Raw genomic sequence first — 57,671 nt, forward strand, 5'->3', positions numbered from 1 at the left:
GTGGCCGAACGGGCGATCGAGACTCTGCCCCACCCCGGCTCCGTATCCATCGCTGGACAGGTTGAAGTTCTGAACGCGGACCGACTGTGCCATCACGAACCCCTTCTGGTGGCAAACTGCAATTGGTGCGGAATCTACCGATGCCCACCGACAATGTGCTCGCGGAACCGGAACCGCATGATGCGCGACGACCGAAACCGTTGTGCGGTGGTCAGCCCAGGGCGGTTTCGAGGCGGGAGCCGGTGCGGCCGCGGATGACGTGCAGGCGGCTGGGGATGCGCTGGCGCATTTCATCCACGTGGCTCACCACCCCGACTACGCGGCCGCCGGAGCGGAGTTCGTCGAGGACGCCCATGACCGCGTCCAGGGTGTCGGCGTCGAGGCTGCCGAAACCCTCGTCGATGAAGAGGGTGTCCAGGACGAGGCCGCCGGATTCGGCGGCCACCACATCCGCCAGGCCCAGGGCGAGAGAGAGTGAGGCCATGAAGGTTTCGCCGCCGGAGAGGGTTTTGGCGGGGCGGATGGCGCCGGTGTAGTCGTCGCGGATGTCGAGGCCGAGGCCGCCGCGGCGGCCGCGCGGGCCGGCGGCATCGGTGTGGACGAATTCGTAACGGCCGCCGGACATGCGGCGCAGGCGGACCGAGCCGGAGACGGCCACCTCCTCCAGGCGGGCGGCGAGTACGTAGGAGCGCAGGGACATTCGGCGATTGTTCTCACCGCGTCCGGCCACCACATCGGCCAGACGGGCTAGCTCGTCGTGCGCCTGCTGGATGGGTGCGATTCTGTCCACAGCCGCCCACAGCTGTGTGCACAGTTCTTCGAGTTGCTCGACCCGCCGGGCGGCCACGGTGTGCGCGGCGACGGCGCGTTCGAGAGCCGTTTGCGCCTGTGTCACAGCGGCTTCCAGCCCGGCGAGATCGCCGAGTGCGATACCGGCGGCGGCCTGGATCTCCGGTTCGGCCAGCACGGTTTCCGCATGCGAGCGGGCACGGTCGGCAGCGACGAGTTCGGCTTCGATATCGGCCTGCCGCTGGGCCGTGCGCGAGGCGGCATCGACGGCCCGGGCGTATTCGGCCAGGACGCTGTAGTCCGGGCCGGTGTCGCCCATGACGGGCGGGGCGGTGTCGACCAGACCCGCGTCATACGACAGCTTTTCGACCCGGACGGCCAGTGCCGCAACCTGTTCGCGAGCGAGCACGGACTCCGTGCGTGCCGCACGCAGCGCCGTGGCGGCCGCGACCAGCGCATCCAGGCGGGCGCGACGACGGTCCACGGTGCCGTCCGCACCCGCGGCGGTGGTCAGCCGCTCGGTGAGTTCGGCAAGCCTGCGGTCGGTGGCCACCATGCGTTCCATCGTTGCGCTGCTACGGCTTTCGCCATCTCGCAGCTCGTCCTGGAGCCGGGTTTCCTCGGCGCGCAGCCGATCCAGCTCCGCGGCCAGACCTTCCGCCAGCTTGGCCCGGTCCCGCGCCTCGGCCCACCGCGTCTCGGCGGCGGCCAGACCGCTCGCCAATTCCGCCTTATCGGCATCGCCTCCGCGTTCGACGAGCACTTCGATGGTGCGCTCCAACTCCGCGACCAGCTGCCCGGCCTGTTCCCGCGCGGTCTCGGCGGCCCGTTCCGCCGCCACCGCAGCGTCTTCCGCCTCCTTGGACACCGCCAGCTCACCCGCTCGCGCGGGCGCGGGATGCTCGGCCGACCCGCACACCGCGCACGGATCTCCCTCCACGAGCGCCCCCGCCAGCTCGGCGGCCATTCCCGCCAGCCGCTGCTCCCGCAGCGCGAGCGTGCGCTCCCGCGCATCCAGATGCGCGGTCCGCCTCGCCTCGAAGTTCGCCTTCGCCCGCGTCAGCTCCCCCTGCCGCCGCTCCAATTCGAGCGCCGCCTTGGCGGCAGCCCGCAACCGCTCCCGCTCCGCCTCCAACACCGGCAGCCCCGCTGCGGCATCCGCAGCCCCTCGCAACCGAACCTCCACCCCCGCAATAACTTCTGGCACCTTCCCCCGCCGCTCGGTAACCTTCCGCACCGTCTCGACCAGCCCCCGCTGCTCCTCCCGCAACCGCGCCAGCTCCCCCGTCAGCCGCGTAGCCGACTCCGCATCCGCCCGCACCTCATCCAAGGCCCCCATCTGCGCACTCCACCGCTGCACAGCCGCCTCCAACCCCCGAACCCGATTCGCGCCCGAACCACCGACCGCCGCACCAGGTCCGGCTGCGCCCGAGTGGGACCCGGCAGCACTGCCCATCGACCCGGCAGCACTGCCCATCGACTCGGCCTCAGCCTCGCTGTCTTCGGCGCCGAGGCCGGGATGCCGATCACCGGAGTTCGCCGGGTCATCGCTCGGCGAGGAGGGGAATGCGCCACCGCGGACGGATTCGGCGGCGGCGTTTTTCTCCAGGTAGTCCAGCTCTGCCCCGAGGTCACCGCCTGCCAGTTCAGCCGTGGCGAGATCGGCGGCGGCCCAGGCGGTTCCGTCGAGTTCGGCGCTGGCGGGTTCGAGGAGGCGGTCGGCGAGTTGTTCGGCGGTACGGGTGGCGTCGTCCTCGCGGCGGCGCAGGGCTACTGCGGCGGAGCGGGCCTCGGCGAGGGCGGTGGCTACCGGTTCGGCGCGGCGGGCTCGGTCGAGTTCGGTGTGCAGGGTGTCGCGGTGGGCCGCGCCGGAGGCATAGGCGTCGAGTTGCGTGCGGGCCTCGGTGAGACGGCGGTGGCGGTCGTGGAGACGGCGCTGCTCTTCCGCCGCGGCATGGGCGCGGGTGGAATCGGCCTGGCGCTGTTCGAGTTCCGCGGTGGTGCCGGTGAGCGCGTCGCGGGCGGTGACCAGCAGCCGCTGCGACCATTCGACGGATTCGAGCGGACCGGCGGTTTCGGTCGCGGCCAGACCCGCTGCCGTGCCGACCCGGGCGATGAGGCGGTCAATGCCCTGTTTGCGGGTATCGAGATCGGCGGAGCCGGCGCGGCGCTTATCGATCAGCCACTGTTCGGCGGTACCGAATCGTTCGGTGTCGAAAAGCTTTTCGAGGAGCTTTTCCCGATCCTCGTTGTCGGCGCGCAGGAATCGCGCGAAATCGCCCTGGGGCAGCAGCACGACTTGGAAGAACTGGTCGGCGCTCATACCGAGCAGGCGCAGCACCTCATCGCCGATATCGGGAATTCGGGACAGGTGCTGGCCGCGACCGTCCAGCCATTCCAGTGTCGCGGAGGCATTCTCTTTGACCCAGCCGCTTTTCGCGCGCGAGCTCGGCCGCTGAAATTCGGGCGAACGTGTCAATCGCAATCGCCTGCCGCCGAGCGTCGCCTCCAGTTGCACCCGCGGCGGCGTCTGCTCATCGGCGTGATCGGAGTGCAGCCGCTTCTCCCCGCGCGCCCCGGGCACACTGCCGTACAGCGCGAACGCGACCGCATCCAGCACCGTGGTCTTACCCGCGCCGGTCTGCCCGTGCAGCAGAAACAATCCGTCGGCCCCGAGCTCGTCGAAATCCACCACGGCCGTTTCGGCGAACGGGCCGAAGGCGGTCAGTTCCAGTCGATGCAGCCGCACGCGCCGTCCCCTTCGATCTCCGCCCATCCAACAACCCCGCACGCGCGAGCGCCCGCAGGACACGCCGCCGCGTCGCGACAAATGCGACTCATGCAGTCAACTCGCCTGCGCCACCATCGGATTCGGGCGACACCAGACCGAAGAGCTCAGGATCCCCGTCCAACTCGTCGGCACCGGATAGCCGCTTGCTCCCGTCATCGGCGACACGCCCACCCGCCGCAGCAGTGCCGGAGACGCGCACCCTACCGTCCCCGCTTGCATCGGCGTCGCGCACAAGACCGCCCGTCCCCCGTTCTCCGGCAGTGCCGCCGAACCGATCACCCGCTTGATCACCATGGGTGCGCGTCGAGCCTTCCTTCTCCCGCACCGCAGCGGCCAGCGCCCGCTCGAGCCACGTCATCTCACCCGCGGTGGGCACACCGCGCACATCGGTGAGGAAGCTCTGCGCGATCTCGGTATCGCGGCGACCGTGCACGCGCTCCCGATAGTGCAATTCCGGATTGCCTTCGGGCCGAACCCATTCCACGTGCACAGCGTGCGGAAAGCGCTCGCGCAGCCGCCGTAGCGGATCGACCGGGCGCGCGTGATCGGTCAGCGTTGCCGAGACGTAATCCTGTTCGGCCCCGGCATGCTCGGGCGCGTCCAGCAGCTCCTCCAGTGTTCCGCTGAGCTGACTGAGCCCGCGCACCACCGGCAGTTCGCGCCGCGACACCGCCGACAAACCGTCGGCGTCCACGTCCACAATCCACACCGCCTTGCGCTGCGACCGCTCGCCGAACGAATACGGCAGCGGCGACCCGCAGTACCGCACCGATTCCGACAGCGTCTGCGGCGAATGCAAATGTCCCAGCGCCACATAGTCGATACCGTCGAAGGCCCCCAGCGGCACCGTCTCCACACCGCCCACCGAGATGGACCGCTCCGATCCGGTGGCCTCACCGCCCACCACGAAGGCGTGCGCCAGCACCACCGACCGCACCCCGGCCCGCTCGGCCAGATCGCCCCGGATCAAGCGCATGGCCGCATCCAGGATCTCGGCATGCGAACGCGCCTGCGGCACGCCCAGTTCCGCGCGCGTGATCTCCGGCTCCAGGTATGGGATGCCGTAGAAAGCGACCTCTCCGTGCGCGTCGGACAGCATTACGGGCCGTGCCACTTCGGATATCCCGCACCGCAGATGCAGCCCGCCCGCCGCCGCGAAACTCCCCAGCGCACCGAGCCTGGTGGGCGAGTCGTGATTGCCGGAGGTGGCGACAATGGCCGCCCCGGCGTTCCGGATGGCTTCGAAACCGCGATTGCACACCGCGATTGCGTCCGCACTCGGAATGGAGCGGTCGTAGACGTCCCCCGGCAGCACCACCACATCCACCTGCTCCGCGGCCACCAGTTCGGCAATGGCGCGCAGCGAACACTCCTGATCGGCGAGCAGATCGACACCGTGAAAGGTGCGGCCGATATGCCAGTCGGAGGTGTGCAGGATTCGCATGCCGCAAAACGTAGGCGATCCCTCCGACAGATTCATCCGTACCCTCGCGCGCTTTCGGAAACACGCCGGTGTATTGCGGGCGCGGGCAAACTTCGCACCCCGGCGCGCCGACCGGCTCCGTCGAAAGCTGCCACGCAGTTGCCGCTTTCGCGGTTTTGTCGGTGGCATAGGGCAAACTCGCCACCCATGACCGCACCGATGCTGTTCGCGCTGCTTTTGGTGTTCCTCGCCGGACTCGGCCTGGGCTGGCTCGGGCATTCCGCGCGCGCGGGTCAGCGCGCGGCGGTGGCCGAGGCCCGGCTCTCGGCCATGCACGACAACGAGCGGCTACTGCATCAGTCGCTGGGTGCTGCCAGTGAGGATGCGGCACGGCGGCAATCGCACGCCCTGGGTTCGATGATGGAACCGCTGCGCGAGGCGGTCGGCACCCTGAACCGGCATATCCAGGAGGTCGAGCACAATCGCATCAACGCGTATTCCGGCCTGCGCGAACAGGTTGCGGGCATGCAGCGCACCTCGCTCCACCTCTCCACGCAGACCGGGCAATTGGTCGCCGCGCTACGGGCGCCGCAGGTGCGCGGCCGCTGGGGCGAAATCCAATTGGAGCGCGTGGTCGAACTGGCGGGCATGACCCGGCACTGCGATTTCGACACCCAGGTCACCCGCCGCGCCGGCACCACGGGAACCACCGAGGGCGTGGTTCGGCCCGACCTGGTGGTGCGCCTGTCCGCCGGCCGGCAGATCGTGGTGGACGCCAAGGTGCCGTGCACCGCGTATCTGGAGGCCGCGGCCACCGAGGAGCCGCGCGAGCGTGATCACCACCTCGCACGCCATGCCAAACACCTGCGCAATCATGTCGATCAATTGGCCGCGAAGGAGTACTGGGCGGCATTCGATCCGTCCCCGGAATTCGTTGTCCTGTTCGTGCCCGGCGATCCCTTCCTGGATGCCGCGATGGGCGCCGACCCGGGTCTGCTCGAGTACGCCTTCGGCCGCAATGTGGTACTCGCGACCCCGACCACATTGATCGCGCTACTGCGCACGGTGGCGCTCGGCTGGCGGCAGGAGGCCATGTCGCAGGATATGGCGTTGATCCAGCAGCTCGGTCGCGAGCTGTACACGCGGCTGGGCACCACGGGCCGCCATTTGGATCGGCTGGGCGCACAACTCGGCAAGGCGGTGGACTCGTTCAATCACACCGTCGCCTCGGTCGAAACACGAGTCATGGTGACGGCCCGCAAACTTCATGATCTAGAGATTTCGGACACCCCGGTGCCGGAATTACATCAGGTGGAAACCTGGCCTCGGGCCGTTGGATTCGCTGAATCCGACTAATAGGGCAATGCCATTACGGATCACCGCATGATGTCGCCTCCCTCGCGGAACAGCTGCATGCTTTAGTGTGCTTGACGTGGCAGTTACCCAGCGTGAGCGAGCAGAGGTGCCCCCGTCGCACCGTTCGATCCTGCCGACGGTCCCCGGCGTCCCGGCGGGCGCCGCTGTGCTCATTGCCGTGACCTGCACGTTCATCGGATTCTTCATCGATAAGCAGGGCGGCTCCGAGCTGACCGGCACCTTCGCGACGCTGTACGTGATCGGCTGCCTCGCGGCCGCGCTCGTCGTCCGGTATCGCGGGCTCTTCACCACCATGGTGCTGCCCCCGCTGCTGCTGTTCGTCGCGGTGCCGATCTCCTATCAGTTGCTGCTCGGCAACTCCGGCAGCCTGAAGCTCAAAGACATTCTGCTGAATCTGGCCATCCCGCTGGTGAATCGCTTTCCCACCATGGCGCTGGCCACCGTGCTGGTCCTGATCGTCGGTGCGGTGCGAGTGGTGCTGAACCGCCGCGAGCAGAACAAGGATTCGGACAGCACGCCGCGCACCCCGCGGACCCGGACCCCGCGGCCCACCGGAGCCGCACGCGCCCAGCGCGCCGGCGCGGCCGCCGCCAAGGACCCCGCCAGACGACGCTTCGGCCCTGCCTCGGCAGCGCAGGACGCGGGCGATCCACCCACGTCCACCCCGGCAGCGGGCCGCCGGGCGCCCGGGGGCCGGGTGGCCGCTCGCCCGCCGCGCGTGGGCGCACCGGATCGCCAGGCGGCCCCCGGTCAACCGGGCGCCAACCGGCAGCCCCCGGCCGATCGCAAGCGCACCCCGCCCGCGGACCGCAAGGCCGCCCCGGACCGCAAGCCTCCGGTCGATCGCAAGCCGCCCGCCGAGCGCGGCAAGCCCCCGATGGACCGCAAACCGCCGATGGATCGCAAGCCTCCGGTCGATCGCAGGCCCCCGCCCGACCGCGCCAACCCGGCGGCCAACCCCGCGGCGGAACCCCGCCGCCGCCGTGCGGCGAACCCCGAGGTGCCACCGCACCCGCGCCCGAATGTGCGCTACCGCGAACGAGATTCCGGCCGCATCGAACGCTGAGAACAGACGCAGAAAACAGAAATCCCCGCACCGGAGAGTGCGGGGATTTTCGCTATCCGAGGTGAATCAGCGTTATCGGAGGTGAATCAGCCTCGTGCGGAACGCAATTCACGCGGCAGCGAGAAAACCAGGGTTTCATTGGCGGTGGACACCGGCTGCACATCACCGAAACCGTGTTCGGCCAGCAATTCCAGCACACCCTCGACCAGAATCTCCGGCACCGAGGCGCCCGAGGTGAGCCCGATGGTGCGCACACCCTCGAACCAGGCCGGATCGACCTCGCGGGCGTAATCCACCAGATACGAGGCCTTGGCGCCCGCACCGAGCGCGACCTCGACCAGCCGTACCGAGTTGGAGGAATTGCGCGAACCGACCACGATCACCAGATCGCAGGCCGGGGCCATGGCCTTGACCGCGGTCTGACGGTTGGACGTGGCGTAGCAGATGTCATCGCTCGGCGGATCCTGCAGATTCGGGAACCGCGCGCGCAAGCGGTGCACGGTCTCCATGGTCTCGTCCACCGACAGCGTGGTCTGGGAGAGCCAGATCACCTTGTTCTCATCGCGCACGGTCACCTTGTCGACCGAGTCGGGGCCGTCGACCAGCTGAATGTGTTCCGGCGCCTCACCCGCGGTGCCCTCCACCTCCTCATGGCCCTCATGGCCGATGAGCAGAATGTCGAAGTCGTCGCGAGCGAAGCGCTTGGCCTCCTGATGCACCTTGGTCACCAGCGGGCAGGTGGCATCGATGGTGTGCAGATCACGCGCGGCGGCCGACTCGTGCACCGCCGGCGAGACACCGTGCGCCGAGAAGACCACGACCGCACCCGGCGGCACCTCGTCGGTTTCATCGACGAAGATCACACCGCGGTCCCGCAGCGTCTCCACCACGTGCCGGTTGTGCACGATCTCCTTGCGGACATAGAGGGGGGCGCCATGCTTTTCCAGCGCCTTCTCGACAGTGACGACCGCGCGGTCGACACCGGCGCAGTAACCACGAGGTTCGGCGAGCAGTACCCGTTTCGGCGAGTCGGTATCACCTGCCACGGACCGGACGATTCCGACGTTCAAAGGGATAGCCGAGGACATGCCCACCAGAATACTGTGCTTGATTTTCCCGCGCTGCGCTCCGGCTGGTTCGGCGGCTCGGACGCACGTGCAGTCAAGGGCAAATAGGACAAAGAATCACATTTGGCGACTTCTCGCCTTTGCATCACAGTGCGTTTCGGGCAGGCTAGGGGCATGTTCCGACCTCCGTTCCTGGCCCGGGTCGCCGCCGGGGCTGCCGTCTATGCCCTCGAGGAAACTCGTCGGCTACCGACCAACGCGATCAATTTCCCGATCACCGCGATCAGTCAGATGCTGCAGACGACCATGCATCTCCAGCAGTTCGTGACCAGCCTCGCCCTCAAAGGCGATGCCGTTTTCGACCGTTTGATCAATCAGCCGGAAGAACAGCCGGCATGGGCGACGTTCGATGAGGACGAGTCCTTCGAGCAAACCCCGAGCGCCGCACCCGAATCGGCACGCAAGAGCAGTTTCGACCTGTTCGTCGCCGAGGAAACGGTCACCGAAACCCCGGCCGCGCCCGTCTTCGAACCGATTGCGGCCGAACCGGAACCGATCGCCGAGCCCGGCGCCGAGGAATCGGCCGTCGAGCCGGAGGCGGCTGCCGTCACCGAGCCGGAGGCGGCTGCTGGCACCGCGCCGGAGACCGTAGCCGTGGCCGAGCCGGAGGTTGCCGAAATCGCAGCCCCCGCAACGCCTTCCAAGGCCTCGACCAACGGCCATCAGAATGGCAGCGTCGCGGTGGTCGAGCCCGAGGTGGCCACCCGCTACGACTACCCGAACATGACCCTGGCGCAGCTGCGCGCCCGGCTGCGCATGCTCACCATCGACGATCTGGCCACGCTGCTGGCATACGAACAGGGCACCCGCGACCGCGCCCCGTTCGTCACCATGCTGACGAACCGGATCGCCACCGTTAAGGCCAAATGACCGAAGATCCAGTAGCGCCGATCGTCAGGGGGGTTTGCCCAGGCGGTCGGCGTTTGACGTTGCGGGGGCAGTTTTCGGCGGGCGCTGCGGGTTCCCGTCGGTCGGTACTGCCAGAATCGGTGCGGTGACCACCGACCAGCCGGCGAAGCCGCCGAGTTCCGCCGAGAATCCGATGCCGGTGCGCACCGTTGCCGTGAAGGTGGCGCAGTGGATCGACAAGCTGGGCGCGGTCTGGGTGGAGGGGCAGATCACCCAGATCAATCTGCGGCCCGGCACCCGCACCGCCTTCCTGGTGCTGCGCGATACCGCCGCCGATATGTCGCTCACGGTGACCTGTGATCCGGATCTGCTGCGCAATTCGCCGGTGCCGCTGCAGGAGGGCAGCCGGGTGGTGGTCTACGGCAAGCTGTCGTTCTTCACCGCGCGCGGCACGGTCTCGTTGCGTGTCACCGAGATCCGACCGGTCGGCATCGGAGAATTGCTCGCCCGCATCGAACGACTCAAGGCGCTGCTGGCCGCGGAGGGCCTCTTCGATCCCCGCCTCAAGCGTCCGATTCCGTTCCTGCCCAATCGCATCGGCCTCATCACCGGCCGCGCCAGCGCCGCCGAGCACGATGTGGTGACGGTGGCCACCCAGCGCTGGCCCGCCGTGCAATTCGAGATCCGCAATACCGCCGTCCAGGGCCCGACCGCGGTACCGCAGATCCTGGAGGCGCTGGCCGCCCTGGACGCCGACGAGGCGGTCGATGTCATCGTGCTGGCGCGCGGCGGCGGCAGTGTCGAGGATCTGCTGCCCTTCTCCGATGAAACACTGTGCCGGGCAATAGTTTCGGCCAAGACCCCGATTGTCAGCGCCATCGGCCACGAGCCCGACAATCCGCTCAGCGACTATGTCGCCGACCTGCGCGCCGCGACTCCCACCGATGCCGCCAAGCGCATAGTCCCCGACGCCGCAGCCGAATCCGCGCTGCTGCGCGAATTGCAGGCCCGCGCCGCCGCGGCGCTGCGCGGCTGGGTGGACCGCGAATCCCGTGCCCTGCAACAGCTCCGCTCCCGCCCGGTGCTGGCGGACCCGCTGCGCCTGCTGGAGCAGCGCCACGACGAGGTGGAGCGCTTCCGCACCGCCACCCGCCGCGCCATCAACCAGAGCCTCACCACCGAATCCACGGCCACCCGGCACCTGCGTGAAAAACTCTCCGCGCTGGGACCGGCGGCCACCCTGTCGCGCGGTTATGCGGTGGTGCAGAAGGTTCTCGGCAAGGAGCGCGAGGTGGTCCGCTCCATCGACGACGCTCCCGCGGGCAGTCAGCTCCGCATCCGGGTGGCCGACGGTGCGCTCACCGCCGCCGCACTCGGCTCCCAATCCCTCGGCCCCCGAAAGGAATCCACCCCGAATGACTGAGTCCGACCTCACCGAGATCACCGCCTTCGGTTACGAACGCGCCCGTGACGAGCTCGTCAATGTGGTGAAGATGCTCGAACAGGGCGGCCTCGACCTCGACGATTCCCTCTCCCTCTGGGAGCGCGGGGAAGCCCTTGCCAACCGCTGCGAGGAACACCTCGCCGGTGCGCGCAAACGCGTCGAAGACGCCCTCTCCCACCGCACCACGGAGAACTGAGTCGCACCGAACCGACCGGCCCGTGTCGTAATCACACAGCCCGCGTCAGACCGAACAGCCCGTGTCGTAGTCGCACAGCACATCTCACTGCTGTTCGACTGCGGCACGGGCTGTTCCGTTGCCCGACCGCGACGGGCTGTTGCGGGCGATCAGTGCGCGGGGAGCGGCTGCGCGGTGTCCACGGCGGTTGCGAGGGTGTTGAAGGCGGAGGCGTTGCCGGCGCCCTTGATCAGAATTCGGACGTCGCCGAAGTCGGTGATCCAGGCGGGTTCGCTGCCGGGCTCGGAGTATTCGACCCACTTGCGGTCGCCGATCTGCGCGGTGCCGCTGGCGTAGCGGGAGCCGACGATCTTCTTGGCGAGCACGTCCTCGGTGGCGTTGGACTGCGTGTACTGCATGTAGCTGCCCTGCGGTGTGATGTAGCCGACGGTGCTCACCGCGCCGCCGCCCGCGGCGGGGATGGTGTCGCGGCTGCCGGAGTTCGGCTTCCAATCGGCGGACAGCGCGGGCTCGCGAATCGGGAATCCGATGGTCTTGGCATCGTCTGCGAGAGCGGTGTGCGCATCGAAGTGCGGGACCTGGCCCTGGGTGGGGCCGTTCGCGGTGAAGGTGCACTGGCTGGCGATGCCGGCAATGACCAGGCAGATCAGTACCAGTGGCAGGAGGGACCAGATGAGGTCCCGCCAGTCGTTCAGGATCCGCGGCTTCGTGTTCGACACGCCCCCAGTATCCACGGACCCTTACTGCGACCCTCCTCACAGGGCAGGTGTCCGCGCCCTTGCACATCCCCCGCGTCAAGCGGCTCGTCCGTAAAGGTCCAGCGCCGGGCCGGAAGTGAAACGCAAGTACTTGTCTAGGGCCCGGAAGCGCAATGCGACAATTCACGCAGCAGTAGACAACCTAGGAGGCACCGTAATGACGGCACCGACACCCGCATCCCGCCGTGAGGCCCCGGACCGCAACCTCGCTCTGGAGTTGGTCCGGGTCACCGAGGCCGGCGCGATGGCAGCGGGTCGCTGGGTCGGCCGCGGCGACAAAGAGGGCGGCGACGGCGCGGCAGTGGACGCCATGCGGCAGTTGGTATCGACGGTCACCATGCGCGGCATCGTGGTGATCGGCGAGGGCGAGAAGGACGAAGCGCCCATGCTCTACAACGGTGAGCTGGTCGGCAATGGCGAGGGCCCGGAACTGGACTTCGCGGTCGACCCCATCGACGGCACCACCCTGATGGCGAAGGGCTCGCCCGGCGCGATCTCCGTGCTCGCGGTCGCCGAGCGCGGCGCCATGTTCGACCCGTCGGCCGTGTTCTACATGGAGAAGATCGCGGTCGGCCCCGAAGCCGCCGACGTCATCGACCTCGCGGCCCCGATCGCGGAGAACCTGCGCCGCGTCGCGAAGGCGAAGAACTCCTTCGTCTCCGATCTGACGGTGTGCGTGCTGGACCGCCCGCGCCACAATCAGTACATCCAGGATGTCCGCGATGCGGGCGCCCGCATCCGCCTCATCTCCGACGGTGACGTCGCCGGCGCCATCGCCTGCGCCCGCCCGGAATCCGGCGTCGACGTGCTGATCGGCATCGGCGGCACGCCCGAGGGCATTATCGCCGCGGCCGCCATGCGCTGTATGGGCGGTGCGCTGCAGGGCAAGCTGGCCCCGAAGGACGACGAGGAGCGGCAGAAGGCCCTCGACGCCGGCCACGATCTGGACCGCGTGCTCAATACCGAGGACCTCGTCTCCGGTGAGGACGTCTTCTTCAGCGCCACCGGCGTCACCGACGGTGACCTGGTGCGCGGCGTGCGCTACTTCGGCGGCGGCGCGTACACCCAGTCCATCGTCATGCGCGCCAAGTCCGGCACCGTGCGCATCGTCGATGCCTACCACCGCCTCACCAAGCTGCGCGAGTACGCGTCGGTCGACTTCGTCGGCGACGACCAGGCCGCGCCGCCCATGTTCTGAGCGGCGAAACCCGCACCGGGGCAATGACTCCGGCACAGCGGGTTCGACGATGACGGCCGGAGCGCTTCGCATGCGCTCCGGCCGTTGCCTTGTTCCGGGCCTATTCCCGAGCGGCCGTGTGCTGATTCCCTCAGGCGTGGCACCCCCATCCACCCCGGTGCGGGCCTAGGGTCGGATTCATGGCAGACGACACCCGGTACCGCATCGAACACGACACCATGGGTGAGGTCCGCGTCCCCGTGGACGCACTGTGGCGGGCGCAGACTCAGCGTGCGGTAGAGAACTTCCCCATCAGTGGCCGCGGCCTGGAGCGCGCGCAGATCCGGGCGCTGGGCCTGTTGAAGGCGGCCTGTGCGACCGTGAACCGCGATCTGGGTCTGCTGGACCCGGCCAAGGCGGATGCCATTGTCGCCGCCGCCACCGAGATCGCCGACGGCAAGCACGACGACCAGTTCCCGATCGACGTATTCCAGACCGGCTCGGGCACCAGCTCGAATATGAACGCCAATGAGGTGATCGCGGGCATCGCCGCGCGCAATGGCGTCACCGTGCATCCCAACGACGATGTGAACATGTCGCAGTCCTCCAACGACACCTTCCCCACCGCAACACATGTCGCCGCGACCGAGGCCGTGGTGAAGGACCTGGTCCCGGCGCTCGATCATCTGCGGCTGGCGCTGCTGGACAAGTCGGTGCAGTGGCGGGATGTGGTGAAGTCCGGCCGCACCCACCTGATGGATGCCGTGCCGATCACCCTGGGTCAGGAGTTCAGCGGCTACACCCGGCAGGTCAGCGCCGGTATCGAACGCCTGCTGACCACGCTCCCGCGCCTGGGTGAGCTGGCCATCGGCGGCACCGCGGTCGGCACCGGGCTGAACGCGCCCGACGACTTCGGCGCGAAAGTGGTTGCCCAGCTCAAGAAGTCGACGGATATCGACGCACTGTCGGAGGCCCGCAACCATTTCGAAGCGCAGGCCGCCCGCGACGGCCTGGTGGAGCTCTCCGGTGCGCTGCGCACGGTCGCCATCAGCCTCACCAAGATCGCGAACGATATTCGCTGGATGGGTTCGGGCCCGCTCACCGGACTGTCCGAGATCCAGCTGCCGGATCTGCAGCCCGGCTCCTCGATCATGCCCGGCAAGGTCAATCCCGTACTGCCCGAGGCTGTTACGCAGGTGGCGGCGCAGGTCATCGGCAATGATGCCGCGATCGCCTGGGGTGGCGGCAATGGCGCCTTCGAGCTCAATGTCTATATTCCGGTGATGGCGCGCAATGTGCTGGAGTCGATTCGCCTGCTGGCCAATGTTTCCCGGCTCTTCGCCGATAAGTGCGTGGCCGGGCTGGTCGCCGATGTCGATCGCCTGCGCCGGCTCGCCGAATCCTCGCCGTCCATTGTGACGCCACTGAATTCGGCCATCGGGTACGAGGAGGCCGCGGCTGTCGCCAAGGAGGCGGTCAAGTCGCACAAGACGATTCGCCAGACGGTCATCGATCGCGGTCTGATCGGCGACAACCTCTCGATCGAGGAACTCGATCGCCGTCTCGATGTGCTGTCCATGTCGAAGGTCGACTACAACAAAGAGTGAGCCCGCACCGGAGGTAGTTCCGGACACGACTGTGCGGGCACGGAAGGCATTCGCCACCGTGCCCGCATTTGTCGTATTTCACCGAGCGGCAACGATTTCCGGGTAGTTCTTCAGATCGATATCGTTCTTGGACTTCTCGGCGGACTTGACCATCATGGCGAAGAATCGGGAGCCCAGGAACCAATTGCGGAAGCGCAGCCCGAGCGCGGTCTTGGGCGCCAGGAATGCGCCCGGGCTGGAGGCGCCGGCCATTTTCCCGGTGCGCTTCATCATCTCCTGGTAGCGCGGGAAGGCGACGGTGTAATCGCCGTCCGCCGCGGCCAATTCACCGGCGAGAACGTACGCGCCGACAATCGCGAGACCGCTGCCGAAGCCGGCGAGGGTATTGCCGTAGCCCGCATCACCGACCAGGGCCACTCGGCCCTGCACGAAGTTCTTCATCGTCACCTTGCTGAGGGAGTCGAGGTAGAAGCCGTCCAGGTGCGGCAGGTCGGCCAGCATGCGCGGCACCTCCCAGCCGATGCCGGCGAACTGATCGGCGACGATGCGGCGCTGGGCGTCGAAATCATCACGGTCGTAGTCGAGTTGAGGCGAGGCGAACATATACATCTGCGCGGCCTTGGAGTTGCCGAGGCTGGCCAGATGGCCCGGCGTATTGAGGGCGTACGACACCGCACGCTCGCGCGGGGCATCGGGCTGACTCTCCCACTTCGACGCGCCGGCGAGGCAGTAGTAGTGGCCCTGGTGCTTCACGAACTTCTGTTCCGGGCCGAAGGCCAGTTTCCGCACCCGGGAGTGGATGCCGTCCGCGCCGAAGACGAGATCGAAGCGCTGGGCGGGGGCGTGCGCGAATTCGACATGGACGCCGTCGGTGGTCTCGGTGAGCGCGGTGATGGTGTCGCCGAACAGGTATCGGCAGTTCCGCGCGGTGCGCTGATAGATGACATCGGCCAGATCGCCGCGCAGGATCTCGAGATCGCCGCCGGTGAAATCGCCTGAGATGAGCGCTTTTTCGTTCCCGCCCTCATCGACGATCACCATATCCGTCTTGCCGGTCTGGCGGCGCTCGAGGTCCTCGAGGATCCCCATGCGCTCCAGCACCGCCATGTGGGTGTGGCCGGTGAAGTCGACCGCCTGGCCGCCCGCCCGCAGTGCGGGGGACTTCTCGACCACGGTGACGTCGAAGCCGTAGCGGCTCAGCCAGTAGGCCAGGGCCGGGCCCGCGATGGAAGCGCCGGAGATGAGAACGGTGGTGTTGCGCATGATGTCGCTCCTGATATTCATTTGCGTCCGTCGGCCGCTGTTGTTTATTAGCGTACGATGGACGCAGTTGGGCGTCAAGTGGAAAATTCAGGAAGGATGACGGGCATGCCGGGACCGACCACAACAGAGCTGCTCTGGGGTATCGAGCAGAAGCCCAAGCGCGGGCCGAAACCGTCCCTCACGCTCGAGCAGATCGTCGCCGAGGCCATGGCGCTCGCCGATGCCGAGGGGCTCGGCAATCTGTCCATGCAGCGGCTGGCCGAACGGCTGGGGTGCGCGAAGATGGCGCTGTACCGCTATGTCCCGGGCAAAGCCGAGCTCACGGCGGTCATGCTGGACGCGGCACTCGGCCGGCCGCCGGAGCGGGGTGCCGCGACACCGGATGCATCCGAACCCTGGCGCGCCTACCTCACCCGCTATAGCGAGACGGCCTTCGAACGCTTCGGCGTCCATCACTGGGGGCTGGAGCTGGCCGTGGGCATTCGGCCGCTCGGCCCCAATGAAATGAGCTGGCTGGAGGCCGGACTCGACGCCCTGGACGGCAACGGCCTGACCGCCTCGGAACAAATGGACAGCGTGGTGCTGCTGTTCGGCCACGTCCGAGGCCTGGCGCAGACACTCGGGCCCGCCCACGGACTCGATATGGAGGAGGACCTGGTCAAGGAACTGGGTGCGGTGCTGATCGAGCACGGCCACCGCTATCCCCATGTCGCACAGGCCCTCGCCGAGCAAGCCGCCCGTCCCGACGGGGACACCGGCCGCAATCAGGCGCTGCGATTCGGGATCGACCGCATTCTCGACGGCATCGGGGTCCTGATCGACAGCCGGAAATAACCGTGTCGGGGGTGCGAAGGCGGCGAATGTCTATGCGCCCGTGAGTGCTCGGCCTACAGTCGAATCATGTCCGACTTACCGGAGTTGCAGCAGGATGCCGTCACCACCGTGCGCGAGTTCTTCGCCGCCATGGAGATGAAGGCCGTCACCGAGGCCCTCGATCTCGTCGATCCCGCCATCGTCTGGAAGAACACCTCGCTGCCGGATGTGCGGGGCGCCGACCGCGTGCGCTGGATTCTCGACAAGCTCAGCAATCCCCGCTACGGCTTCCGTGCCGATATGCACCACGCGGCCGCCGACGAGGACGGCGTGGTCCTGACCGAACGCACCGACTACCTACGCTTCGGCCCCGTCGAGATCGCCTTCTGGGTCTGCGGCACCTTCGAACTCCGCGACGGCCGAATCACCCTGTGGCACGACCACTTCAGCTGGGAGAACTTCCTCCGCGGCACCGCGGTAGGCCTCTTCCGCGCAGCCCGCGGCCGCTGACAGTCGCCCCAACCGCACGATAGCTCTGCCGTCCACGAACCGGCTGCCACCATGCGGCAGCCGGAATCCGGTGTCGGACATAGTCGTAGGCAATACCGCGGGCGGTCGGCCATAGACCCCGAACGCGAACCGGCTGCCCCTGAGGGACAGCCGGAATACGCGATACGGAACCGGCGGGCGGGCCCGCGGATACTGAACGCACACGCGCCGAACGCGAACGGGTCAGGAGCGGAGGTGGGCGAGTTCGGCGCGGGCCTTTTCGCCGGCTTCGCTGAAGTCGGTGCGGGTGAAGATGTTCCAGCGTTCCAGGAGAGGGCCGAAGACGAGGGCGGGCTCGTTGGCGCGGTCGTAGATGCCGGCCTCGGCGAGCAACTCGTCGCTGGTGGTGCCGTCGGCGAGCTTGACCACGGGGACGTGGAAGTCGGCGATGCGGTCGGCAATGGCGCGCACGGCCTGATCGGGGGCCAGGTCGAGCGCGGCGGAGATCAGGTTCGCGAAGAAGACGGCCTGCAGTTCGTCATCGGCCGCCAGGCGCTCGGCAATGGTGGCGACGATCGGACTGTCGGCGGTCGCCGCGGTATTGCGATGCCGGATGGCGGCGGCGGTCTCCTCGAGCGCGCAGGCGGCCAGCACATCGAGCAGATGCATGGCGGGGCGGCTGAAGCCCTCCACCATATGCGTCATGCGCGCGCGCTCGAGCTCGATCGGATCCACCGCACGGGTCACCATGAGGTAGTTCCGGATCAGGATCTCGTGCCGGTTCTCCTCGGCGGTCCAGCGGCCGACCCAGCGCCACCAGGGACCGGTGCGCAGGTACTTGCCGAGCTCCCGGTGGTACGCGGGCAGATTGTCGGCAATCAGCACGCTCACGGTCAGCGCGAGCTTGGAGACATCACTGAGCTCGGACTGCCCGGGCTCCCAATCGGTTCCACCGAGGAACTCGAAGTTGCGGCCGTCGTCCCACGGCACATAGTCGTGAGGCTGCCATTCCGCCGCGAGGGCGATATGGCGAACCAGGTTTGCTTCCACCTCCGCTGCCAGCGATACCAGCAGTTCGCGGTCGGCCAAATCGTTCTGCACGTGGACAACCTAGCGGCTGCGCGGCAAACGTGGGGATCTTCGTCCTGCATTCGCAACGGCTATGGCGTCGGCAGCGGCCGCAGCCGGGGTGCGGGCGACGCGGTCCGGGGCAGGGAAGGCCCCGGACCGACGGCCCCGCTACTTCTCGTTGACGCTGGTCTGCCCGTTCACCCAGGTGATATTGCCGCCGGTGAACTCGCTCTGCTTGCCGCCCGGGATATCGGTCTCATCGCTGGTCGGGTAGCCGAGTTTGCCTCCGGGACCACCGTTCTCGTCCCAGGCCTTGCGGATCTCGCCCCACACCACATGCGTTCCGGTCGTCGGGCTGCTGCAGATGGCGCCGCCCGCGAATTCCTGTGAAATGCCGCCGCCGGGTGTGTCCTGCTCCGGACCGGTGGGCGCGCCGAGCGGTCCGGCCTCACCCTTGAATTCGTTGTACTTGGCGAGAACGGTTCCGCCGACGGCGATTTCACCGTCCCGCGTGGCGATCTTGGTCTCCGTGGCGCCGGTGGTCTCGCCGCCGGTGGTCGGCTGCTCGGTGGTGGTCACCACGACCGTGCTGGTCGCATCGGACTTGGAATCCTTATTGTCCTTATCGCAGCCCGCGGTGAAAAGGGTCACGACCGCAACGGCCGCGATGATGCCAGCCGTACGTCGAGCGAAGGTGTGCATTTCATCCTCTCGGTAACTCGGGCCAGGCACCCGGCAACCATTCGGCGAATATGCAGATCTCGCCGAGTAAACCGCCGAGCAGCTATTTCAGCGAAATATACCCTGCAACATGTGAGTTGAAACACACACCAAAGATTTGCCCTGATCAGCCGGAGACGTCCGGCTGATCAGGGCAGTGGAAAAGCTGACTACCGCATGCTCACGCGTTCGGCCCGAACTCCTCCAGCATCTCGGTGACCAGTGCCGCGATCGGCGACCGCTCGCTGCGGGTCAGCGTGATGTGCGCGAAGAGCGGATGCCCCTTGAGCTTCTCGATCACGGCGGCAACACCGTCGTGCCGGCCGACCCGCAGGTTGTCGCGCTGCGCCACATCGTGCGTCAACACCACCCGCGACCCGCTGCCCAAACGGCTGAGCACCGTGAGCAGCACATTGCGTTCGAGGGACTGCGCCTCGTCCACGATCACGAAGGAGTCGTGCAGCGACCGCCCGCGAATATGGGTGAGCGGCAACACCTCCAGCATGCCGCGCGCCTGCACCTCCTCCATCACCTCCGGACTGGCGAGCCCGTCGAGGGTGTCGAAGACGGCCTGCGCCCACGGCCCCATCTTCTCGCTCTCACTACCGGGCAGATAGCCGAGATCCTGGCCGCCGACCGCGTACAGCGGGCGGAACACCACGACCTTGCGGTGCGTCCGGCGCTCCAGCACGGCTTCCAGACCCGCGGTGAGCGCGAGTGCGGACTTGCCGGTGCCGGCCCGGCCGCCCATCGAGACGATCCCGATGCTCTCGTCCATCAGCAGATCCAGGGCGATGCGCTGTTCGGCGGAGCGCCCGTGCAACCCGAAGGCCTCACGATCGCCACGCACCAGCTGAATCCGCTTGTCCGGAGACACCCGGGCCAGTGCGCTGCCACGCGAGCTCAGCAGCCGGATTCCGGTGTGGCACGGCATATCCCGCGCCTCATCGAGATCGATGATGGAATCGCTGTAGAGCCGGTCCACGGTTTCGGAGCCGACCTCGATCTCCACCATGCCGGTCCACCCGGAGGTGACGACATCCTGGGCGTGGTACTCGTCCGCCTGCAGTCCGACCGCGCTCGCCTTGACGCGCAGCGGAATGTCCTTGGATACCAGTACGACTCGTTCACCCTCGGCCGCGAAATTCAGCGCGCAGGCGAGAATGCGGGAATCGTTGCTGTCCGTGCGGAATCCGACCGGCAATACGGTCGGATCCGTGTGATTGAGCTCCACCTGGAGCGTTCCGCCCCCGGTGCCGATCGGGATCTTCTGGTCGAGCCGACCGTGTGCCAGACGCAAATCGTCCAGCATCCGCAATGCCTCCCGGGCGAACCAGCCCAGTTCGTGGTGGTGGCGTTTGCCCTCGAGCTCGCTGATCACCACGAGCGGCAGCACTACGCGGTTCTCACCGAAGCGGGTCAGCGCCCAGGGATCGGAGAGCAGCACCGACGTATCCACAACGAAGGTTTTCAGTCCGGAATCGGACGACTGCGAGGCGTGAACTCCCGGACCTGTGGTGCGCGTGCCCCGGTTGGAGGCGGCGTTCCCGGTGGGAGCGTTGACGGAGCGTGCATCAGTCACGGTGGGCTCCTTTGCCACTCGCGCGGCACCGCGCGAATGTTCTCGCTGGGCCGGTCGGCCGTTAGGGTCGTATGACCCGAGGGCCGGATGCCGGCCCCCTCGCACTGAGTTGCTCAGCCACGATCAGGACCTCCCGTACGAGCCACACCTACGCGGCCCGCACTCCCGACGTTACTGCCGAATTCGCAATCCGGCTGCCCGACTTACAGGCGTGTTGGTGAAGATCGCGTTAACGTCCCTCCCCCGCAGGGCTTTCGGCCAGCTCACCGAGCAATACCGGGACATGGCTGTGCTCCGGCTCCTTCACCGCTGTCACCAGCGTCAATGGTCCGACCGCGGCCTCGCGGCGCAACCGCGCCAGCACATCTCGGGCCGTGTCATTGTCGAGCTCGAGTCGATACCGTGTCTCGAATTCGGCGCGTCGCGCCTGCGGGTCCGCGTGGTACCACTTCCGCAGCTCGTTCGACGGCGTCACTTCCCTGGGCCAGTCGTCGATCGCCGCTTGCTGTTTGCTGATGCCGCGCGGCCAGAGCCGATCCACCAGCACCCGGCGGCCGTCGTCCGCATCGGGCGCGTCGTACACACGCTTGACCCGGTACCTCGGTTGCGCTGCCATGGGTCCATTACAGTCGACGCTATGGCCGATACCCAGGATCTAGAGGCGCTCTCCACCAAGGAACTGCACGACCGGGCCGTCAAGGCCGCGGTTCGCCGCGGTGATGTGAAATTCCTCTGGGAGCTGCTGAAGTCCATTCCGGCCGCCGAGGCCGCCTCCGGCGATCTGGGCGAGAGCGAGGCCGATATCAAGTACGTGCTGCCCATGCTCGACGACTACGTGCACGCGGGCGAGGGCGAGATCGGCGAGGTGCTGCGCCCGATGTACGTGGACTACCTGAGCAAGCACGCCTGACCCGTCACGCACTGCCGTTCGGGCCGGGTCGATCACTGCCGTGCAGGCCAGGAACTGTTCGCGGGCAGTCTTTTTCGCCATACAATCCCGGTATGACCGCTGACACCGGCCCTGAACTGGTCGTTTACCGCCGCCCCGGCTGCCCCTTCTGCGCGCGACTGCGCCGTACGCTCAACAGCAATGGGATCGTGCATCGCGAAGTCGATATCTGGCAGGATCCGGAGGCGGCGGCCTTCGTCCGCAAGGTCGCCGACGGCAATGAGACGGTGCCGACCGTCGTGCTGAAAAACGGTGCGTCGGAACGCACCTGGGTGAATCCCCGCCCGAAGTGGCTGATCTCCGTCGTCACCACCGAAGCCCTGGCCCTGACCGGCGGCCCGCGCAGCTACTGGCCGCTCCGCCGCGACGACCTCCCCCGCCCGCGCCCCGCAGCACCTGCACCACCGGCGAACTGACCCCCCACCCAACGGCCACTCCGCCGTACGCGCCAACGGCCCTGTAGCCGCGTGCCAATGGGTTCCATGCCTGCGCGCCAATGTGTTCCAGCCTGCTCGGCAACGGGTTCGATGCCCGCGCACGGGTAAACGGTCGTGCTCGCGACCCGGCGGTCCGGCAAGCAGTCCCGACACATTCGAAAGCCCCCGCGACCGATTCGGTCGCGGGGGCTTTTCGTCTAAGGCTCGGCTCAGCCGAGCAGGCGCCAGTCCTCGAGGCCCTCGTACAGCGGGAAGGCCTGAGCCAGTTTGGAGACTCGCTGGCGCAGCGAGTCCAGCTCCGCGGAGCCGGTCAGTGCGGCGGCGATGATCTCGGCGACCTCGGTGAACTCGGTATCGCCGAAGCCGCGGGTGGCCAGCGCCGGGGTGCCGATGCGCAGGCCGGAGGTGACCATCGGCGGGCGCGGGTCGAACGGAACGGCGTTGCGGTTCACGGTGATTCCGATCTCGTGCAGCAGATCCTCGCCCTGCTGGCCGTCCAGCTGCGAATTGCGCAGGTCGACCAGAACGAGGTGCACATCGGTGCCGCCGGTGAGGACATTGATGCCCTTCGCGGTGGCGTCCTCACGGGTGAGCCGCTCGGCGAGAATCTGGGCGCCGCGAATGGTGCGCGCCTGACGCTCGGCGAACTCTTCGCCCGCGGCGATCTTGAACGCCACAGCCTTGGCGGCGATGGCATGCATGAGCGGGCCGCCCTGCTGGCCCGGGAACACCGCGCTGTTGAGCTTCTTGGCGAACTCCTGCTTGGCCAGGATCAGGCCGGAGCGCGGGCCGCCGAGAGTCTTGTGCACGGTCGAGGAGACGACATCGGCGAAAGGAACCGGCGACGGGTGCAGCCCGGCGGCGACCAGACCGGCGAAGTGCGCCATATCGACCCACAGGTACGCGCCGACCTCATCGGCGATCTCGCGGAAGGCCGCGAAATCCAGGTGCCGCGGGTACGCGGACCAGCCGGCGACGATCACCTTCGGGCGGGTCTCGCGGGCGATCTTGCGCACCTCGTCCATATCGACGCGGTGGTCTTCCTTGCTGACGCCGTAGGCGTGCACCTCGTACAGCTTGCCGGAGAAGTTCAGCCGCATGCCGTGCGTGAGGTGGCCGCCGTGCGCCAGATCCAGGCCGAGCAGCTTCTCGCCCGGGTTCATCAGCGCCATCAGGACGGCGGCATTGGCCTGCGCGCCCGAATGCGGCTGGACATTCGCGTATTCCGCGCCGAAGAGCTCGGTGACGCGGGCGCGGGCCAGATCCTCGACCACGTCGACGTTCTCGCAGCCGCCGTAGTAGCGGCGGCCCGGGTAACCCTCGGCATACTTGTTGGTCAGCACGCTGCCCTGCGCCTGCAGGACCGCGCGCGGCACGAAGTTCTCCGAGGCGATCATCTCGAGGGTGTCGCGCTGGCGGGCGAGCTCGCCACCCATCGCGGCAGCCACCTCGGGATCGAGTTCGGCGAGGGACTGAGAATTGACAGAGGCGGTCGTCTGCGTCACCCGGCCGAGTGTATTGGCCGTCGCCGGAGTGTCGACCAGCGGGTTCTGGGTGTCGGTAACTGAGTGATCCATCGCAACCTTCGCGCTCCGGGCTTCGGGGGTGCCCGAAGTCCTCATGCCCAGCACCCAGGCGCGCGGTGCGGGACTTGGATGCTTCCCGGTGGTTGCTTCCACCTCGAATGCGCCAGTCGCGGTCCGGCCATCTTATCCGGAGCCCGGCCTACGCGACGCCACGCGGCTCGCGGACGCCGCGCCGACCGGACAGCTGCCCCGAAAACTGGGGGCATTTTTCGCGTCATTGCAGCCGGGACGGTGGGTTTGTCCGAAGCGGTGGACAGCCTCCGAAATTCAGGCTATGGCGGAGCAACAAATCTCGGTAAGGTGACGGACCACTGGCCTCAGTGCGCCAGTGTCATTGGCCCAAACTAGCTTTCGAGGTAGACACACATGCTTTTCAATATCGCCGGCGCCGGTCTTCCGGACATCCTGATCACCCTGCTCAAGTCCCTGTGCACGATGTCGAGCGGCGGCGCGGCCTGTTCCACCTGGGGCGCATAAGCTCCGGAGACCTGATCGGGGAGTCCCCTCACATCCGGCGGATCGCGCCAGGTGTGAGGGGTTCGTCCAAGAGGCGGCGAAAACGCTCGGACCGATTCTCGCCATCCGGCGCCTGGTCCAGCCAGCCCCCGAGCAGCCGGTAACCCTCCACGTACGTACTGATGTAGGCCCGCCACAGCGGTGAGGACAGAAAGCGCAGCGACTGCCGCGCCCGCTCCGGCGTGGTCAGACTCCAGCGCTGCAGGAATTCCGCGACGGTATCGGCGCTGCGCCCGCGATCGTGCAGCAGCAGCGCCGCATCCTGACGCACGCCCAGCAGCTTTCCGGACGCGGTCGAAATGCGTTCGGCGCGTTCCCCGTCGAAGCGCAGTCCGAGATCGGCGTAGATGTCCTGCGCCCAGCGTCCCCAGCCCGGGCCCACGATCGACTTCAGCGCCAGATCGGCCAGCCCCTCCGCCATCAGGCACTGCGGGGTATTGACCACGAACAGCGTCTGCTCGTCCTGCCCGGCCCCGACCAGTCCGGCCTCCTTGCGGCAGTGCTCGGTGTGATGGCCCGGATACGACTCGTGCGCGATCAGATGCGGCAGCTGGGACAGATGCTGTTTCAGGTCGGAGTTGATGGCGACCTTGGACTGGTAGTTGCCGAGGTAGTAGTTGAAGCCGGACCACGGCTTGTCCCCCACCACTTCGTATTCGACCCGCTCGTTATCGGGCAGCGGATAGCGCTCGCGCACCAGCTCGCGCAGTGCGCTGGAGAAGGCGTCCACACATTCGCGCAGGCGTTCCGGCGGGATCTCGTCACCGCGGCGGTGCGCGGTGATGCGCTCGAAGAGCGTGCCGTCGCCGGGGAGCACCTCGTCCAGCTGCCGGTGCGCGTCGCGGTAGTCGTCCTCGTCGCCGGGGGCGATCTCGACATCGAAGTAGGCGTGCACCTCGTCGATGAAGGAGATGTCGTCCCCCGCGAATTTGCGCCCGGAGCATTCCAGGGCCCGCAGATGCGCCTCCAGGAATTCGGTGCGCTCGGCGGGCAGGCCCGCCTCCGGAAGTTCCTTCAGCAGTGCGGCGGCCTGGTTCGCGAGCTCGCGCGGCTGCGGCGCGGGTGCGTTCTCGATTTCTCTCCGCAGCACCGGATCACCGGTGTAGGCGTCGACGAAGCCCTCCTCGAGCCGATCGAAAGCCAGTCCCAGCCGCAGGTATTCGGTGACGAGTGGATGCGCTGCCATAGCGAACGACCTTATTGGATTGCCCGGCAAGCTTCGAGCGTGTAGCCAATGTCACTCCGGTTACCGGTGAGTAGCATCACCTGGTGTTCACCACCCTGTTGAGGCCGAGCACAATTCGGCTATGCGTGGAGTGTTGCCGTGTCTGCCGTCCGGAAACTGTTGTCGGCCGACGCTGGGACGTGGCTAAGTGGCACGGATGAGCGAGCCGAGTCCCTATGTGGAATTCGACCGGAAGCAGTGGCGCACCCTGCGCAAGTCGACTCCCCTGGTGCTCACCGAGGAAGAACTGACCGGCCTGCGCGGCCTCGGCGAGCAGATCGACCTCGAAGAGGTCGCGGAGGTGTACCTCCCGCTGGCCCGTCTCATTCATTTGCAGGTCGCCGCGAAACAGCGCCTGTTCGCCGCGACCGCGACCTTCCTCGGGGAAACCCATCCCGATCGCCAGGTGCCGTATGTGATCGGCGTGGCGGGCTCGGTGGCGGTCGGTAAATCGACGACCGCACGTGTGCTGCAGGCACTACTGGCGCGCTGGGATCACCATCCCCGGGTGGATCTGGTCACCACCGACGGATTCCTCTACCCCACAGCCGAACTCACCCGGCGCGGCATCATGCACCGCAAGGGTTTCCCGGAGTCCTACGATCGCCGCAAGCTGCTGCGCTTCGTCACCGAGGTGAAATCCGGTGCGCCCGAGGTGTGCGCGCCGGTGTATTCGCATATCGCCTACGACATCGTGCCCGAGCAGTTCCACTGCGTGCGCCAGCCCGACATTCTCATCGTCGAGGGTCTGAACGTGCTGCAGACCGGTCCCCGCCTGATGGTGTCGGACCTGTTCGACTTCTCCGTCTATGTGGACGCCCGCATCGAGGACATCGAGAACTGGTACGTGCAGCGCTTCCTGTCCCTGCGCAAAACGGCCTTCACCGATCCGAATTCGGCCTTCCACCACTACGCGAACTTCACCGATTCCGAAGCCACCAATCAGGCCAAGGAGATCTGGCACAGCACCAACCGCCCGAACCTGGTGGAGAACATCCTGCCCACCCGGCCGCGCGCCACGCTCGTACTGCGCAAAGACTCCGACCACGCCATCAACCGGCTGCGGCTGCGCAAGCTCTAGAGTCGCCAGGCGGCGTCCAGGCGTGCTGCCACATCGATATCGGTGGCGGCCTGGATATTCGGCTTGCGGATCTCGGTCGCGATATAGCGCGCCACGAAGCGGCGGATCTCGTGATCGACGCTGGCCAGAATGCGCAGCAGCTCCCCGCGGCGAGATGCGCTCGCCACATTGATGCGCACATTGCTGGGCTGTGGTTCGGCGATATCGATGAGCACGCGCAGCGGCTCGGCGGTGCGCACGGTCAGATGCAGGTGGATGGTGCCGTCCACATGGAACGGGTAGCGATCCACCGCGAGATCGATGAGCAGATCGATATCCAGCGGGATCACCAGGTCGTACGAAATATTGTCCTGCACTTCCCGATTCAGCCGCGGCTGACCCAGCCGCACCCCGGCGGACAGTTTGGCTATCCGCCCCGGTCCCACCCCGATCGGGCCGAATTCGAACGCCTCCCCGGTCAATTTCTCGAAGGCCCCGGCTATCCGCCCCGGCGAGGCCGCGTACTCCAGAAACCGGCGGCCGAACTCCTCATAGCTGAGGTACGACTCCGTGGTGACAATCGTCGAATCCCCCGGGCCACTCTGCCCTTCGCGCAGCTCACTCATGCACTCCGACGGTACGGCAGCGACGGCCCCGCGAACCACGGAAGCCATTGCACTGCAACACAACCGTTGACATGCCGTGTTGCGCAGAACGAGTCTTACACGCCGAAACGGCGGTGCCGGGCAGCGAAATCACGCAGGGCCCGCAGAAAATCGACGCGCCGGAACTCCGGCCAGTACGCCTCGGTGAACCAGATCTCCGAATAGGCGCTCTGCCACAGCAGGAATCCGGAGAGCCGCTGCTCACCGGAGGTGCGGATGACCAGATCCGGATCCGGCTGACCGGAGGTGTAGAGGTGCTGCCCGATGGCGTCGACGGTGATCGACTGCACCAGATCCTCGCCGGTCTCGCCCGCTTCGATCTCCTGGCGCACCAGCGAGCGCACCGCATCGGTGATCTCCTGCCGGCCGCCGTAGCCGATGGCCACGTTCACGTGCACGCCGTCGCGGCCGCTGGTGCGCTCGGCCGCCACCCGCAACCGCTTGGCCACGTAGTCCGGCAACTGATCGAGCGCACCCACGATGCGCACGCTCGAATTCTGTTCCGGCGCAGAGAGTTCGTCGACCACATCGGTGATCACCTCGAAGAGGGTGTCCAGCTCGTCCTGGTCGCGGCGCAGATTCTCGGTGGAGAGCAGATAGACGGTGACCATCTCGACGCCCGACTCACCGCACCAGCCGACCAGCTCGGCGATTTTGAGCGCCCCCACCCGATGCCCGTGACTGACATCGGTGAAGCCGTTCTCCCGCGCCCAGCGCCGATTACCGTCACACATGACGGCGACGTGCCGGGGGTGCTGCCTGCCCGCCAGCTGCTGGGCCAGTCTGGCCTCGTAAATCCGATACGGGAGTCCACGCACCTGACTCGCAAGCTTCACGGGAAGTGACAGTACGCTCCCCCGCCTCCCCGGAACTTTGACGCCCGGCCAAGAGGTCGTCCAGTCCCATTCGCGCAGTGCGGTCAGGTGGGGCGCCGGTTCTGGGGGTGCCCCGGGAGTTACCCCGACACTTGCGAAACCAGTTGTTCAGAACACTTTCAAGACTTTCGGGCGCTAACCTACGGTACCGTAGGTTACTGAGGAGGTAACTAACGTGTCGGACACTGTGCAGCCTTTCGCCCCGGGGGCGGATGCCCTCGATTCCGGTCGAGGGGCGGGCGCGCTGATCAAACCGCGGATGCGCGGGTGGATTCATGCGTGGGCCTTCGGCGTTGCCGTCATCGCGGTGATCGTGCTGGTGAGCAAGGCCTCGACGATCTCGGCGAGCGCGGCCTGGTCCACCGCCGTCTACGGGCTGACGGTGTGCGGGGTGTTCGGTATCAGCGCGACCTACCACCGGGTGCACTGGCGCACGCCGCGCGCTCGCATGTGGATGAAACGGGCCGATCATTCGATGATCTTCCTGTTCATCGCGGGCAGCTACACGCCGTTCGCACTGCTCGGTGTCCGCGGACACGCCGGGACGACCTTGTTGATCACGGTGTGGGCGGGCGCGGTGGCGGGTGTCGCACTGAAGATGCTGTGGCCCACCGCCCCTCGCTGGATCGGGGTCCCGCTGTATCTGCTGCTCGGCTGGGCCATTGTGCCGGTCGCCGGAACCCTCATCCACAATGTCGGCTGGACGCCGGTATTACTGCTGCTCGCGGGCGGTATCGCCTATAGCGTAGGCGGCATTCTCTACGCCTCGCGGTGGCCGGACCCGTGGCCCAGGGTCTTCGGATATCACGAGTTCTTCCATGCGGCAACGGTCGTCGCGGCCCTATGCCACTATGTTGCTGTCTGGCTGGTCCTGCTCCACTGACCGGAGCAAAAACTCACAAACGTGCAATTGGGGCCGAAAGGTCTCTAAAGTCCTGAACATCAGCCGGACGACCCCTAGGCATGCAACCGCGATGACACCACCGACTGTCGCCACCCGCGCGACACCCTTGGCGCCGTGATAAGCAGGCTCATCCTCTGGGCGCTGCGCGCGCGCTGGGGACTCTCGGTGGTCGTCATGGCGTGCAACCTCAGCGGGCTCGCGGTCATCTCCACCGAACTGCTGCTGAGCGGATTCTTCGGCCGCCTCGGATCGACGTGGATGACCACCTTCGTCCAGGTCGCCATCTACCCGGCCATCGGCGCCGCGGTCGGCATCGTGCTCGCGGTGCGCGATCGGGAGCACTATTTCAGCTGGCTCGATCAGCGCCGCGCACCCACCGAGACCGAGGCGCGGCGGCTGCTGCATCTGCCCATGGGCATCACCCTGCGCGCGCTGGCCATCTGGATTCCGGGTGTGATCATCGCCGCCGCGGTGTACGCGCACGCCACCTCGCCGCGGAATTTCGCGGTGGTGCTGTCCATGTTCACGCTCGGTGGGCTGGAGTCGGCGGCTCTCACCTATCTCATTGTGGACCGGCTGATCCGGCCCACCATTCCGGTGGTGGCGGAGGTGCTCGACGACACCGCGCACTGGAGTTCCACGGTGCTCATGCGGGTGCTGGTCACCTTCGCGGTGGTGGGCGCGGTACCGCTGCTCATGCTCATCACCGTGCTCGCCGATCCCACGACCGATCCGAGCGATCGCGTTCGCACCGGCATCTACCTTGCGGTGGTGGGACTTTCGGCGGGTTCGGTGGCCACGGCCGCGCTGGCCCGCGCCGTCGCCACCCCGATGCATACGCTGCGCGACGCACTCGATCGCATCGCGCGGGGCGAACTCGATGTGCAGGTGCCGATCGGCAGCACCAGTGAGATCGGCCGCCTCGAGCATTCGGTGAACGAGCTGGCCGCGAATCTGCGTGAGCGCGAACATATGCGCACCGTCTTCGGCCGCCACGTCGGCACCGAGGTGGCCGAGCGCGCGCTGGCCGGCACCACCAATCTCACCGGCGATCTACAGGTGGTGACAGCGCTTTTCGTGGATGTCACCGGTTCGGTGGCACTGTCCACCGAACTGGCCCCGCACGATTTCGTCGCCAAACTCAACCGGCTGCTGTCCATCGTGATCACGGCGACCGAGGACAATCACGGGCTGGTCAACAAGTTCGAAGGTGATGCGGCCCTGTGCATCTTCGGTGCGCCGATCGCGCTGGAGGACAATGCCACCCCCGCACTGCGGGCCGCCCGCCGCATTCGCGACGAGGTCGCCGCCGCGGGGGAACTCGATGTCGGCATCGGTGTGGCGCGCGGCCTCGTTTTCGCCGGTGATGTCGGTGCGGACACCCGCCTCGAATTCACCGTCATCGGTGACGCCGTCAATGAAGCGGCCCGGCTCACGACCGAGGCCAAACAGGTCGGCCGCCGAATCCTGGCCAGTCAGGCGGTTATCGACGCCGCCGCCGAGTTCGAACGCAGCAGGTGGGAGTTGCACGACACCCTCCACCTCCGCGGCCGCAAAGAGCCCACTCCAGGCTGGACCGACACTCCGTCCCGCAGGACAGTCCGCCGCAACGGCACCGACCCGCAGGCCGCTGCCCGCCCGGTCGCACCCCCGGCCCCAGCCGACGCCGACCAGGCAGCCGATCGCTAGTCATCCACGCACGCGTTCCGAGAGTCCTCGGCATATCCGGTCAAAGCACTCGAAATAAACACACCCGGACTGTAAGACCGCCGGCACCCCCCAGCAACGAATTAACCCATAACCTCGCCCGCCAAACACGACGCGAGGCGGGAAGACAGCTGGGATAAGTCACGCCGTTGCGTGGATTGGGTTGTCGTACTGCGGGATTAGGGCGTTGCAGTACTCGGGGGTGATCCGGCGAGGTGAGCGGGCGGGACATTGTTGCGGGTATGGACGATGCCGGTTTTACCGATAGAGCACCGAATGCGGGTGGGCCGCAACATGCACGGCTGCTGTCGCTGGCCTTCCGGGCGATTGCTCTGGCACTGCTGGCGGGGATCGGGGAGACACTGCTGCATGTGGTGCTGGAACTCCGCGACCACGGGATGGGCGCGGGAGAGCTGCTGTCGGCGCTGATCGTGCGGGGCGCCATCTACTCGGCGGTATTCGCTGTCGCACTGCGCATGGCCGCCGATATCCGTTGGGCCCGAGGCATTCTCGTGTTCGGGCTCGGCACCCTCGGGCTGGCTTCGCTGGTGGTCGAGCCCCTCACGGCGGTGCTGACGGCGGATCGGTTCGGCGACCTGTTCGCGCATTGGACTCCGGCCGCGGTCACGCTGGGCGTGTGTCGCAGTGTGCATATCGTGGCGGTGCTGGTGGCCCTCACCGCGATGATTCAGGCCAGTGGCGGCAGCAATGCGGCCCGGACCTCCGACACGGTGGTGACCGGCAGATCGCAGACCGAACCGCGGCAGACGTAGGCGGCGGACAGGTCCGCGACCGGGGGACGGTCGGCCAGCAGGGGCTGGGAATCCTGATCGCCGGAGACGATGACGGTGCCGCCGGGGGCGGCCACGCGGGCTGCGGTGACGAGGCAGGCGGCCCACCCGTCCAGGTCGGCGTCGCCGGCGGAGACTGCCACCTGAATCGGTCCGCGCAGTGCGGCTTCGGCGACCGCCAGCCAATGGCCGGCCGAACGGGGCGCCCGCGCAAGCAGAACCGCACCGCGCGTGAGCGTCTGATCGGCCAGCTCGCGGTAGCGGGTGGCCCGCTCCGGATCACTGAGGGCGGCGGCGGTGAGCAGCGCGTCGGCCAGCACGGAGGTCCCCGCCGGAGTCGCACCGTCGACGGGATCGCGCGGGCGGGTGACCAGGGTTTCGGCATCGTCGGCGGTATCGAACCAGCTGCCCGGGGTTTCCGGATCGGCGAAGTGCGTGACCGCGGCATCGAGAATGCGCTCCGCCTGCGCCAGCCAGTCCCCACTGCTGGTCTGATGCACGGCGAGCAGACCCAGTGCGAGCCAGGCGTAATCCTCCAGCACGCCGGGAGCGGTCCCGGCGACCCCGCCGAGAGAGGCGCGGCAGACCCGGCCCTCGCGCACATGCACATTCAGCAGGAAGGCGGCGCAGCGCTCGGCGGCGGCGATCCAGACCGGATTCAGGTGCGCCGCACCGGCTTCGGCGAGTGCGGTGATGGCCATGCCGTTCCAGGCGGTCACCACCTTGTCGTCACGCGCGGGCTGGGGGCGGGTCTGGCGGGCGGCGCTCAATGTGGCCCGAATGCGTTCGAAGCGTTCGTAATCCGCCGCGCCCGGATCCCGGTACCGGGTCAGCACCGAGGTGCCCTGTTCGAAGGTTCCGGCCGTGGTGACGCCGAAAAGCTCTGCGGCCCAGGCTCCGTCGTGCGCGCCGAGCTCACCGTTCAGTTCTGCCGGAGTCCACACATAGGTGGCGCCCTCCACCCCGGGCTGCCCGGGTTCGAGGTGGGTGTCGGCATCCAGCGCGGAGGCGAACCCGCCGCGTTCGGTGCCCAGATCGTCCAGCAGGAACCCGGCGGTTTCGCGGGTCACGCGCAGCGCCAGCGGTTCCGAGGCGTCCGGCGCCGCCAGCGGATCCCGCCAGGGCGTGTCCTCCCCGTCCTGCGCCCGCCGCGCCAGGTGCGAATACACCCGCAGCAGTTGTGCGTTGTCGTAGAGCATCTTCTCGAAGTGCGGCACCACCCAGGCCTCGTCCACCGAGTACCGGGCGAAGCCGCCGCGCAGCTGGTCGTAGATACCGCCCCGCGCCATCGCCTCGGCGGTGAACGAAACCGCCTGCCGCACAGCCTCGTTCCCGGTCCGCTCGAAGTCTCGCAGCAATCCCTCGAGCAGTGCGGACGGCGGAAACTTCGGTGCGCCGCCGAATCCCCCGTGCTTGGGATCCATATCCTTCAGCACGGACGCGACGGCGTGATCGAGCAGGTTGGCGCTGAGCGCCACAATGCTGTCCGGCAGCCCCGCCGTCTGCTGCCGCAGCGCCTCCCCCACCTGAGCTGCCGCCTGATCCACCTCATCGCGCCGATTCCGCCAGGTATCGGAGACCGCACTCAACAACTGCGTGAACGACGGCATCCCGTGCCGCGGCGTCTTCGGGTAGTAGGTGCCGCAGTAGAACGGCTCCCCCTCCGGCGTCAGGAAGCACGTCATCGGCCACCCGCCCTGCCCGGTCATGGCGACGGTCGCATTCATGTACACCGCATCCAGATCGGGCCGCTCCTCCCGATCCACCTTGATGCACACGAAATTCTCGTTCATGAGCCCCGCCGTGCCCTCGTCCTCGAACGATTCGTGCGCCATCACATGGCACCAGTGGCAGCTCGCGTACCCGATCGACAGCAGGATCGGCACATCCCGCTCCCGCGCCGAGGCCAGCGCCGCAGCATCCCATTCCCGCCAGTGCACCGGATTGTCGGCGTGCTGGCGCAGGTACGGCGAGGTGGCATCCTTCAGGAGGTTCACTCCTTCAGCTTTCCACAGCACAGCCCCGGTCAGCCGGTTCGCACCCGTGTGTACAGCGGACAACTGCGGGCGCGAGTGCACTCCGCTCGAGTCCTGTTCTCCGGTAAGCGCGAATGGCCGGTTCGGCTGGACGCGACCGGTGCGTATGGCTGACGATGGCTGACATGTTGCTCACGCGCGAGGCCGAGCTGTTCGAGAGCTCCAGGAGCCGCCTGGAGGCGATCGCCTACCGCATGCTGGGCTCGGCCGGCGATGCCGAGGACGCGGTGCAGGAGACGTATCTGCGCTGGCAGGCCGCTGACCGCGAGTACGTGCAGACGCCCGAGGCGTGGCTGACCAAGGTGCTCACCAATCTCTGCCTCAACCAGCTCACCTCGGCCCGCGCGCGCCGGGAAACCTATGTGGGGCAATGGCTTCCGGAGCCGGTGCTGGCCGGCGACCCGATACTGGGCCCGGCCGACACCGTCGAGCAGCGGGAATCGGTGTCGATCGCCATGCTCACGCTCATGGAGCGGCTCACCGCCAACGAGCGCGCGGTGTACGTGCTGCGCGAGGCCTTCGGCTACCCGCACCACGAGATAGCCGACCTGCTCGACATCACCGAATCCCATTGCCAGCAGGTCTATCGCCGCGCCAAACAGCATTTGGCCGTGGAACGGGCGCGCATCGAGGTGGACGCGACGACCGCCCGCCGGATCGTGGCGGAATTCCTGGCCGCGGCGGTCAGCGGCCGCACCGGCGAGCTGGTGCGGTTGCTCACCGATGACGCCGCCATCATCGGCGACGGCGGCGCGTACTTCCCCACCTTGAACAGGCCGCTCGTCGGCGCCGAGCGCATCGCGCTGTTCGTGCGGCTCGCCATCAAACCCGCGGGCGCCAAGTGGGACCTGCTCGGCGGCAAGCCAACACCGTTCGCCGCGATCGTCAATGGCAGGCCCGCGCTGGTCCTGGTGGCCGCGGATCGCATTGTCGGCATCGTGGTGCTGGAGGTGACCGCCGACGGCATCGCCGCCGTGCACGGCCACGTCAACCCCGACAAACTGGCGCATGCCAATCGCCGGTGGGCCACATACGCACCCGGAGCACCCCTGCCCGATTTGTGGTGACCCACATCACAGTCGACTCCTGTCAGCATTCGCGCGGCTGTCCGGTTCAAGTTCCGAACCCACCGAGACAGGAGCAACACCATGAAGCACCGCATCGTCGTCCTCGGAGCCGGATACGCCGGAGCCATCACCGCCGGCCGCCTGGCCAAGCGACTGCACCGCGGCGACGTCGAGATCACCCTGGTCAACGCCGATCCCGACTTCGTCGAACGGGTGCGCCTGCACCAGCTCGCCGCCGGGCAGGACCTGCGGGCCCGCCCACTGCGAAAGATGTTCGCGGGCACCGGCATCGAGGTGCGCATCGCCCGCGTCGATGCGATCGACGCCGATCGCAAGACCGTCGAACTGCTCGGCGCGCAGGCGATCGAGACCCTCGCCTACGACACACTCGTCTACGCCCTGGGCAGCACCACCGCCGATTTCGGCGTGCCCGGCGTCGCCGAGCACTCCCACCAGGTTGCGAGCAAGCAGGCCGCGCTGCGGCTGCGGGAACGCCTGGCCCAGCTGCGGGCGGGCGAGACCGTGCTGATCGTGGGCGGCGGTCTGACCGGCATCGAGACCGCCACCGAGATCGCCGAGGCACGCCCGGATCTGCGGGTCGCCATGGCCGCGCGCGGCGGTGTCGGCGACTGGCTCGACGAGAAGGCGCAAAGCCACCTGCGCGGCGCGTTCGAACGCTTCGGTATCACCGTCCACGAGCACGCCGACGTCACCCGGGTCACCGAAGCGGGAGTGGTCACCCGGCCGGGGGCGGAGATTCCCGCTCAGATAACCGTCTGGACAGCGGGATTCGCCGTGCATCCGATCGCGGCCGCCAGCACGCTCACCGTCTCCGAGACCGGGCGGATCGTCGTCGACGCCACCCAGCGCTCGGTCTCACACCCGGACGTGTACGCCGTCGGCGATGCCGCACACGCCGCGGGGGTGGGCGGCAGGACATTGCGCATGGGCTGCGCCACCGCCTCCCCGATGGCCTGGCTGGGCGCCGACGCCATCGCCGCCCGGCTGACCGGACGTGCGGTCCCCGATGCCCCGATCGGCTACAACGGCCAGTGCATCAGCCTCGGCCGCCGCGATGCCATCGTGCAGAAGGTGACCGCGGAAGATCAGCCGACCTCGAAGGTCGACGTGGGCCGCAAGGCCGCCCGCCTGAAGGAACTGATCTGCTCGGGCGCGGCCTGGTCCGTGCGGCACCCGACCCTGCTGGTGCCGAGCCGGCGGCGCCGAGTCGCCGAGATCAGCGCGGCGGCGCGTACCGCGGCCGTCTGAACGCGCGGTGCCGAACCGGGTATCAGGTCCGCCCCGCCTGCGGCGGACCTGATACCGCAGACGATCAGTTCGACTGCGCAGCTGCATGTTTCGGCAACCTGCACACCGGCTACGGTGTGGATCGTGAATCGTCCGACGTTGTGCCGGTCAAGGTTCGCAGGTCGATGGCCCGCTTGAGGATCTTGCCGGTCGATCCCTTCGGCAGGGCATCGACCAGACGGATGACACGCGGGACCTTGTATGCGGAGAGTCGCTCGCGGGCCCAGGCCGACACAGTGGCGGTGTCGAGGGTCGATTGCGGGCGGCGCACGATCACCGCGGCGACCTCCTCGCCATAGTAGTCGTCGGGAATGCCGAGCACGGCCGCCTCGACAATGTCGGGATGCGCGTAGAGCGCCTCCTCGACTTCGCTCGGATAGACGTTGTAGCCGCCGCGAATGATGAGGTCCTTGACCCGGTCGACTATGCGCAGGTCACCGTCGGCGTCGGTCTCGGCCAGGTCTCCGGTGCGAAACCAGCCGTCACCGCTGAGCACGCCGGCGGTCTCGGCCGGGCGATTCCAGTAACCCTTCATCACCGTGGCGCCCTTGACGAATACCTCGCCGATCGTCGCGGGAGGACACGGACGGCCCGCTTCGTCGCGGACCTCGACCCGGGTGGCAGGCGTCGGGCACCCGACATAGCCGATCTTCCCGCCGCGGTCGATATCGGTGAATGTGGCGAGGGCCGTGGTTTCGGTGAGCCCGTACCCCTCGAGGATGGTGCAGCCGAAGCGCGCCTCGAACTCCCGCGCCACCGGACCGGGCAGCGACGCGCCACCGGAGACCGCGATGCGCAGCTGCGCGAAATCCGCGGGATCCGCGTCACCGGCGGTGTGCAGCATCGCGTTCCACATGGTGGGCACCCCGACCATGACGGTGAACCGATCGCGGCGCAGCATCGCCATCATGGCCCGGGCGTCGAAACGGGAGAGCAGGGACAGCGATCCGCCGGCGGTGAAGGTCGTCATCATGACGGAGGCCTGGCCGAAGACGTGGAACAGCGGCAGGCCGGTGCCCGTCCGGTCCTCGTGCGATGCTCGACTGCATTCGGCGCCGATCTCGCCTGCGGACAACAGGTTCGACACCGTCAGCTGCGCCCCCTTGGGCCGGCCGGTGGTACCGGATGTGTAGAGGATCGCCGCCGTATCGTCCGGATCGCGGTCGCGGACCGCGGCCGCCGCCGGCCCGGTGTCGGCGCCGGGCCGCAGGGTCCAGACCGGAATACCCTGCGCCGCGGCGGCACTCGACGCGGCGGCGCCCAGCGTGTGCCAGGCGATGACCAGCGAGCATCCGGCGTCTGCGAGGACATACTCGATCTCGTGCCGGGTCGACATGGTGTTGACCGGGACCACCACGGCCCCCGCCGCCTGAATACCCATGTACGCGACCACGAATTCGGGAACCGACGGTGCGGCGAGCAGGATCCGGTCCCCCGCGCCAATCCCCGCCGCCGCCAGCGCCGCGGCGTAATTGATGCTCGTCGAACGCAATTGGTGATAGGTCCACGCGGCGAAGGCGCCGGAATCATTGCTGTCGCCGCGAATGGCCACGGCGTCGGGATGGGTGTCCGCATGCCGGCGGATGGGGTCCAGCAGGTTTGGCACGGTCTGTCCTATCGGTCGTGGATGCCGGGTCGCGTGTGCGGTGCGGGGATAGCGGTGGCCTCCTTCACAGGTCGACCATGTCGTACTCGGCGACCCGGCCCATCAGGAATCGCAAATGGTCGCTGGAATTCCCGAAGGTCTGCTCGATGGCGGTCAGCCGGGCGAAATACTGTCCGACCGGGTAGTCCACGGTCATCCCGATACCGCCGTGCAGTTGGACCGCTTCCTGCCCCACATATCGCGCCGACCGTCCGACCCGCAATTTCGCGCGCGAGGCGATGGACTGGTCGATCACGCCGTCCGCCAGTGCCATCGATGCGTAGACGGACATGCCGTGGGCCATCGCGACCGCGATGTGCATATCCGCGGCACGATGGGACAGCGCCTGAAAAGTACGCAGGGGAACACCGAATTGTTTACGGGCACAAAGATATTCGGCAGTAATATGCAGGGCTTCGGTCATCGCGCCCACCGCTTCGGCGCACAATGCCGCCTGGGCGGCGACCAGCGCGGCTTCGATGGCCTCCTCGGCGCGCAAGGAAGCCAGTGGCTCCGCCGGAGCAGCCGTGAAGACGATGTCGGCCGCGCGCATGCCGTCGTACGTCGCACTGCCGTGTCTGGACACACCCGCACCGGCGGGGTCGACGAGAAACAGCCGGATGCCGTCGGTCACGGCGGCGCTGACAATGAGCAGATCGGCTTCGTCCCCGAACAGCACCGGCGACTTGCGCCCCGTCACCCGCCACGTACTCCCTTGTCGCACAGCTGAAGTCGACAGCACCCGCAGTGGCCAGCGCGATCGCGGTTCCTCGTGCGCGAACGCGGGTCGCAGCTGTCCGGCGGCGATCTTCGGCAACAGTTCGCGACGCTGGGCAGGACTGGCCGCTTCGGCCACCAGGTCCCCGGGCAGGTAGGCGCAGTCGAGCAGCGGAACCCGGGCCGTGCTCGCACCCAGCTCGGACATGACGATCATCGCCTCGATCGGGCCGGCGCCCTGGCCGCCTTCGGATTCGGAGAAGGTCAGCCCGAGAAGTCCGAGGTCGGCCATTACGGGCCAGAGACCGGTGGAATCCGCCGACGAGTGGCTGGCCAGGACGTTGTTCACGGTGTCGCGCAACATCGTTTGTTCCGCGGACGGTTCGAAGTTCATGGCCGGGCTCACAATCCGAGGATCGTCGAGGCGATGATGCCGCGCTGCACCTCGGAGGACCCTCCGTAGATGGAGGTCTTGCGGCAGTTCAGATAGGCCGCAGTGCTGCGTCCGGCCCACCGGGTCACGTCCGGCAGTAGCGCGCCGGGTCCGGCGACCTCCATCATCAGCTCGGTGGCGGCCTGCTGTAGTTCGCTGCCGCGCAGCTTCAGAATCGATGAGGTCCCGCTGCTCTTCGCAGCGGTCGCGCCGAGCTGGATCAATTCCAGTGCCAGCGTGTCGTTTTCGAGCTCGGCGAGACGTGCCGCGAACAGTGGGTCGTCCAGCAGCGAGCCCGCGCCCATCCGGGTCTGCCTGGCTCGCGCCTTGATCATCGACAACCGGACCTTCGTGCGGCCGACGGCGGCCATGCCGATGCGCTCATTGCCGAGCAGGAATTTGGCGTAGGTCCAGCCCTGATTCTCCTGCCCGACAAGGAGATCGGCAGGTACCCGCACCTGATCGAGAAATACCTCGTTGACCTCGCCGCTGCCGTCGACAAGTGCGATCGGGCGGACGGTGACGCCGGGCGCGTCCATCGGAAGCAGCAGCAGGGAGATGCCCGCCTGCTTTTTCGCCGCGCCGGAGTCGGTGCGCACGAGACAGAACATCCAGTCCGCGTACTGGGCCGCACTGGTCCAGATCTTCTGCCCCGTAACGATATAACTGTCCCCGTCGCGAATCGCGGTGGTACGCAGGGCGGCCAGGTCCGATCCGGCTTCCGGCTCGGAGAATCCCTGACACCACCAGATGTCGAGGTTGGCCGTCGGCGCCAGAAACCGCACTTTGAGCTGTTCGGAGCCGTACCGGGCGATGACCGGCCCGATCATATCGACATTGAACGTCAAAGGTTCAGGGACACAGGCGAGTTGCATTTCGTCATGCCAGATATGGCGCTGAATGGGGGTCCAGTCCCGCCCGCCCCACTGCTGCGGCCAATTCGGCACCGCGATGTGGTTGGCGTTGAGAATGCGCTGCGTGGTGACGAGGTCCGCGCGGCTGAGCTCGCGCCCCTCCCGCACACCGTCCCAGATCTCGAGCGGAATCTCGCGGCGGTACAGCGTCCGCATCTGATTGCGGAACCCGATCTCATCGCCGGTCAGAGCCAATTGCATTGCAGGTCTGCACTTTCCGAGGTTTCGGGGATGGGCGACCATCGGTGCGCCCTCTCCTCCTGCGGACGAAAGTCCATGGAACGTTCTTATCTAAACGTTCCATCAGTAGGGGCATCGTGTCAACCATCCGGTCAGACTTACAGGCATTTTGACAGTATTAGCATTACTATCAGTCAAGCACTTCCAGAACACGGTAGCCTGCTGCGATATGACAAGGTCCGAACCCGAGCCTGCCGGTCCCGCGCCGCGCCGCCGTCCGTCGTCGGTGCGACCCTCCGATGACGCACTGCTGGACGGTGTGCTGACGGTCTTCGCCGCCCGTGGTTTCGACGACGTCACCATGGATGAGCTGGCCCTCGCGGCCGACACCTCCAAGCCGACGCTGTACGCCCACTTCGGCACCAAGGACCAGCTGCTCGAAGCCTGCCTGCGCCGGGAAGCGGACGGTCTACTGCGGTGGATGCGTGAAAGTTACCGGCGCGCCAGGGGTTTCGACCTGGACCGGCACGTCGCGACGACAACGCGCGCGCTCTTCGACTTCGCCGCCACCCGCGCCGAAGGGTTTCACGTACTGTTCGGCGCGCCCACCGCGGGCCGCTCGCACGAGGTGCGGGCCGCGGTGCTCTCCGCGGTGGCCGATACCGTCGCCGACCTGATCCGCAACGAATACGGCAGCGCCGACCTGAGCTGGGGCGCCAGCGCCGATTTCTGCGCCTCGGTGATCGCGGATATCGGGGTCCGCGGCGTACAGCAGGCCATTGCCCAGCAGCTCGATTTCACCGCGGCCGCGAATCTGACGGTATCGATCATCGTCGCGGCCATGCGTCACCTCGATCCGGCGGCCGTGCGCGCGGTCGATGCGGTCGCGAAAGCGAGCGGTGTTTCCGACGCTGCCGAAAATGCCGGTGAGCCGATCGATTACCCGGCAATGATCGGCGTGCACACGCATGCCGCTACGGACGAGTCGCGGTCGGTACCTCGAAATGATGTGCTCGACACCGCGATTCGCATCTTCCGCAGCGGCGAGCGGCTGGAATTGCCCGTGGTGGCGGCCGAACTCGGCATCAGCCGCACCACCCTCTACCGCCGGTTCGGGACCAGAGACGAACTGCTGGGCGCGGCCCTGGCCCTGCAGTTCGAGCGGGTGGTCACCTCGATCGACCGGCGTTGCACCAGCCGGGGCGCCCACCGCATTTCCGAGATATTCGATCTCGTCCTGCGGCAGCTGGCGGCCGATCCGGCGCTGCGCACCTACCTCCAGAACGAATCCCCGGCCGCGCTTCGCCTGCTCACCCAGGCCGACGGGCCCGTACACCGCGGCAGCGTCGCACTGGTCGAACGGCTGCTCCACCGCGCCCAGGAGCAAGACGGGTACCGCCCGCCGATCGAACGGGAGTCCCTCGCCTTCGCCCTGGTCGCCCTGGGCGAAGCCTTCCTCTACAACGATGCCGTCGCCGACATCCGAGGCGATATCGAGCATCTGCTGCAGGTGCAGACATCCCTGCTCGGAGTGGCCGGTCCCGTCGGCGGGCGGTGAATCGACCTGCGGTAGCACCGAATTCAGCCCAGCTGCCCGGCGGCCGGAATGTTCACCCAGCTGGGGTCGTTCGGATCCAATTGCAGGTGTTCGGGTTTGAGCCCGCTGGCATCGAGCATCGGCCGCATCGGCAGTCCGCGCAGCACATCGAATGCGTAGATGTCGACTCGCAGCCGATGCCCCGGCTGCAGAACGCCGTCGGTGGCGGGCATGCCGATATCGACAATGGTCGGCCGGCCCGGCACCACATCCTGCCGGGTATCCAGGGTGAGAGCGGGGTACGGATCGGTGTAGTCGCCATTCGGGGATCGAGTCGCCCTGTCCTCGTTCACTTTTCGCAACGAGGCTTGTAGCTGGCCGCTGGTCCACACGGTGGAACGCCCATCGGGTGCGACATCGTTGACCGTCGCCGACCAGAAACCGTCCGCCGCATCCAGCATCGTGTTCAGATGCACGGCGATCGGTCCGGAGATCTCGGTCGGAACCCCCACCGGCGCACTGGTGAAGGTCAAACCGTTGGTCTCATTGATGCGTGCGTCTTTCGCGCAGATGTCCAGCACCCCGGTCTCACCGGCCGTACCCACCGCGGCTTCGCGGGAGCACAGCCCGGTCAGTCCCGGCGCGACGGTCAACAGCGCGGCCCCGCCCGGCTCGGTGCGCAGGCTGCCGTCGTGCACGCTCAGCGCCGTCCCCGAGGGCGCCGGGTCCAGATATAGCCTGCGGTAATCCATACCCGGACTGGGGAACTGCTGCCGATTCACCCAATTCCCGCCCTGCTGCCACAGCGTCACCGGATCGAAGCGATCGATGCCGTTGTCGATGCCCTTGAGCCACTTGTCGAACCAGGCGCGCTGGAGCACATCCAGGCGCGGCGGCCCGCCGGGCAGACCGAGCCCCGCGCCGGTGGTCAGATGGTAGGTATCGCCCATGATCAGTTTCTTCTGCTCCGCGGGAACATCGATGGCGTTGTAGATGCGCGTCGCGGAGTAGGCGAAGATGTCCTGCCAGCCGCCGTAGACGAAGGTCGGCACGCTGACCTGCTCGGGATGACCGTCCAGACTGCGGCGTAATGGGCTGTCCCCGTTCAGCATTTCCGTCAGCTCCGGACTGCCGGCCAGACTGGGTGCGGCCAGCGTGGCGAGCAGGACATTGGCGTCGGTGAAGGGATCCCGCATCCGATCTCGCAACCACTGCCCGTCGAAATTGCCGGTGAACAGTGCTTGCAGATCCGGCACCAGTTTGAGGGCGTTGACACTGGCCAGCCAGGTCGGCATGAATCCGACGCCGAATCCGCCTCCGGTGGCGATGATGTCGTGCAGCATGTCGCTGCCCGGGACGACCGGGAAGATCGCACGCAGCGCCGCCGGTTTGCGTTCGGCGGTCTGCAGCTGGTTGGCAGCCGAATACGACAGGCCGTTCATTCCGACCGTGCCGGTCGACCACGGTTGCGCGGCAGCCCAATTCACCACTTCGACGCCGTCCTGCTGCTCGCGTTCGCCGAAGACCTGCCAGTCGCCCTCGGAGAATCCGGTGCCGCGCACATCGACCACGACCTGGGTGTACCCGGACTCCACCAGCTTTCGATCCACCCCGAAATTGCGCAGTGCGCCGGCGGCCAGCGCTTTCGCCAGGTCGGAGTAGCCGCTCAGACCCACACCGGACAGATCGAAACCGGCCACGGCGGCGGTCAGCATGCCCGAGAGCGCGGGATCGCCGAGCACCGCGTCGACGACGGTGGTGGTGAGCTTCGAATACGGCGTCAGGTTGACGATCGCGGGCGTCTGCTCGGTCGCCGGGATGCCCGCGGCATCCGCCGGGCGGTACACATTCGCCTTCAGCACCACACCGTCGCTCATTGTGATCGGGACGTCCCAATCGGTGTGCACATTCGGAAACGGTTGCGGCCCATCATGAGTCGCGGTCCAGACGGCCGCATCGTCGACCGGTTCGGCGGGCGCCGGCGCCGGCGCCGACACCCCCACCGCGAGCAGTAGTGCGGTGAGAACGGCGAGGGCGCCGGACAGGTATCGAGGTCGGGCGCAGGAGCTGGGGACGGCGGTGATCGGCAAGCTTGCCATAGTGAACCTTCGGGTCGGAATGCGTCGAGGTCGGCGGATCAGCTGTTACGCGGTAAGCCCGAGCAATCGACCGGTAGCGGATTCGCGGGATCCAGGGCGTTCAGAACATCCTGTGCGGCAACAGGATCGAAGGCCGCGCCATTGTGCTCGAAGATCGCCAGCGGGCACTGGTCCTGCACCACGATATTGGTGATATTCGGCGCGACCGGTCCGTATCCGCTGGTGTAGGGCACCACGGCCTCGTCGTACCGGGTCATCAGGAACGTGTAGTCGATGCCTGGCGCGTAGGCGACGCCGGAGTTCACCGCGTTCAGGTAGTCCGATCCGGTGGTCAATTCCACGGTGATCGGAGCCCCCGAGCCTTCGGCCAGACGCTGCGCCTGCCCCCACAGTCCGACCGCGCCCAGCCCGCCCGCGAGCAACCCTGAACCATTGGCCTGCGTGCCATTGTTGATCGGGGCCAGGTTCACCGATTTGGCCACCTTATCGGCCCCGCCCAGGAACTTGATGTACCAGCGCGGCATGACGGTCCCCTCCGAATGGCCGACAAAATCGACCTTCGCCGCGCCCGTCGCCGCCAGCACCCGATCGACGAACGGCGCCAATTCCTCGGTGGCGGAGTCGATCATGGACCGCACACCCGGCACACCGTTCAGCGGCGGTGGCAGCGCCGGACTCCTGCCGTAGGTCAGGGAGAACACGCAGTACCCGTTGTTCGCCAGCAGCGGCGCGAGAGTCGTCCAGTTCTCGGCCTGGGTCGCGGTGAGGCCGTGCAGCAGGATCACCGGTTCGGGGTGCTCCGCACTCGGGCGGCAATTCCAATCATTCGCTCCCGCAGGCGAAGACGAATCACCGAAGTGCGCGAGCGCCGCCCCCAGTCCGTACGGAACCGGGTAGTGCGGCGCGGCCGGCGCGGTGGCGGGCACACCCGCCACCGCTACCGCCGCGAGCGCAACGACCACCGCCAGCCGTTTCACCACCCCGCGGCCGGGACCTGCTGACCGGGCTCGAATATGCGCTGGCATGGGGACTCCTTGGACCTCGTCGAAGCTTTCGCAATTTCTAACACTCTTTACGCTTCAGTAACGCGAAACGCCGAAATTGCCCCCAGGCCACGACGGACGACAGACCGATATCACCTGCATTATCTGAGGTTGTGGCAAGTTTTCAGCCACCTCACTGCATCGACAGTAGAATCGCACCGATGGAACGTTTAGATCTCTGCGTTACATGACGGAGGGCATGTGGACGCGACGAGAGAGTGATCAGAGGCGCGCTTGGACGCCGCGTGCGACGAAGTCAGCGCGCGATCGGTGAAGCGGGGTGCCGAGGTTCAGTTCGACGGTTCGGCGGGTCGATCGATCCGGGCCGGGAGTGGGCTGCCTTCGTCCGAGTCGGGCGCGAACGACGGTGTCGACCCGGCCATGCTGAGGTATCCGTTCACACTCTGGGTGAGGGTGAGCCCGTACCCGTCGTGGGTCTGGGTATATCCGGTACGCGGACGTGCGTCGTCGTCGGTCCGGATCGCCCAGCCCTGCTCCCGCCAGGCGCGCAGCACCAGGTCGAAATACCGGTCCGAGGTGTCGGGGGTGGTGCCGAGCACCCAGTACCGGATATCGAAGAATTCCAGCAAGTTGTCGGGGTCGCTTTCGTCCCAGGGCAGTCGGACGCCGCGGTGGAACGCCGCCGCGGGCAGGTCCGGATGCCGCAGCGCCAGCGCCAGTTCGGCAGGCACCGCCCGGAGCGTCTCGGTGAAGTGCCGCAGCAATTGCGCACGGATCTCGCCCTGCGTCGTTGCCGATGGCATACCGTCCTCGTTTCTGTTCAGCGGAGCAGGTCCTCGTGGCCGGTCAGGATCAGCCCGAGACTTCGGTAGGACTGATTGCGGGAGCCGAAATAGTTCTTACCCACATGGTCGGCCGGATTCCAGCCCAGCCGGGTGTGGCTGGGTGTGGTGCCCGATTCGAAAACCGTAGCGCCGAACGCCGGATCCGTCGGTGCGGGGCCGTGAGTGGGAGGCATCAGCTGAATGGAGTCGTATTCGGCCATGGTCGCGAAGACATGGTCGCCGGTCTCTGCGGGGTCGACGCCGGTCAGTCGCAGATCCCCGGCGTGCGCCACGCCGGTGCCCCAGCTCCCGACGAATACCAGGGCATCGGTGTTCAGCGCGTGGCCGTGGCCGGCCGAATGCCCGCCGGTGACACCGCCGTACGAATGCGCGATGGTCGTCATATGCGCGGGCGGTCCCTGATGGGTGACGCGCAGGCCGTCGTGATACTCCCGCACCTTCGCCGCACCGTCTTCCGCATGGGCCGAATGCAGTGCCGAGACCAGCGAATTCGGATTGTTGTAGGCGCCGAAGAGAATCACCGACGTCGCCGCGGTCGGGTCGATCGCCAGCGCGGCCTGCCGCACCTGCTCCAGAGTTTCCAGCGCATAGCCGACACCGCTGCGCCGGCGGAACGCACCGGCCAATTCGATCGCCACATTGTGGGCGGTATCGGGATTGCCCAGGGCATAGATGTATTGGAGCTTGTCATCGAGATACGACAGATAGTGCTCCGGCATGCCCTCCTCGGTCGGCTCCAGGAACTTCTGCATATCGCGGATGATGTCCAGGCGTTCCGGGCTGGTGTTCTCCGCGCGCTCCCGCAGCAGCTCGAGGGTTTGCCGGTTGTACCTGTCGCGGTCGATCTGCGGTATGCCGTCCCGGTTTCCGATGAAGGGGTCGGCACGATGCCAGGCGTCCTTCTGCTCCGGCGAAAGGTTCGACCAAACCTCGTGCAGCTGTTGCGGATCGGCGGGGAGCCGGAAGTCCGGATCGGCCGGAAGTCCGATATCCGGCGCCGGCGCACTCGCCGGAGTCTCCTCCGCGTCCGGCGGCCATCGGAACCATCGCGCACCCGAATCCGGGTCCTCGACAATGTGATTGCCCGCGAGCCGGATCCGCTCGGTGGCCGTCGCGCCCGGCCCTTCATCCGCCGATCGGGCAAGATGTTCGGCCATCTCGGCTCGATACGCCAGATGAGCCTTCATAACGGCCTTGTGGAACGGCAGGGAGAGGAAGTCGAGGGCATTCGAAGCCCTTGTCGCAAGCCGGATCTCGTCGACGAACTGCCGGTCCTGCGCGGGAAGATCGGACTCGCGCCGACCGGCGTCGGCGAGCAGATCGTCCACCTGCCCCCGGGCGTGCTCGGGCAGCAGATCGGCAATGAGCTCGCGCCGTTCCGCCGCGCCCGGCGTGTCCTGCCGTAATCCGAGTCGCTCGACAAGGGACAGCGCCTCACGACGCAGGGAGTTGTGCTCGGCGGAATCGGGCCCCGCCTCCGGCGAGATCCGCGCCGCCTGTTCGGCCAGCGCCTGCAGTTGATCGATCCTGCCGAGATCGTGCGGGGTCGGGACGGATTCGGGATCGAACTCCCCCGGCCGCAGCATGCTCTCGGGCGGCAGATGCGCCAGATCGATGCGGCGAGCGAGGTCCGGATCGTACTCGGCCAGCAGCCGTTCCGCGGTGGGCGCGTGCGCGGGATCGCGCAGGCCCACCCGCTCGATCAGATCGTGCAGTTTCCCCTGTAGGTCCGGAACCTCGTGCTGCCGAGCACGATCCGCCGTGACCTCATCGATATGCGCTGCCAGGCCGCGCATTTCGTCGAAGCGGTCACGGAGCTGCGGCGTCATCTCCGCGGGGCGATCATGAGCCGCATTACCATCGGAATCCGGCTCGTAGGAGATCACCCACCGATGCTCGGGCTGTGGCGGGGAGAACTCGGCCATGCGCTCGTGCGGGAGCTTATTGCTCGAGCCCGCGTCGATCGTGTAGTCGTAATCCTTATTGCCCGGGTGCGGGAAATCGGTGCGCTCCACCAGCGTGAACGGATTGGTTCCGTCCTGGTGCACCCGCTCCAGCGCCTCCCACAGCTTGGTGCCCAGAATGTGATTGCGGCTGCCCGGCGGCCCATCCACCTTGTCCGGCTTCATATCCCACTGGACTTCGACGCGCCCGCCCGGTGCGAGCCCCTCCGACAGGTTCCTGGCAATGGCGTCATAGACGGCATCGGGGAGTTTGGCGCTGACATTATTGATGTAGACGCGTGCGATATCGCCGCCGAGCAGGTGGCCGTTGCCCAGCAGATCACCGAAGACCATGACGCTGCCCGGTTCGGTGAGCGGTCCGGGATCGAGAATGCCGAGATCGCGGCGACGCTGACCGGCGAGGGCCGCATCGGCCAGCTCGGTCTTGATGATCAGGCCACCGCCGGCCCGATCCGCGGCCGGTGTCATCTCGACGCCGAAGGCGCCGCGGCCGACACCCACATCGATGGTGTGCCCGCCCACCGCCGCAGCGGGGACCGGCGGGCGCGGTTGCGGTGCGATCCGCTCATTGCCGGGCCCGAAGACCAACTGGTCCAAGGGCAATCGGTGCTGCGGCTGCGGGCGGGGCAGCACCTCGACGGTGGACAGGCCGTCCACCGGATCGTGCAGGATCACCGCGTATTCGACGGTGAGGCCGTTCTCGGCCGCGCCCCGGTTGGCTCGATCGATACCGTGCAGGAAATCCGCCAGGGTGGTCTGCTCGCCGCCGACGGTCATCCGCCCCGTCTCGTGATCGATCACGCCGGTGATCCGATCCGCAGCGGTCGCGAAACCCTCTGCGGCAGCGTGCATCTGCGCGAAGCGGTCCGGACCGAGAGCCTCACGCGCCGCTTCGGGCATGCCGTCGTGGAAGCGGTCGATGGCGCGGTGGATCGCCGCGGCCTGCTCCGGTCCGCGCAGCGTGGGGTGATTGATCGCCGCATTGATCGGATCGAGCCCCCTGAACAATCCCGGCACCTGACCGCGCGCGGCCTTGGCCTCGGGTTCGAAGATCGGGTCGAAGACGCGGCGTGAGAGTTCCTCGCGCAGGCGGCCGTTCAGGCCCTGCTCCTCGGTGCGCACGACATCGTCGGCATGATCGCCGGTCAGCAGATCCCGCAACCCGCCCAGATGATTCTCGGCCGCGTGGTCGAATCCGGCCTGCGTGAGGTCCGGGTTGAATGCCGGGCGCTGGGAGTGCACACCGTCCCGCTCCAGCTCTATTCGGTGCGCGAGAGTCGAATCATGCCCGGCGAGCAGGTGTTCCACGGTAGGTGCGTGCGCGGGATCACGGAATCCCAGGTGATCCATCAGGTCGCTGAGATCACGGCGCAGTCCCGGAAGCTCGTGCGCCCGGCCCGGATCCATAATGGCGCGGTCGATATGGGTTGTCAGGGTGCGCAATTCGGCGAACCGTCCGCCCAGCTGCGTCGACATCCGGGTGGGGCGATCATCGTGCGGGTCGATCAGTATGTCATCGTCCTGCGACAGCCGGATCTCGGCCAGCTCGTGCGCCAGCGCCCGGACAACATCCTGATCGCGAGCGTGCTCCGACACCCGCACCTCGAAACCGTCCGCACTGGGCCGGAATTCGGCCACATTGTTCCGCTCCGTCGGACCGACCTCGATCCGCACCAGCCGGCCGTCGGAGAGCACAAAATGCTGCTCATCCCGATTCCAGGAAACCCCCTCGGGCGTAATGAGCCGCCCCTGCTCCTTGATCTGATCGTGCACAAAATCCAGCGAGAGCGGATCCCCGGTACGGGCACTGCCATGAAACTCCCCCACCGGCCCCGCCGCGGCGACATCGTATTTCCGGTTCTCACCCGGAATACGCGGACCATCGGCCTCGGCACGGTGCGGTGCGGAGGTATCGACGGGAATCGGGATCACAGCTTCCGGCACCCCGGCGCGCTCACCTGCAGAACCTGTGTGATCGCCTGCGGCACCGGCATGTTCGCCTGCCGCACCAGCATGATCGCCAGCCGCACCAGCATGATCGCCAGCCGCACCAGCATGATCGCCAGCCGCACCAGCATGATCGCCAGCCGCACCAGCATGGTCGCCGGGCACAGCCGAGTGATCGCCCGGGGCACCGGTGTGGCCGCCCGCCGGACCGACCCGGTCACCGGGCGCACCTCTGTCATCACCCGGGGCACCGGCTCGATCGGCCGACGCGGCCGCAAGCGGGTCCCGACCGTCCTGATGGTCACCGCCGCTGTCGGGCCGGGCGTGCGGCGCGGCGGGTTCGACGCCGGTGCTGGCGGCCCGGACCGCTGCGTCCGGACGGTTCGGGCGGTCGATTGCCGCGGCGCGGGGATCGCTGCTGGGGGTGCTCGGTTTGAGGGCGGTGCCGTCGGACGGCGCTCCGGCGCGGAAGTCACGCGGGAGCGGGACGGCCTTGCCGGGATCGGCTGCGGGCGCCCGGACTTCACTGGCGGCCACGGGGTTCGGACTGGCCGAGGGAGTGGCATGCGCGGGCGGGGCGCTTGCGGGCGGGGCAGGCTGGCCCGCCTCGCCGACCGGTCCGGTGGCGCCGACCGGTGAGACGCTGTTCGCCGCCTGGGGATACGGGTCTGCCGAAGACTCCGAGGCGGAGTGGGGTGCGGTGTCGCCCGGGTGGCTGGCCGCCTCCACCCTCGAGGCCGGATCGTCGATGGGACTGTGGATATCCGAGCGCGAGTTCGTACCGGAGTCCGAATTTCCGCCGTTATCAGCGGGATTCGTATCGTCTGCTCGATCGCCGCCCGGTGCGGAGGCGTCGGAGGCGGGATGCGAGGACGAATCCGTTGTGCCGGTGCCGTCCTGGGCGTTCGCCTCCGGCTGATCACGCCGGTTGTCGATCACCGACGGGGCGTTGTTGTCGCCGGGCGCGCCGTCGTGGCCGGGCCCCGAGGTGTCCCGGCCGGGCGCGGTAGTGGTGTCCACCCCGGTCGCACTGGTCGAGTGGACGCCAGGACCGCCCGGCTGCCCGTCAACCGCCGGATCGGTGACGCCACCGGGGCGTCCGCCGGTCGTGGTGCCCGGCTGGTCCAGCGTGCTCGCACCGGGCCGGTCCAGTGTGGTGACGCCGGAGTGGTCGGTGCCGAAGTTCTGGACACCGGCGTCGCGCGGTATCGGGGCGCTGCCGTCGCGAAAGTCCATGGGTCCGGCGTGATTGGTCCGGCCGTCATAGCCGTGCAGCCCACTGGGTCCGGCTCCGGCCAGCGCACCGCCGGTCAGGGTGCGCGGATCCAGGTCCCAGTTCCCATTGACGAGTCCACCGGCCAGCCAGGCCGTCCCGGCGCCGCCGAGACCCGCGGTCGCACCGGTGAGCGCACCGTTGAACACACCGCGCATGCCGCCCATGTCGGTCGGAAACATATGGTGCGCACCGAAACCCGCCGCGCCGCCCCCGGCGCCCGACACGGCGGAGACGAGGGCGTTCTTCCCGATCGCACCCCAGTCGTAGCCGTGCCCGTGGCCGGTCTCGTTCTGAATGGTCTGGACGAGGAACTCCTGGGCGGTGCCCTGGAAGGTGGAGACGAGCGCCCCCTGCCCGATCTCGTAGATGAGCTTGGGGAGAACCTCTTTCAGCACCGCATTGGTAATGCGGCCCTCGATCATCTGCTCGATGCGCTCGGCGGCCTGCTGCCCGAGCTCCCGGAAGAACACCCGCGCCGTGCTGAGCACAACGGCTTCCGACTCCGGTGCGAACGGCCCGGTCGCCGCGGCCCAGGCGAGTTCGCCGATCAACCAGGCGCCCGCGATATAGAAGTTGAGTTTGCCCGCCTGCAGCTGATCGCCCATACCGTCTGCGGCAGTCGACAACTGGCGATAATTGTCGGCGAATTCCCGCACCGAGCCGTGCCCGGACGCATCACCGTCGCGCAGCGGCGTGAGCCACTTCAGCATTTCCTGGCCGCCGTCACCATCCGGGTAGGCGTCGCCGAGGGCGTTGATCAGATGATCGAGGTCGGTAATGATGTCATCGGCCTGTCCCGCAACGGCTTCGATATCGCGGGCCATCTGCCACATCTTGTCTTCATTGCCGTGCGGCCACGCGGAACCCACCACCCAGCTCAGCCATTCGAGCCACGACGGAAACTCCAGCGCCACGGCGTATTACGCGAAGCCGTCGCGGTTACCGTGCTCCATGGCCGTGAGCCGCTGCGCGGAGGTCTGCAGCCCGCTGGTCAGATTGCCGAAGGAGTCCGACAGATTCTCGGTCCCCGCAGCCATATTCGCGCTCCCGGTGACAAATCCCTTGGCGCCATCGGCGAACTTACGCCCGAAATCGTCATCGCCCCAGGCGGTCTGCCCCGGCGCCACCGCGGCCCGGGCAGCATCGGCCATTCCCTGCAAACGAGCGCGAATCTCCCCGGCAATGGTCGCCGCATCCTGCACGAACTCCGGATGCGCGTTCAGCTTCCCCGCCATAGTCAGCCCCTCGCGAGTTCTCCGATCGACACCGCGGTACCAACAGCGCCGGTGAGATCGACTGTCCCACAGCCGAACAGTGAACACAAGATGAACACCGGGCCCGCTCACGCCGAACGGGAAGAGGACAGCAATGCCACCAGTCCCCGCGGCGAACAGATCCGAACCGGACGCGCCTGACCTTCCGGCGCCGCGCGGCAGACGGCCCGCTCCCAATCACCGACCCGATCTCGTCGCCGGTGAGTCGTGTGCGAGGAGCGCTATGTGCCGCGGCGACGAGGTTAGGGTCTGCTGGTGAATTTCTCTGCGCGCGGCGCGATCGTGTCGATTGTTTCCGCATGCGCGGTGGCAGGCATTCCCGGCGGGATCGACAGCGCTCCGGCGGGGGCGTATCCGGTCGGGCAGCCATTGAGCTGTGTGCCCGCGATCGGGACGTCGCAACTCATTCCGCCGCTGCCGGGGCTGTTCCTGCCATTACCGAGCATCAGGGGGATTTCGGAATTCGACGATCTCGCTCCGGCGCCGGCCGATCTGACTTTCCCGCCGAGTATCGATTTCCGCGATAACACCCAGGGCTTCAACAGCTATGTCGAAGTGGTGCTGCAGCGCGGGTCGCTGTACGTCCGACCCCGCAATTCGAACTCCGCCTGGCGCAAGGTGAACACCCCGGACTGCCTCGACGGCAATATCGTCGCGACCTCGGTGGACAGCAATATGCTTGTGGCAGTGGACAAGAACGGGTGGATCTACTCGCTCGACAATCTGCTCTCCGGCCCCATGCTGTGGAACTGGACGCATTCCTACGGCGGTCCCATCTGGCTGTGGCCCGGCGCCACCATCCCGCAGGATGCCGCCGAGGCACCCACCTCGAACAAGTGGGCGCTGAGCCATCGCATGTCGACCAGCTTCGTCGACGCGGAGGGCAACACCCATCCCCTGACAGCGGGACTGGTCCAGATCGTCAGCCTGACCGGAGACGGTTCGCGCATCACCTATCAGGATCCGTGGCTGCCCGCGGACCTCAGTTATGAGATCGGCGGACCGCAGCAGGGCCGATTCATTTCCGAATCCCTCTCCACCTCAGGGTCGATGACCGTGGTGATGAATCGCTACGGCGATATGTACACCCGCAAATACGATCTCGACTTCGCGGGCGCGAATCACATTCCGGGGCGCTACACCTGGCTGCCGCAGGGCACAAAGCCGGAGGGCCCGTCCCAGCTCGCCGAACGCGTCGACCCGCAATACGCGGCCATAGCGCTGCCCGCGGAAGATTGGCAGCAGCAGCCGAAAATCCCGGGCGAGATCACTTCCCGGCTCTCGATTCACGACACCGGACCCGCCGTGGAAGATCGAGAATTGACCGTCGAAGGCCGGGACAATGGCCGGACCGGCTACTGGCACAAGGATGTTCGTGCGGACTCGTGGCAATTCACCGCGACGGACCGGCCTCTCGAACAGCCTCTGCTGACCGGCAATTCCAGTGTGGACCAGTCCCGGTCGGCGCTGGCCCCGGAGAGTCAGATCTCCTATCGCGGTGCGGTACCCGCAGGTTGGACTCTGAGCGTCGATCATTTCGATTGGGCGCAGACCAAGCATCAAGCCACACTGACAGCGCCGACAGGCCGGGCCTACCCGGTCGAGCTGTACACCGCCGACAAGTTGCGATTACTGCCGCGCGGTCCCGGCCTGGACGACACGCCTCGCGGACTCGAGGGCGCCCTCGATCTCCGCGGAGCGCAGCCCTGGCTGGACGGCAATGCCGAACTGGACAATCTGATCAAGACCCAGTTCGGTGGACAGCAGATATTCGAGGTCACGGTCGAGGCGACAACCTCGCAGCTGGTGATCAACCCCGGAGGCATCACTCTCCAGCGGATCTGATTTCGCCCCCCGGCACTGGTGGGTCACTGCCACCCGCGGAGTTCCTGCCCGGCACTGTGACTTACGATGTAAGAGTCAGCACCCGGATCGGAGCACCCATGCCACCCAAACGCACCCGCGCAGGTCGCGCGGGCCTATCCCGCGAGCAGGTGCTCGATGCCGCCCTGACCCTGGCCGATCGCGAAGGCGTCGCCGGTCTGTCGATGCGCAAACTCGGCGCGGAGCTGGGCGTCGAGGCCATGACGCTCTACCACTACCTGCCGAACAAGGACGCGCTGCTGGACGGACTCGTCGAGCGGGTGCTCTCCGATGCCGCCGCCTTCGATACCGGCGACGGTCCGTGGACCACCGCCCTGCGCGACTACGCCCGGCTGCTCCGCACCGCACTGCTGCGCCACCCGGGTGTGCTGCCGCTGATCGCCACCCGACCGGCGGTCACACCGCAGACACTGCGCACCGCCGAACGCGGCCTGGAAATCCTTTGTGCGGCAGGGTTTCCCGTCGGCCGCGCGCTGAGCGCACTGAACGCGCTCACACTGTTCGTCATCGCGCACGCGACCGCGGAGGTCGATATCTCACCGGTCAATGCCGCCGAGGCGCCCGGTTCGGTCGAGTACGTCGCGGAACTCGATCCTGCGGAATTCCCGCTGCTGGTGCAGGCCGCCCGCACCGCGGAGGGCACGGACGACGGCGCCCGCTTCGATTTCGCCGTCGAAGCGCTCATCACCGGCTACGCGGCCACGCTGTAATCGGTTCACGCTGCCATAGATTGTCAGCCCAGCCGCTGCCGGAAGAACGCGCCGATGTCATCGGTGGCCGCCCGCGCCTCCGGGGCATCACCCACGATCGGGTAGACGTGCGGCAGCCCGGCGCGGACCTGCAGCGTCACCTCGACACCCGCCGCGACCGCCGCCTCCGCGAAACGCTCTGCGTCACTGAGCAACAGCTCGGCCGAACTGGCCTGAATCAGCAGTGGCGGCAGGCCGTCGAGCTTGCCGAACAGCGGCGAGACCAGCGGGTCGCGCGGATCGGCGGCTCCCACATAGGCGGCGAACGCGCCGCGCAGCATATCCGGGGTGAAAATCACGTCCACACCGTCGTTTTCGGTGACGGAATCACCGGAGACGGTCATATCGAGCACCGGTGAAAGCAGGGCAACGGCCACCGGCAACTGCTCACCCGTGTCGCGCAGTGCGATGAGCAGCGCGGCGGCCAGCGTCCCGCCCGCCGAATCACCCGCCAGCACAATGGAATCCGCCGCAATACCCTGATCCTCGCGCAGCCACTTCCAGACCGCCCGCACATCGTCGAGAGCGGCCGGATACGGGCTTTCGGGCGCGAGCCGGTACTCGGGGAACAGCACCCGCGCGCCCGCGGCCCGTCCCACTCGCGCCACGAGTTCACCGTGGCTGCGCAGCGAGCCGAGCGAGAAACCGCCACCGTGCACGAACAGCAGCACCCGGTTCGGATCCGCCTCCGGCGTATCGACCCAGTACGCCGGTACCCCGGCGGCCGAAACCTCGCTCACCGCAGCGTCTTCGGGCAGCTGGTACGGCTTACCCGCGGGCAGGAAATTCGCCCGGACCTGATCCAACGACGGCGGCTGCGCGGGGCGGTTCGCCCGGCGCAGCCGGAACTGCTCGATGACATCCTGCATTTCGCGACTGGGCATGCCGTCCGAAACCTCGGTCCGGGCAGGTTTGTTCCGAGCCGCGCGCACTACCTCAGCTGGAGGCCGACTCCGGCTTCGCGGTTTCGCTCTCCGGCTTCACAACTCCGGGCTCGGTGCCCTCGTCGGCCTGCTGATCCGGTTCCGGATGCTCCGGGGAGAAGGAGGCGGGCAGGTTCTTCAGGTGCTTGTTCATGCTGCGCACGAGCAGCACGGTGCCGGCCAGCAGCACCAGCACGATGACCAGGCCCAGTGGTGACGCCTTGCCGAACTCCGGCCCGGTGGGCGTGTTGTTCTGAGCCTGGGCGAGCAGGGCGAGCATCATCGGTTGTCATCCTCGGCGTCGTCTTCGGTGTCGGCGTCGTCGATCCCGGCGAACAGGTCGGTCTCCGGGATGGCGGTGCGCACCCGGGTCTTCGCCAGTTCGAATTCCTCTGTGGGCCACAGCTTCTGCTGCAGCTCGGTCGGAATCGCGAAAAAGGCGCCGTTGGGGTCTATCTGGGTGGCGTGCGCGCGCAGCGCTTCATCACGCTGCGGGAAGTACTTGCCGCAATCCACCTGGGTGGTGACGCGGCTCATGATGTCGCCGCGGGCGGCGGCATAGCCGCGCATGCGGTCCATCCACTCCTGCATGGGGAACGGTTCGCCCATGCGCTCGTACTCGTCGGCGAACACCTCCATGCGGGCGAGGGTGAAACCGTGGTCGTAGTACAGCTTCAGCGGTGTCCACGGTTCGCCCGCATCCGGGAACCGCTCCGGATCCCCGGCCGCCTCGTAGGCCTCGACGGAAACCTTGTGGCACATGATGTGATCCGGGTGCGGGTAGCCACCCTGCTCGTCGTAGGTGGTGATGACGTGCGGCTTGAATTCGCGCACCACGCGCACCAGCGCCTCGGTGGCCACCTCGAGCGGCACCAGCGCGAAGCAGCCCTCGGGCAGCGGCGGCAGCGGATCCCCTTCCGGCAGACCGGAATCCACGAAACCGAGCCAGAGCTGCCGGACACCCAGCGCCGCGGCGGCCGCGGCCATTTCCTGGCGGCGCACCTCGGCGATATTGTCTTTGATGCCGGGCGTATCCATGGCGGGGTTGAGGATGTCGCCGCGCTCGCCACCGGTCAGGGTGACAACGAGCACCTCATTGCCCTCGGCCGCGTAGCGGGCGGTGGTTGCCGCACCCTTGCTGGATTCGTCGTCGGGGTGTGCGTGTACCGCCATGAGGCGAAGACCACTCACTTCTCGTTCACCTCACCGATCACTGTTTCACCTCATCGCTCTCCGCCAGGTCCAGGCAGGGGTGTCCGATCTCTATTCCCTATAGTTCCATCCGACCAACGTTTGTTCCGACCTACCCCCCGGGAGCGTCCCGTCATGAGCGAAAGACCGGCCGACCGGTATGGGTCGCCCCATCGCAAGACACCCCGGTGGCTGCCTCTCGTCCTGGGCGCGGTGGTCGTGCTGGCCGGACTCGGCATCGCGTACGTCGGCTACAAGCAATACGGACCGAAAGACATCGAGCCCGATCGCATCGGATACACGGTCGTCGATGATCACACGGTCGATGTGGATTTCAAGCTGACCCGCAAGGATCCGGGCAAAGCGGTCGTTTGTTTCGTCCGCGCCATGTCCGCCGACAGCGATGAGGTGGGCCGCCGCGAGGTGCTCATCCCGCCCTCCGACAGTGGCACCGTCCGGCTCACGACTACCATCAAGACGACGGCCCGCGCCGGCGCAGGCAATGTGTACGGCTGCAGCGACCAGGTGCCGGCATATCTCCGCGTCGGGTGAAAAGTCCGGAACGCAACCCGCTTTGATGCCTCTACCTGCATCTTTGCGAATCGTGCTAAAATAACGCAACACACGGTTCCGGGGTTCGGAGCCGTGTTTGCTGCATTGACGGCCGGCGCTGTCGGGAACCTCCCCCAGGATGGCTCTGGCTGTCCGCTGTTGTCATGCCCACCCACCGGTGGGTCGCGGCGACGGATTTTTCAGGGAATCCCGGCTTGCGCCGGGGACAACTACTAGGGAGTGATCGAGATGACTGAGACGAACGTGACCTGGCTGACCCCGGAGTCGCACGAGAGGCTCACGAGCGAACTCGGCGTGCTCATTGCCAACCGTCCCGTCATCGCGGCCGAAATCAACGAGCGCCGTGAAGAGGGTGACCTCAAGGAGAACGGCGGGTACCACGCGGCTCGTGAGGAGCAGGGCCAGCAGGAGGCGCGCATTCGCCAGCTGCAGGAACTCCTCAACAATGCCAAGGTGGGCGTGGCGCCGACCAAGTCCGGTGTGGCGCTGCCGGGTTCCGTCGTCAAGGTCTATTACAACGGCGACGAGAGCGATACCGAAACGTTCCTGATCGCCACCCGCGAAGAGGGTCTGAGCCAGGACGGTCTGGAGACCTACTCGCCCGCCTCCCCGCTGGGCGGCTCCCTCATCAACGCCAAGGTCGGCGATACCCGCGAATACACGCTGCCCAACGGCAAGACCATGAAGGTCACGCTGGTGACGGCAGAGCCCTACCACAGCTGAGAACTACCCTGAGCGAACAACGAAGCGCCGCACCGAAATCCGGTGCGGCGCTTCGTTTGCTTACCGAATGTGACAACTGATCTCGCAAGCTCGGGGTAACTCCCCGGGCACCCCCGAAATCGGTG

At 67.3% G+C, this 57,671-nt stretch carries 47 protein-coding genes and 1 pseudogene (1 of these 48 running past the window's edge); 22 read left to right on the forward strand and 26 right to left on the reverse strand.

What is annotated here, in order from left to right; genetic code table 11:
* The 3 genes and pseudogenes from ABZX86_RS02605 to ABZX86_RS02615 all read right to left on the reverse strand — a co-directional run.
* Nucleotides 1-93 carry the start of a dihydrofolate reductase family protein gene (locus ABZX86_RS02605; protein WP_355119262.1) on the reverse strand. 552 nt of this gene lie to the left of the window's left edge, so only the first 93 of its 645 coding nucleotides appear in the window; the start codon lies at nucleotides 91-93; its stop codon lies beyond the left edge, outside the window.
* Between the two features lie 118 nt (nucleotides 94-211).
* Entirely contained in the window at nucleotides 212-3,538 is a 3,327-nt protein-coding gene (locus ABZX86_RS02610; RefSeq protein WP_355119264.1) for an SMC family ATPase, read from the reverse strand.
* A 355-nt stretch (nucleotides 3,539-3,893) separates the two neighbouring features.
* A pseudogene (locus ABZX86_RS02615) lies at nucleotides 3,894-5,024 on the reverse strand (exonuclease SbcCD subunit D); the annotation flags it as partial.
* Between the two features lie 186 nt (nucleotides 5,025-5,210).
* Here ABZX86_RS02615 and ABZX86_RS02620 point away from each other — a divergent pair.
* Together ABZX86_RS02620 and ABZX86_RS02625 are read left to right on the forward strand one after the other, a co-directional pair.
* A complete protein-coding gene (locus tag ABZX86_RS02620) occupies nucleotides 5,211-6,359 on the forward strand; it encodes a DNA recombination protein RmuC (RefSeq protein WP_327142005.1) in 1,149 nt (382 codons plus the stop codon).
* Between the two features lie 76 nt (nucleotides 6,360-6,435).
* Nucleotides 6,436-7,446, forward strand: a complete 1,011-nt coding sequence (locus ABZX86_RS02625; RefSeq protein WP_355119266.1) for a DUF6542 domain-containing protein — start codon at nucleotides 6,436-6,438, stop codon at nucleotides 7,444-7,446.
* 86 nt (nucleotides 7,447-7,532) lie between these two features.
* Here the strand turns inward: ABZX86_RS02625 and ABZX86_RS02630 are convergent, their stop codons facing one another.
* The gene (locus ABZX86_RS02630; RefSeq protein WP_355119268.1) at nucleotides 7,533-8,534 is read right to left on the reverse strand and encodes a 4-hydroxy-3-methylbut-2-enyl diphosphate reductase; all 1,002 of its coding nucleotides are present in this window, start codon (nucleotides 8,532-8,534) and stop codon (nucleotides 7,533-7,535) included.
* A gap of 153 nt (nucleotides 8,535-8,687) precedes the next feature.
* Between ABZX86_RS02630 and ABZX86_RS02635 the strand changes: the two genes are divergently transcribed.
* The 3 genes from ABZX86_RS02635 to ABZX86_RS02645 all read left to right on the forward strand — a co-directional run bounded on the left by ABZX86_RS02635 (nucleotide 8,688) and on the right by ABZX86_RS02645 (nucleotide 11,062).
* Complete coding sequence (locus tag ABZX86_RS02635; protein ID WP_355119270.1) at nucleotides 8,688-9,443, forward strand: lipid droplet-associated protein; 756 nt, start codon at nucleotides 8,688-8,690, stop codon at nucleotides 9,441-9,443.
* A gap of 124 nt (nucleotides 9,444-9,567) precedes the next feature.
* Entirely contained in the window at nucleotides 9,568-10,845 is a 1,278-nt protein-coding gene (xseA, locus tag ABZX86_RS02640; protein WP_355119271.1) for an exodeoxyribonuclease VII large subunit, read from the forward strand.
* Complete coding sequence (locus ABZX86_RS02645) at nucleotides 10,838-11,062, forward strand: exodeoxyribonuclease VII small subunit (protein ID WP_355119273.1); 225 nt, start codon at nucleotides 10,838-10,840, stop codon at nucleotides 11,060-11,062. Before xseA ends, ABZX86_RS02645 begins: the two co-directional genes overlap by 8 nt.
* Before the next feature lie 149 nt (nucleotides 11,063-11,211).
* Here the strand turns inward: ABZX86_RS02645 and ABZX86_RS02650 are convergent, their stop codons facing one another.
* Complete coding sequence (locus ABZX86_RS02650) at nucleotides 11,212-11,781, reverse strand: DUF4245 domain-containing protein (protein WP_355119275.1); 570 nt, start codon at nucleotides 11,779-11,781, stop codon at nucleotides 11,212-11,214.
* Between the two features lie 196 nt (nucleotides 11,782-11,977).
* Between ABZX86_RS02650 and glpX the strand changes: the two genes are divergently transcribed.
* Both glpX and ABZX86_RS02660 read left to right on the forward strand, forming a co-directional pair.
* Nucleotides 11,978-13,018 carry a class II fructose-bisphosphatase gene (glpX, locus tag ABZX86_RS02655; protein WP_327142012.1) on the forward strand — a complete coding sequence of 347 codons (1,041 nt, stop codon included), beginning with the start codon at nucleotides 11,978-11,980 and terminating at the stop codon, nucleotides 13,016-13,018.
* A 179-nt stretch (nucleotides 13,019-13,197) separates the two neighbouring features.
* Nucleotides 13,198-14,604, forward strand: a complete 1,407-nt coding sequence (locus ABZX86_RS02660) for a class II fumarate hydratase (protein ID WP_355119277.1) — start codon at nucleotides 13,198-13,200, stop codon at nucleotides 14,602-14,604.
* Nucleotides 14,605-14,682: 78 nt separating this feature from the next.
* Here ABZX86_RS02660 and ABZX86_RS02665 read toward each other — a convergent pair whose 3' ends face one another.
* Nucleotides 14,683-15,867 (reverse strand): FAD-dependent monooxygenase, encoded by a 1,185-nt coding sequence (locus tag ABZX86_RS02665; protein ID WP_355119279.1) that lies wholly within the window; start codon nucleotides 15,865-15,867, stop codon nucleotides 14,683-14,685.
* 105 nt (nucleotides 15,868-15,972) lie between these two features.
* Between ABZX86_RS02665 and ABZX86_RS02670 the strand changes: the two genes are divergently transcribed.
* Nucleotides 15,973-16,701: a TetR/AcrR family transcriptional regulator gene (locus ABZX86_RS02670; RefSeq protein ID WP_355119281.1), complete on the forward strand. Its 729-nt coding sequence runs from the start codon at nucleotides 15,973-15,975 to the stop codon at nucleotides 16,699-16,701.
* A 66-nt stretch (nucleotides 16,702-16,767) separates the two neighbouring features.
* Nucleotides 16,768-17,190, forward strand: coding sequence for a limonene-1,2-epoxide hydrolase family protein (locus ABZX86_RS02675; protein WP_327142016.1), 423 nt, complete (start codon nucleotides 16,768-16,770; stop codon nucleotides 17,188-17,190).
* A 222-nt stretch (nucleotides 17,191-17,412) separates the two neighbouring features.
* On the opposite strand, the gene ABZX86_RS02680 is transcribed toward ABZX86_RS02675, so the two are convergent.
* From ABZX86_RS02680 to ABZX86_RS02695, 4 genes are all read right to left on the reverse strand, one after another.
* Nucleotides 17,413-18,270 carry an acyl-ACP desaturase gene (locus tag ABZX86_RS02680; protein WP_355119283.1) on the reverse strand — a complete coding sequence of 286 codons (858 nt, stop codon included), beginning with the start codon at nucleotides 18,268-18,270 and terminating at the stop codon, nucleotides 17,413-17,415.
* A gap of 138 nt (nucleotides 18,271-18,408) precedes the next feature.
* On the reverse strand, nucleotides 18,409-18,891 hold the full coding sequence (locus ABZX86_RS02685; protein WP_355119285.1) for an esterase: 483 nt from the start codon (nucleotides 18,889-18,891) through the stop codon (nucleotides 18,409-18,411).
* Between the two features lie 250 nt (nucleotides 18,892-19,141).
* Complete coding sequence (locus ABZX86_RS02690) at nucleotides 19,142-20,542, reverse strand: PhoH family protein (protein WP_355119287.1); 1,401 nt, start codon at nucleotides 20,540-20,542, stop codon at nucleotides 19,142-19,144.
* 229 nt (nucleotides 20,543-20,771) lie between these two features.
* Nucleotides 20,772-21,158, reverse strand: coding sequence for a DUF488 family protein (locus ABZX86_RS02695; protein ID WP_355119289.1), 387 nt, complete (start codon nucleotides 21,156-21,158; stop codon nucleotides 20,772-20,774).
* Nucleotides 21,159-21,179: 21 nt separating this feature from the next.
* Here ABZX86_RS02695 and ABZX86_RS02700 point away from each other — a divergent pair, with 21 nt between their 5' ends.
* Together ABZX86_RS02700 and ABZX86_RS02705 are read left to right on the forward strand one after the other, a co-directional pair.
* A complete protein-coding gene (locus ABZX86_RS02700; protein ID WP_355119291.1) occupies nucleotides 21,180-21,452 on the forward strand; it encodes a hypothetical protein in 273 nt (90 codons plus the stop codon).
* A 92-nt stretch (nucleotides 21,453-21,544) separates the two neighbouring features.
* Nucleotides 21,545-21,907 carry a glutaredoxin domain-containing protein gene (locus ABZX86_RS02705; RefSeq protein ID WP_355119293.1) on the forward strand — a complete coding sequence of 121 codons (363 nt, stop codon included), beginning with the start codon at nucleotides 21,545-21,547 and terminating at the stop codon, nucleotides 21,905-21,907.
* Between the two features lie 230 nt (nucleotides 21,908-22,137).
* Here ABZX86_RS02705 and glyA read toward each other — a convergent pair whose 3' ends face one another.
* Both glyA and ABZX86_RS02715 read right to left on the reverse strand, forming a co-directional pair.
* Nucleotides 22,138-23,433, reverse strand: a complete 1,296-nt coding sequence (glyA, locus tag ABZX86_RS02710) for a serine hydroxymethyltransferase (protein WP_355119830.1) — start codon at nucleotides 23,431-23,433, stop codon at nucleotides 22,138-22,140.
* 586 nt (nucleotides 23,434-24,019) lie between these two features.
* Nucleotides 24,020-25,216 (reverse strand): DUF885 domain-containing protein, encoded by a 1,197-nt coding sequence (locus ABZX86_RS02715; protein ID WP_355119295.1) that lies wholly within the window; start codon nucleotides 25,214-25,216, stop codon nucleotides 24,020-24,022.
* A gap of 187 nt (nucleotides 25,217-25,403) precedes the next feature.
* On the opposite strand from ABZX86_RS02715, the gene coaA reads away from it, so the two are divergent.
* On the forward strand, nucleotides 25,404-26,336 hold the full coding sequence (coaA, locus tag ABZX86_RS02720) for a type I pantothenate kinase (protein WP_355119297.1): 933 nt from the start codon (nucleotides 25,404-25,406) through the stop codon (nucleotides 26,334-26,336).
* Here the strand turns inward: coaA and ABZX86_RS02725 are convergent.
* Nucleotides 26,333-26,941, reverse strand: coding sequence for a hypothetical protein (locus ABZX86_RS02725; protein WP_355119299.1), 609 nt, complete (start codon nucleotides 26,939-26,941; stop codon nucleotides 26,333-26,335). The two genes, coaA and ABZX86_RS02725, sit on opposite strands and share 4 nt — an antisense overlap.
* 95 nt (nucleotides 26,942-27,036) lie before the next feature.
* Nucleotides 27,037-27,816: an isoprenyl transferase gene (locus tag ABZX86_RS02730; protein WP_355119301.1), complete on the reverse strand. Its 780-nt coding sequence runs from the start codon at nucleotides 27,814-27,816 to the stop codon at nucleotides 27,037-27,039.
* A 298-nt stretch (nucleotides 27,817-28,114) separates the two neighbouring features.
* Here ABZX86_RS02730 and ABZX86_RS02735 point away from each other — a divergent pair, with 298 nt between their 5' ends.
* The 3 genes from ABZX86_RS02735 (at nucleotide 28,115) to ABZX86_RS02745 (ending at nucleotide 31,239) form a co-directional block, all read left to right on the forward strand.
* On the forward strand, nucleotides 28,115-28,738 hold the full coding sequence (locus tag ABZX86_RS02735; protein ID WP_355119832.1) for a hemolysin III family protein: 624 nt from the start codon (nucleotides 28,115-28,117) through the stop codon (nucleotides 28,736-28,738).
* Nucleotides 28,739-28,873: 135 nt separating this feature from the next.
* Nucleotides 28,874-30,448, forward strand: coding sequence for an adenylate/guanylate cyclase domain-containing protein (locus ABZX86_RS02740; RefSeq protein WP_355119303.1), 1,575 nt, complete (start codon nucleotides 28,874-28,876; stop codon nucleotides 30,446-30,448).
* Between the two features lie 260 nt (nucleotides 30,449-30,708).
* Entirely contained in the window at nucleotides 30,709-31,239 is a 531-nt protein-coding gene (locus tag ABZX86_RS02745) for a hypothetical protein (protein WP_355119304.1), read from the forward strand.
* On the opposite strand, the gene ABZX86_RS02750 is transcribed toward ABZX86_RS02745, so the two are convergent.
* A complete protein-coding gene (locus ABZX86_RS02750; protein WP_355119306.1) occupies nucleotides 31,155-33,254 on the reverse strand; it encodes a thioredoxin domain-containing protein in 2,100 nt (699 codons plus the stop codon). The two genes, ABZX86_RS02745 and ABZX86_RS02750, sit on opposite strands and share 85 nt — an antisense overlap.
* A gap of 164 nt (nucleotides 33,255-33,418) precedes the next feature.
* Here ABZX86_RS02750 and sigJ point away from each other — a divergent pair, with 164 nt between their 5' ends.
* Both sigJ and ABZX86_RS02760 read left to right on the forward strand, forming a co-directional pair.
* Nucleotides 33,419-34,360: an RNA polymerase sigma factor SigJ gene (gene sigJ / locus ABZX86_RS02755; RefSeq protein WP_355119308.1), complete on the forward strand. Its 942-nt coding sequence runs from the start codon at nucleotides 33,419-33,421 to the stop codon at nucleotides 34,358-34,360.
* Between the two features lie 81 nt (nucleotides 34,361-34,441).
* Nucleotides 34,442-35,629 carry an FAD-dependent oxidoreductase gene (locus tag ABZX86_RS02760; protein WP_355119309.1) on the forward strand — a complete coding sequence of 396 codons (1,188 nt, stop codon included), beginning with the start codon at nucleotides 34,442-34,444 and terminating at the stop codon, nucleotides 35,627-35,629.
* Nucleotides 35,630-35,738: 109 nt separating this feature from the next.
* Here the strand turns inward: ABZX86_RS02760 and ABZX86_RS02765 are convergent, their stop codons facing one another.
* The 3 genes from ABZX86_RS02765 to ABZX86_RS02775 all read right to left on the reverse strand — a co-directional run bounded on the left by ABZX86_RS02765 (nucleotide 35,739) and on the right by ABZX86_RS02775 (nucleotide 39,578).
* The gene (locus tag ABZX86_RS02765) at nucleotides 35,739-37,274 is read right to left on the reverse strand and encodes an AMP-binding protein (protein WP_355119311.1); all 1,536 of its coding nucleotides are present in this window, start codon (nucleotides 37,272-37,274) and stop codon (nucleotides 35,739-35,741) included.
* A 64-nt stretch (nucleotides 37,275-37,338) separates the two neighbouring features.
* Nucleotides 37,339-38,424: an acyl-CoA dehydrogenase family protein gene (locus tag ABZX86_RS02770; protein WP_355119834.1), complete on the reverse strand. Its 1,086-nt coding sequence runs from the start codon at nucleotides 38,422-38,424 to the stop codon at nucleotides 37,339-37,341.
* An 8-nt stretch (nucleotides 38,425-38,432) separates the two neighbouring features.
* Complete coding sequence (locus ABZX86_RS02775; protein WP_355119313.1) at nucleotides 38,433-39,578, reverse strand: acyl-CoA dehydrogenase family protein; 1,146 nt, start codon at nucleotides 39,576-39,578, stop codon at nucleotides 38,433-38,435.
* A gap of 208 nt (nucleotides 39,579-39,786) precedes the next feature.
* Between ABZX86_RS02775 and ABZX86_RS02780 the strand changes: the two genes are divergently transcribed.
* A complete protein-coding gene (locus ABZX86_RS02780; RefSeq protein WP_355119315.1) occupies nucleotides 39,787-41,115 on the forward strand; it encodes a QsdR family transcriptional regulator in 1,329 nt (442 codons plus the stop codon).
* A gap of 23 nt (nucleotides 41,116-41,138) precedes the next feature.
* Here ABZX86_RS02780 and ABZX86_RS02785 read toward each other — a convergent pair whose 3' ends face one another.
* From ABZX86_RS02785 to ABZX86_RS02805, 5 genes are all read right to left on the reverse strand, one after another.
* Entirely contained in the window at nucleotides 41,139-43,193 is a 2,055-nt protein-coding gene (locus tag ABZX86_RS02785) for a CocE/NonD family hydrolase (RefSeq protein ID WP_355119317.1), read from the reverse strand.
* Nucleotides 43,194-43,231: 38 nt separating this feature from the next.
* Entirely contained in the window at nucleotides 43,232-44,218 is a 987-nt protein-coding gene (locus ABZX86_RS02790; RefSeq protein WP_355119319.1) for an alpha/beta fold hydrolase, read from the reverse strand.
* 308 nt (nucleotides 44,219-44,526) lie between these two features.
* Entirely contained in the window at nucleotides 44,527-45,000 is a 474-nt protein-coding gene (locus tag ABZX86_RS02795) for a hypothetical protein (RefSeq protein WP_355119321.1), read from the reverse strand.
* Between the two features lie 17 nt (nucleotides 45,001-45,017).
* On the reverse strand, nucleotides 45,018-51,143 hold the full coding sequence (locus ABZX86_RS02800) for a hypothetical protein (protein ID WP_355119323.1): 6,126 nt from the start codon (nucleotides 51,141-51,143) through the stop codon (nucleotides 45,018-45,020).
* 6 nt (nucleotides 51,144-51,149) lie between these two features.
* Complete coding sequence (locus tag ABZX86_RS02805) at nucleotides 51,150-51,464, reverse strand: hypothetical protein (protein WP_355119325.1); 315 nt, start codon at nucleotides 51,462-51,464, stop codon at nucleotides 51,150-51,152.
* Between the two features lie 294 nt (nucleotides 51,465-51,758).
* On the opposite strand from ABZX86_RS02805, the gene ABZX86_RS02810 reads away from it, so the two are divergent.
* Both ABZX86_RS02810 and ABZX86_RS02815 read left to right on the forward strand, forming a co-directional pair.
* On the forward strand, nucleotides 51,759-53,348 hold the full coding sequence (locus ABZX86_RS02810) for a hypothetical protein (protein WP_355119327.1): 1,590 nt from the start codon (nucleotides 51,759-51,761) through the stop codon (nucleotides 53,346-53,348).
* A 98-nt stretch (nucleotides 53,349-53,446) separates the two neighbouring features.
* Entirely contained in the window at nucleotides 53,447-54,097 is a 651-nt protein-coding gene (locus ABZX86_RS02815; protein ID WP_355119329.1) for a TetR/AcrR family transcriptional regulator C-terminal domain-containing protein, read from the forward strand.
* Between the two features lie 23 nt (nucleotides 54,098-54,120).
* Here ABZX86_RS02815 and ABZX86_RS02820 read toward each other — a convergent pair whose 3' ends face one another.
* Genes ABZX86_RS02820 through mca form a run of 3 tightly spaced genes read right to left on the reverse strand, consistent with a single transcriptional unit; the run spans nucleotide 54,121 to nucleotide 56,232 of the window.
* On the reverse strand, nucleotides 54,121-55,020 hold the full coding sequence (locus ABZX86_RS02820; RefSeq protein ID WP_355119331.1) for an alpha/beta hydrolase: 900 nt from the start codon (nucleotides 55,018-55,020) through the stop codon (nucleotides 54,121-54,123).
* 52 nt (nucleotides 55,021-55,072) lie between these two features.
* Nucleotides 55,073-55,339, reverse strand: coding sequence for a hypothetical protein (locus ABZX86_RS02825; RefSeq protein ID WP_327146721.1), 267 nt, complete (start codon nucleotides 55,337-55,339; stop codon nucleotides 55,073-55,075).
* On the reverse strand, nucleotides 55,339-56,232 hold the full coding sequence (gene mca / locus ABZX86_RS02830; protein WP_355119836.1) for a mycothiol conjugate amidase Mca: 894 nt from the start codon (nucleotides 56,230-56,232) through the stop codon (nucleotides 55,339-55,341). The genes ABZX86_RS02825 and mca overlap by 1 nt, the downstream gene beginning before the upstream one ends.
* A gap of 153 nt (nucleotides 56,233-56,385) precedes the next feature.
* Here mca and ABZX86_RS02835 point away from each other — a divergent pair, with 153 nt between their 5' ends.
* Nucleotides 56,386-56,802, forward strand: coding sequence for a DUF4307 domain-containing protein (locus ABZX86_RS02835; RefSeq protein ID WP_355119333.1), 417 nt, complete (start codon nucleotides 56,386-56,388; stop codon nucleotides 56,800-56,802).
* A gap of 249 nt (nucleotides 56,803-57,051) precedes the next feature.
* The gene (gene greA, locus ABZX86_RS02840; protein WP_327142046.1) at nucleotides 57,052-57,546 is read left to right on the forward strand and encodes a transcription elongation factor GreA; all 495 of its coding nucleotides are present in this window, start codon (nucleotides 57,052-57,054) and stop codon (nucleotides 57,544-57,546) included.
* The last annotated feature ends 125 nt before the right edge of the window (nucleotides 57,547-57,671 follow it).

The sequence above is a fragment of the Nocardia sp. NPDC006630 genome, from assembly GCF_040611495.1.
Lineage (GTDB): Bacteria > Actinomycetota > Actinomycetes > Mycobacteriales > Mycobacteriaceae > Nocardia.

Excerpts from the sequence above, each read along its gene's own strand:
- ABZX86_RS02620 (WP_327142005.1), top strand. The coding sequence starts at position 5,211 with ATGACCGCACCGATGCTGTTCGCGCTGCTTTTGGTGTTCCTCGCCGGA.
- ABZX86_RS02630 (WP_355119268.1), bottom strand. The coding sequence starts at position 8,534 with ATGTCCTCGGCTATCCCTTTGAACGTCGGAATCGTCCGGTCCGTGGCA.
- ABZX86_RS02635 (WP_355119270.1), top strand. The coding sequence starts at position 8,688 with ATGTTCCGACCTCCGTTCCTGGCCCGGGTCGCCGCCGGGGCTGCCGTC.
- ABZX86_RS02645 (WP_355119273.1), top strand. The coding sequence starts at position 10,838 with ATGACTGAGTCCGACCTCACCGAGATCACCGCCTTCGGTTACGAACGC.
- glpX (WP_327142012.1), top strand. The coding sequence starts at position 11,978 with ATGACGGCACCGACACCCGCATCCCGCCGTGAGGCCCCGGACCGCAAC.
- ABZX86_RS02660 (WP_355119277.1), top strand. The coding sequence starts at position 13,198 with ATGGCAGACGACACCCGGTACCGCATCGAACACGACACCATGGGTGAG.
- ABZX86_RS02665 (WP_355119279.1), bottom strand. The coding sequence starts at position 15,867 with ATGCGCAACACCACCGTTCTCATCTCCGGCGCTTCCATCGCGGGCCCG.
- ABZX86_RS02670 (WP_355119281.1), top strand. The coding sequence starts at position 15,973 with ATGCCGGGACCGACCACAACAGAGCTGCTCTGGGGTATCGAGCAGAAG.
- ABZX86_RS02675 (WP_327142016.1), top strand. The coding sequence starts at position 16,768 with ATGTCCGACTTACCGGAGTTGCAGCAGGATGCCGTCACCACCGTGCGC.
- ABZX86_RS02695 (WP_355119289.1), bottom strand. The coding sequence starts at position 21,158 with ATGGCAGCGCAACCGAGGTACCGGGTCAAGCGTGTGTACGACGCGCCC.
- ABZX86_RS02700 (WP_355119291.1), top strand. The coding sequence starts at position 21,180 with ATGGCCGATACCCAGGATCTAGAGGCGCTCTCCACCAAGGAACTGCAC.
- ABZX86_RS02705 (WP_355119293.1), top strand. The coding sequence starts at position 21,545 with ATGACCGCTGACACCGGCCCTGAACTGGTCGTTTACCGCCGCCCCGGC.
- ABZX86_RS02715 (WP_355119295.1), bottom strand. The coding sequence starts at position 25,216 with ATGGCAGCGCATCCACTCGTCACCGAATACCTGCGGCTGGGACTGGCT.
- ABZX86_RS02725 (WP_355119299.1), bottom strand. The coding sequence starts at position 26,941 with ATGAGTGAGCTGCGCGAAGGGCAGAGTGGCCCGGGGGATTCGACGATT.
- ABZX86_RS02735 (WP_355119832.1), top strand. The coding sequence starts at position 28,115 with ATGCGCGGGTGGATTCATGCGTGGGCCTTCGGCGTTGCCGTCATCGCG.
- ABZX86_RS02745 (WP_355119304.1), top strand. The coding sequence starts at position 30,709 with ATGGACGATGCCGGTTTTACCGATAGAGCACCGAATGCGGGTGGGCCG.
- sigJ (WP_355119308.1), top strand. The coding sequence starts at position 33,419 with ATGTTGCTCACGCGCGAGGCCGAGCTGTTCGAGAGCTCCAGGAGCCGC.
- ABZX86_RS02760 (WP_355119309.1), top strand. The coding sequence starts at position 34,442 with ATGAAGCACCGCATCGTCGTCCTCGGAGCCGGATACGCCGGAGCCATC.
- ABZX86_RS02770 (WP_355119834.1), bottom strand. The coding sequence starts at position 38,424 with ATGAACTTCGAACCGTCCGCGGAACAAACGATGTTGCGCGACACCGTG.
- ABZX86_RS02775 (WP_355119313.1), bottom strand. The coding sequence starts at position 39,578 with ATGCAATTGGCTCTGACCGGCGATGAGATCGGGTTCCGCAATCAGATG.
- ABZX86_RS02780 (WP_355119315.1), top strand. The coding sequence starts at position 39,787 with ATGACAAGGTCCGAACCCGAGCCTGCCGGTCCCGCGCCGCGCCGCCGT.
- ABZX86_RS02785 (WP_355119317.1), bottom strand. The coding sequence starts at position 43,193 with ATGGCAAGCTTGCCGATCACCGCCGTCCCCAGCTCCTGCGCCCGACCT.
- ABZX86_RS02790 (WP_355119319.1), bottom strand. The coding sequence starts at position 44,218 with ATGCCAGCGCATATTCGAGCCCGGTCAGCAGGTCCCGGCCGCGGGGTG.
- ABZX86_RS02795 (WP_355119321.1), bottom strand. The coding sequence starts at position 45,000 with ATGCCATCGGCAACGACGCAGGGCGAGATCCGTGCGCAATTGCTGCGG.
- ABZX86_RS02805 (WP_355119325.1), bottom strand. The coding sequence starts at position 51,464 with ATGGCGGGGAAGCTGAACGCGCATCCGGAGTTCGTGCAGGATGCGGCG.
- ABZX86_RS02815 (WP_355119329.1), top strand. The coding sequence starts at position 53,447 with ATGCCACCCAAACGCACCCGCGCAGGTCGCGCGGGCCTATCCCGCGAG.
- ABZX86_RS02820 (WP_355119331.1), bottom strand. The coding sequence starts at position 55,020 with ATGCCCAGTCGCGAAATGCAGGATGTCATCGAGCAGTTCCGGCTGCGC.
- ABZX86_RS02825 (WP_327146721.1), bottom strand. The coding sequence starts at position 55,339 with ATGCTCGCCCTGCTCGCCCAGGCTCAGAACAACACGCCCACCGGGCCG.
- mca (WP_355119836.1), bottom strand. The coding sequence starts at position 56,232 with ATGGCGGTACACGCACACCCCGACGACGAATCCAGCAAGGGTGCGGCA.
- ABZX86_RS02835 (WP_355119333.1), top strand. The coding sequence starts at position 56,386 with ATGAGCGAAAGACCGGCCGACCGGTATGGGTCGCCCCATCGCAAGACA.
- greA (WP_327142046.1), top strand. The coding sequence starts at position 57,052 with ATGACTGAGACGAACGTGACCTGGCTGACCCCGGAGTCGCACGAGAGG.